The organism is Rathayibacter sp. AY1A4 (assembly GCF_002930955.1).
In the GTDB taxonomy this organism is placed as follows: domain Bacteria; phylum Actinomycetota; class Actinomycetes; order Actinomycetales; family Microbacteriaceae; genus Rathayibacter.
In genome coordinates this window covers 111,984-159,366 of sequence record NZ_PSTN01000005.1, presented here as the reverse complement: position 1 = coordinate 159,366, position 47,383 = coordinate 111,984, and the positions used below count along the sequence as shown (strand labels likewise).

Below are 47,383 nucleotides of genomic sequence, written 5' to 3'. Positions count from 1 at the left end.
CGCCTGCGCACGCGGGCGCCGCTTCCGCGTCGGTGGTCGCGCGTAGCGTGCGGAGGCGGGAGGAGCGGGCGGGCGCGCGGCCGGAGCGGCGGCAGCTGGAGGACTCGATCGAGCGGACGGAGGAGTCGGCGACGCGGCGGGCGCGGATCCGCTCGGGTCGGCGGGTGACGCGGACCCGCGGCCGGTGGGCGACGCGGACATCGGGAGCCCCCGCGCGATCACGGCGGGCGGCGCCAGGAGGACGAAGGAGCCGTCGTCGGGGGCGGCCGTCGGCGCGAGCACCTCGGCGAGCCGGCCGCCGATCATCGGCGCGGCCCGGGGCAGGCGCGGCGAGGCGAGCTCGGCGCAGTCGGGGCACCAGGAGGAGCGGCGCCGCTCCCGGCCGGGACGGTGGCGCTGCTCCTCGGGAGTGGCGACGAAGACGTGTCCGGCGTCGCAGAGCCAGCACAGGTACACGTCGGCCGCGGGCGGGATCTGGCTGAGCACGATGCCCTCGTTGTACTCGGGCCGGTACTGCCGCACCAGGACGGGGTAGGACGCCCAGGCCTCCCGGTAGGTGCCGACCGCGTAGGGGACGTCGGCGCCGCGCGAGAACCGCCGCCTCTGCCACCACCGCCCGATCGCCTCCGCCACCCTCCGCACGCTACGCGCGACCACCGACGCGGAAGCGGCGCCCGCGTGCGCAGGCGGGATCTCGAGACGCCCTCCGGGCTGCTCCATCAGCATGCGCGGCGGAAGGGTCTATCCGCCCGCGCGGCGTGCTCCCGGTCGACTGGGAGCGGCGGAGCCGTCCCTCACCTAGTGAGCGGAGTCCTGCTCGTCGATGTCCGCGATTTCGGCCTCGTCCGGCTTGAAGGTCAGCGAGAACATGGCGATCGCGACGAGCACGACGATGAAGGCGACGCCGAACGAGATGAGCGCGACGACAGGCTCGCGGGTCGAGAGCATGACGACGAGGCCGACGAAGGCCGCCATCACCGCGGAGAAGCCGATGAGCTCGAGCGGGCGCAGGCGGTCCTTGCGGGTCGGCTGGAACGTGCGGGGCGTGAACTCGCCGGGGTCGCGCGCCGGGGCGGAGTCGGCCGCCGAGGCGCGGTCGGCGGGAGAGGCGGGGTCGGGCTGCTGGCCTTCGGCGGTCATCGGTCTCCTCCGGAGGTCGGTGTCGTGGGGGCGACGGGATCGTGTCCGGTGGCTGCGTCGGCGCCGGCGGCCCATTTGAGCGAGAACGCCGCGATGGCGAGGAAGACGGCGACCATCACGGCGTAGGCGCCGAGGAGGCCGACGGTGACGACGGGGTGGGGCGGGAGGAGTCCGAAGGCGGCGCCGAGGAGCATCGTGCCGATGCCGACGATCACGGAGTCGCGGGCGGCGAGGCCCTGACCGCGACGGCCGCTCGAGAACTCGAGGAAGCCGGAGAGCAGCGCCCAGCCGGCGACGAGGGCGACGAAGGAGAGCAGGTTGGCGACCGGGAGCGCGACGAGCGCCGCGACTCCGGCGACCAGGGTGAGCACCGCGGAGCCGAGGGCGAGCGGGCGGGCCCGGCCGCTCCAGCTGCGGAGCCCGAGGGCGAGCGAGACGGCGCCGGTCGCGATCGCGAAGCCGCCGAAGACGGCGAGGCCGAAGGCGGGCCCGTGGTCGGGCGAGAAGGTGACGACGCAGCCGGCGACCGCCGCGATCACGGCGCGCGCGAGGGGCAGGGTCCACAGGCGGCGGTCGGAGTCGGCGGCGATGGCCACGGTCGAGCCTCTCTGGGATGGAGGGAGAAGGCGTCCGGGAGCGGACGGCTGGGCGCGCGACGGCACGGCGACGCGGACTCCAGCGATTTTACGCTCCCGCGGCTCCGCCCAGGCCCGGAGCGGGGCCCGGGGCGCGATCCGGGGCGAAGTCGCAGGCGGCTCAGCCGAGCCAGACCTCCTCGACCCGCGGGAACACGGCGTCGGCGGAGAAGCGCTCGCGGAAGCGCGCCCCGGCCTTCTCGACGACCTCGGCACGGGCGTCCTCGTCGGTGATGAGCTCGGTCAGCGCGGCGGCGAGGCCCTCCACGTCTCCGGGCGCGACCACGCGGCCGCAGCCGTCGCCGAGGACCTCGGGGATGCCGCCGACCGCGGTCGAGACGACGGCGGCGTCGCGGGCGAGGGCTTCGAGGATGAAGATCGGCATCGCCTCGTCGCGCGAGGGCAGGACGGCGATGGACGCCTCGTCGAGCAGGGCGAGCAGGCGGGCGTTCTCGAGCGAGCCGAGGAACTCGATCCCCGGGACGCCGCGATCGACGACCTCCGGCTCGCGGATCGGACCGGCGACCAGCAGGCGCCAGCCCTCCTTGCCCTCGACCCGCGCCCACGCCTTCTGCAGCACGTCGACGCCCTTGCGGTGGCTGACGACGCCGCCGAAGACGACGGTGCGGGTCTTCTCGCGCGGGGTGCCCTGCTCGAGCGCGTTCGGCACGAGGTGCACACGCTCGGCGGGGACGTAGCGGCGGCAGATCGCCGAGGTCTCCTCCGAGAGCGAGATGATCTCGTCCGCGCTGCGCAGCACGTCCTTCACCAGGCGCGGGTGCGCGGCGGTGAAGGCGGCGAACTCGCTGCCGTGCAGGTGGGCGACCGTGCGCAGGCCCAGGCGGTGCGCGAGGCGGAGGAGGGACCCCTCGCGGAGGAACGAGCCGCGCTCCGAGAGGTGGACGACGATCACGGCGCCGGGCTCCCGGCGCGCGATCGCGACGATGCGGGCGGCGGCGCCGGCGGCCAGGCGGGCCGCGGCGACGTGCTCGCCCGGAGCGGTGCGGGAGGAGATCACCCGGACGTCCGAGCGCTCGAACGGCCAGCGCAGGTACCCGTTGACGACCTGCGTCATGCCTCCGGGGACCTCTCCACTGCGGCCGACGTGGTACACCCGCGTCTTCGGGCCGGCAGGGGCTGCCGCGGCGGCCGGGCGGCTGCGGGGCGGCACGGCGAGCAGCGCCTGGATGTCGTCGCGGACGCCGCGGAGGCGTCCGCGGGCGACGAGCAGCTTCTCGAGCAGCTCGCTCCGGCGGGCGACCACGGCGGAGAAGGTCTCGACGCCGGCGGCCGGGGTCGTCCGGGACATGTCGACGGTGACGTCGTGGATCCCGATGGTCTCGAAGTGGCGCGAGGCCTTCGTCGATCCGTCCATCTGCAGGCTCACCGGGGCCGCGCCCTCGGTGAACGCCATGATGATCACGTGCAGCCGGTCGCTCATCGCGACGCGGGCCGTGCGGTAGAGCTCGCGCAGCAGGATCTCGTGCTCGTCGTGGGTGTGCGCCGGATCCCAGTCGAGGATGTCCGCGTCGAGGTCGGCCGCGAGACGGCGGGAGCGCTCGGCGTCGACGGCGACCTGCGTGACGACGACGATGTCGAGGTCCTCGCGCTCGGCGAAGCCCTTGATCGCGGCCAGCCACTCCTGCTCGGGGTAGGGGCGGGCGTCCACCTCGTGGTCCTCGCGGAGGGAGAGGACCAGCACGCGCCGCTCCTCGTCGGGCTGCGCGGCGAACGCGGTCAGCTCCGCGTCGCTCGAGCCCTCGCCGTAGCCGAGGTCGGGCATGGCGGCGCCGACGCGCATGTAGCCGGCCGTCTTGTCGTCGCGCCAGCGGGTGTAGCTCGAGAGCGCCATCGAGGGCCACATGATCGCGCGGGGCAGCGGGGCGAAGTTGCGGGTGCCCACGCCGGCGCGGATCACGCGGCCGCCGCCGAGGCGCACCAGGGCGATGCCCGGGAGCATCACGAGGTGCTCCTTCATCCCGATCAGGGTCAGCTGGATCTCTCCCGGCTTGAACACCGAGTTCGCCCGGCCGGCGAGGGCCTCGCGGGCGAGCGCCGCGTACCAGCGCAGGAGCGAGCGGTACACCGTGTCGTCCGGGCCCAGGCGCAGGCCGTCGTCGTAGCCCCACGGCGAGTGGCCCACGTAGACGTGGAGCGGACCCGCCTCGCGGAGCCAGTCGAGGAGCTGGCGGCGCAGGATGATGTCGCCGATGTTCTCGTACTGGCCGCGGCCGACGGCGAAGATCGATCGGGCAGGTGTCACGGGCGGGCCTTTCGGAGGGGTTCGCGTGGGGGTGACCGGTGCGGAGCGGGGAGCGTCGCGGGTCTCCCCGGTCGATCCTCCTGCCGCGCTGCCGTCGTGGGCCGGGCCGGCCGGGCTCCGCAGGAGCGGGCTCGGGGCCGATGGCGCCCCGGGCAGACTAGCGCAGGCGGGCTCGGCGGCTCGAGGAGGAGTGCTCGCGTCAACAGCCGTTGGTGACCAGGAAGGCCTTGAGGAACGCGCCGGTCTGGTAGACGTACTGGTTCACCAGGTAGTCCAGGCCCATCGGCTCGCCCGAGGGCACCATCGAGAGCTCGCCGGAGTAGCAGCGCTCGATGATCATCTCGGCGCGCACGAGGTGGGAGGCGTTGGTGATCACGATGACGTGGTCCCAGCCGTACTGCTCGGCCATGTCGCGCAGCTGCCGGGCCTCTCCCTGGGTCGTGAGCGGGTCGGCGGAGTAGCAGAGGACGTCGCCGCCGGGCTCGTTGCACTTCTTGTACTTCTTGGCCTCGTAGGGAGCGTTCATCTCGCCGGGGCCGACCGAGAGCACCATCGTGTCCGTCGCTCCGGAGGTGATGATCCGGCGGGCGAACTCGACGCGCGCCCTCGTGGACGGGCCGAGCACGAAGACCGCGTCCGCCTGCTCGGGGATCGGGTCGATCGGGGGCGTGACGTAGAGCGGGATCCCGGCGCCGAAGAGGGCGAGCACCACGAGGGGGACGAGCAGGAGCCGTCCGATCACGGTGCGAGCGCGGCTCCGGTGGCGTCTCGGGCGCTCCCGGGACGGCGGGGTGGACGGGCGGTCGCCGGTCGCGGTCGTGGCCGTGTCCATCGCGTCCTCCCTCTCGTCGGGACCGCCGCTCGGCCCGCGGCGGGTGATCCGCGACGCGGGTGCGACGGCGATCACCAGTGGACAGCCCATCATCGCAGTGTTTCGGCGCGGGGTCGGCCCGGTGAACGCCCGGTCAATTCTCTCGCCCAGCGGCCCGGCCCGGGGCCGTGTCCAGAGTCGCCGGATAGGGTCGCCGTTCCTCGACCGAGCAGCACTCCCCCTCGTCCATTCCGCGGACGGGCATTCCCGGAGTCTCCTCCCGATCCGACATCCGCCCTCCGATCCGTCGTCGACAGCGCGTGTGACCGTTCCGCGTACACGCATGCGCGGCGGTTCGCCAGTCCTTCAGCGGAATCGCTGATACAAGCCCGACCACCACGCCCGAATGGGGCACTACAACCTGAATCCGTCTCATCCAGCCGTCAGTCGCAAGGCCCGTCTATAGCGTCGGGAGGACCAGCACCACCCCCTTGAGCAGCCCCCTCGAACCGCCCCCGACGCCCCCTCGAAGACCCGGAGCCGATCGTGAATCCTCAGACGACGCCAGACCCGACCCGCCCTCGCCGACGACGCGCACGCCTCTCCCTCACCACCGCTCTGATCGCCGCTCTCGGCATCCTGGTCGCCCCCCTCACGGCGCCCGCCGCCTCCGCGGCCACTCTCGACCCGGGCGCCGGGCAGAGCACCCGGATCCAGGAGACGAACTCCTCGCTGACCTACAGCGGCTCGTGGCGCACGATGACGGGCGGCGACAGCGGCGGCGGGATCAAGTTCCTCAACAGCACCGGCTCCGTCTCGTTCAGCTTCCGCGGCACCGGCTTCAGCTGGGTCAGCCGCACCACCGCCTCCGCCGGCATCGCCACCGTCACGGTCGACGGCGCGAGCACCTCGGTCGACCGGTACACGAAGACCACGGCGTACCAGGTCCCGGTGTTCACGAAGAAGGACCTCGCCGACACCGTCCACACGGTCAAGATCGCCTGGAGCGGCAAGGCCAACAGCTCCGCGAGCGACAAGAACCTCGTCATCGACGCGTTCGACATCACCCGCGCGACTCCCGCCACCGAGGAGCCGACCGACGAGACCGGCGGCGGCGAGGACGACGGCCCCGTGCTCGATCCCTCCGGAGCGACCAGCCTCCTCGTGCAGGAGACCGACCCCGCGCTGCAGTACACCGGCTCGTGGAGATCGATGGCGGGCGGCGACAGCGGCGGCGGGATGAAGTACCTGACCTCCGCCGGATCGGTGAAGTTCACCTTCGTCGGCACGTCGTGGCGCTGGATCAGCCGGAAGACCTCCTCCTCCGGCATCGCCGCGGTCTCGGTCGACGGCGGACCCGTCACCAAGGTCGACCGCTACAGCTCGACCGCGCAGTACCAGGTGCCGGTCTACGAGACGACCGACCTCGCCGAGGGCACGCACACCGTGACCATCTCCTACACGGGGACGAAGAACTCCAAGTCGACCGACAAGAACCTGATCATCGACGCGTTCGTCCTCGCCGAGGACGGCCTCGCGACCGACGCCGTGGAGCTCTCCCCCCTGACCGACGGCTACACCGTCGCCTGGGACGCGCCCTTCAGCTCGCGGGTCGTCTCGTACGACGTGCACCGCTCGAACGAGGACGGCTCCGGCGACACGGTCGTCGGCACCGTCGCCGACCCGGTGCGCCAGTACCGCGACGAGACCGCCGAGGCGGGACGCGCCTACACGTACACCGTCACGGCGACCGACGACGCCGGCCGCGACTCGCGGCTGAAGGAGTCGGCCACCACCTCGGCCGACATCCTCGCCTCCCGCGCCTCGCTGCTCGCGGCCTTCGACTGCCCCGCCGCCACCAAGACGGTGTCGACCTCGGCGCAGCTCGTCACGGCCCTGACCAACCCCTCCTCCGGCGACGTCATCCGCCTGGCCGACGGCGTCTACACCGGCAAGTTCGCCCTCCGCGGCACCGCCGCCCAGCCCGGGTCGATCTGGATCTGCGGCTCGCCCAACGCGGTCCTCACCTCCGGATCCACCTCGAGCGGTACCGCGCTCATCCTGAACACGGTGAGCGACGTCCACCTCGTGGGCTTCTCGGTCCGCAGCTCCTTCCAGGGCATCCAGGTGCTCGCCAGCAAGGGCGTCCAGATGGCCGGCCTGACGGTGAGCGAGATCGGCTACGAGGCGGTTCACTTCCGCAACCAGACCACCGACTCCCTGATCGTCGGCAGCACCATCCGCCGCACCGGCATCGTCTCCGCCAAGTACGGCGAGGGCGTCTACGTCGGCACCTCCGACCGCAACTGGTGCGAGTACAACGACTGCGACCCGGACCGCACGGCCCGCATCGCCGTCGTGGACAACACGATCAGCGACACCGGCGCCGAGCCGATCGAGGCCAAGGAGGGCACCCTCGACGGCGACATCATCGGGAACACGGTCGTCGGCGGATCGCGGCTCGCCTCGGACGTGGTCTCGCTGATCCTCGTCTCGGGCAACGGCTGGCTGGCCGCGGGCAACTCCGCCGCGGGCACCACCACCTACGGCTACCAGGTGATCACCCGCGCCGACGGCTCGGGCAACGACAACACGATCAGCGGGAACCTCGCGCTGAAGACCAGCAACGCGGTGGTCTACCTCCACCAGCCGTCCAACTGGTCCACCAGCGGCAACACGCTGAGCTGCTCCAACTCCGGGAAGGACCTGATCGGGAACGTGGCCTGCACGCCGTGACCTGATCCGCTGCCCGCGCACAGAACCGCCGCCGTCGTCCCCTCGACGGCGGCGGTTCTGCGTGTGCCCGCCTCCCGCCGACCAGGCGGGAGCCGGCGGAGTCGCGCGAGTACGGCGGCTTCTGCGGACTCGCGGGGTGAGCGGGCTCCCGGGAGCCGGTGAGGCACCTGGTCCGGCCACGGCGGGCGCTGGAGAGGGCTGGACGGGCCGGGCAGGTCCCGGGGAGTCGGGCGGGCCCGGACGGCGACGCCGCCTCCTGTCGAGTCCGCGGAAGTGGGCGGAGTCGCGCGCGAGTACCGCGACTTCTGCGGGCACGCGGGGCGAGCGGGCTCGCGGGAGCCGGAGAGGGGCCTGGTCCGGCACGGCGGGCGCTGGAGAGGCTGGAGGGCCGGAGGGACCGGCCGGGCCCCGGAGTGCCCGCGGGCTCCGGACGGAGGCGCTGCCTCCTCCTGCGTCCGCAGAGGTCGGCGTGCTCGCGCGCGAGTACCGCGACTTCCGCGGGCTCGCGGGGTGAGCGGGCTCGCTGGGTCAGCGGGCTCGCGGGGGACGGCCAGACGTCGGAGAGGCCGGCTGAGCCCGGAGAGAGGGCAGCCAGGCCCGGGTGGGCACCGCGCGGGCGGGCACCGCGCGGGCGGGCACCGCGCAGTCCCCGGACGCGGAAGAGCGCACCGCGGCCGGGGCCGGGGTGCGCTCTCCGCAGCGTGCGAGGACGCGATCAGACGATCGCGGGGGCTTTCTGCAGCTTGTGGCGGGCCAGAACGACCGCGCCGACCACGGGGGTGCCGGCGGTCTCGATCCAGTGCACGTCGGCGGCGGCCTGGGGCGAGTCGACCTTGCCCTCGATCAGGACGAGGACGGCTCCGTCGGCGACGCCGCGGAAGGTCGGCGACTGCTCGGTCGCGCCGAGAGTGCCGGTGACGATCAGGACGATGTCGTAGACCTTCTCGAGCTCCTCGACCAGCGCGCGGAGGGCGTCGGTCGGCATCGGCGTACCGGCCTGGGCGCCGCCCGCGGGGAGCAGGTCGACGCGGTCGGTCGAGCGCTTGATGATCGCGTCGTCGAGCGAGGCGGCTCCGGCGAGCACCTCGCGCAGGCCCGGGCGTCCGCCCGAGGCGGAAGCGAGAGCCGAGCCCTCGGCGGTGCCGTCCACGATCACGACGGACGAGCCGAGCACGGCCAGCGCCTTGGCGAGCAGCACCGCGCTGGCGGTGTGCGGGGTCTTCTCGGACGCCGGGGCGATCGCGAAGGAGGAGTACGAGCGGGTGCGCGCGATGGCGGAGAGCTCGAACGCGACGGCCGAGTAGCGGGCCGGGATCTCGGTCGAGTTCAGCATCTCGTCGAGCTTGGTGGCCTTGACCGGGACGATGCCCAGCAGCGGCCGGTCGATCGCGGAGCGGACGTCGTCGCCGCTGCGGAGGCGGCGGTCGAGGGCGGTCAACACGATCGCCACTCCCACGCCGACCACGGCGCCGCCGAGGATGCCGAGCGCGAGCAGGACGAGGATGCCACCGGTGACCGGCAGCTCCGGCGGGAGCGCCTGGCTGAGCACCTGGAGCTGGATCTGCGGGACGGCGACGCCGTTCGTGGTGGTCGCCGGATCGGCGCCCTTCACGGCCGCGTCGAGCTGGGCGGCGACCGCGTTGGCGATGACCGCGGCCTGCTCGGGCGAGGGGTCGGTGGCCGAGATCGTGATGACCACGGACTCCGGCTCGGCGAGGACGGTCACGCGCTTGGCGAAGTCCTCGATGGGCTCGTCGATGCCGAGGCCGTCGATGACGCCCTGCAGGACGGTGTCCGAGGTGCCGAGGGCGACGGAGGTGACCGTGGCCTGGGAGGCGGCGCTGTTGGCCGCGACCCGGTCCGCGGTCGAGAGGACCCCGGACGAGGAGACCGCGACGTACACGCGTGCGTCCGCCTTGTACTGCGGGAGGAGGACGGCGTTGAGTACCAGGGCCGCCACGGCGCCGAGCAGAGCGAAGGCGACGATGTAGACCCACCTCCGGCCGATGCCGGCGAACAGTCCGTTCAAGGTCATGGTGTGTGGTGTCCCTTTCGTCGACTGCACCGGAGTGCAGGGGGTCTGACTGTAGCGTCGTGATGTGTCGTCCGCGTTGCGCGGACCCGGCCGCGAGGTTTCGCGCGGGAGCGGTGGATCAGAGGTGGGCCTGCAGGAAGGCGAGGATCGCCTTCTTGTTGTTCGGGGTGTTGTTCTGGAGCCCGTGGTGGCCGGAGCCGTCCACGCCGACCTCGGACGCCACTCCGGCGTCCTGCAGGGCGACCTGCATCGCGTCGGCCTGCTCGACCGGGACGAGCTCGTCCTCGGAGGTCAGCCAGATCTGCGGGGCGTCCGTGGAGTCGACCGAGGTGATCGGCGACGCGGGGATGCTCTGCGGGCAGGTCGTCGAGTCGATCTCGTCGCAGTCCAGGTAGGAGAGGATCTGCTCCTTCGCCTCGGGCACCGGCGTGCCCAGCGACATCCCGGTCTCGGTCATGTCGGCGACCGCCGAGAAAGCGACGACCGTCTTGACCCGCGAGCCCTCGGTGAGGGAGCCCTCGCCGAGCGTGCCCATGGTCGCTCCGATGATCGCTCCGGCGGAGCTGCCCATCACTCCGATGCGGGCGGGGTCGAGGCCGAAGCGCGTGACCTGCGCGGGCTCGCGCAGCCACTCCACAGCGGCCTGCGCGTCCTCGATCTGGCCGGGGTACCGGCTGTCCTGGAGGAGGCGGTAGTCGACGGAGACCGAGACGAAGCCGCGCTCGGCGTAGTACTCGCAGAGCTCGGTCATCCCGCCCTCGTCGCGGGCGCCGTCGACGAACCCTCCGCCGTGCAGCATCAGCAGCGCGGGGCGGTCGGTGCCGCCCGCGGTGGGGAGGCAGGCGTCGGCCTTCAGCGAGACGCCGTCGACCGAGCGGTACTCGATCGCCTTCTCGGTCGTGAAGCCGTCGGGCGTGCGGACGGGCTCGGGCTGCGAGGAGCAGCCGGCGAGCCCGAGGGCGACGGCCACGACGGCCGCCAGGACTCCGGCTCTGCGTGCTCGTGTCGTCTTCACTCGTGGGACTCCGCTCTCTTCTTCTCGTGACTGGGGGAGGTGCCGGGCTCATCGGCCGGGACCGCGGCGGGATCGGAGACGACTCCGGGGCCGCGCGCAGGGACGGGCACGGGCTTGCGCCGCTTGCCGGGGCCGCCGAGGGCGGCCGGGGGGACGTAGATCCACTTGACCTTCGAGAGGTAGCGGGTCACGAAGAGCGAGAGGACGACCGCGAGCACCATCACGACCAGCAGCAGCGGCACCTCGAAGCCGCCGATCTCGGAGCGGTCCTCGGGGAGGATCACCCGCAGGATCGTGATGGCGATCACGATGAAGTAGAGGTGCAGCAGGTAGATGTGCAGGCTGCGCTCGCCGCAGATCGTGAAGAAGTTCAGGAATCGCACTCGGGAGAGGGCCCGCGACACGAGGATGCCCATCGCGACGGCGGCCATCTGGCCGGCGAGGGCGAGGAACGGCACCCAGCGGATCGGGAAGAGGAAGAGCACCGCGCTCAGCACGACGAAGACCGGAGTGACGTAGAGGAACGCGCGGCTCCCCTTCTGCTCGACGAAGTCGATGATCCTCTTCGAGTAGAGCGTGCCCACCAGGAAGAAGACGAACAGGGCGCCGATGCGGTTCCAGCCCACGTTGGTCGTGTTGAGGAGACCGGTGGTGAACATCGTCCCCATCACCGCGGCGAGGGCGACCTGCACGCGGTGGTCGACCTTGCGCAGGAGCCACGCGCCGAGCGTGAAGAGGACGAGGCCGTAGATGAACCAGTAGCTGCTGCTGGGCCAGAAGAACAGCAGGAGCAGGTTGAGCGGGTCGGTCGCGGGGAGCTCGCCGAGTCCGCCGTTCGCGAGAGGCACGACCAGGTAGAAGGCCATGCGGATCACGGACCAGACCACGTAGAGCCAGAGAAGCGGGTACAGCCTGCGGCGCCAGAGGTCGCCGAAGCTCCAGGTGCGGATGCGCGAGCCGAAGAGACCGGACACCAGGAAGAAGAGGGGCATCGGGAACAGCTCGAACACGACCTTGATGCGGCCGAGAGTGTTCTCGACCCCGATGTCGCCGAGGTACAACGACGTGTGGTAGTAGACGACCATCAGGATGGCGGCACCCTTGGCGAAATCCACCCATTCGCGTCGGGCCCCGCCCGCAGGCTTCAGCAGCTTCATTCTCTCCCCCTTGTGCCCGGTCGTACCGCTCGTGAATTCCATCCGAGGTGAACAAGGCTCAGAGAAGGACGCAGGCTCGGTCGCAGAATGCGACCGAGGATCAAGACTAAGGGTGTATCGTCCGCGCCGCACATTCGACGGAATAGTGACGAGGACTCGATTGCCGGAAAGCGCACTCCGGCCTCTCCGCGCACCGGGGAGACGACGGTCACCGGCGTCCGTTCCCGGCGCTCATCGCCGCTCGGTAGAGCGCGGGCGCCGCGGCGGCGAGCCCGAAGAGGACGGAGCGCTTGAGGTCGCGCCGGCGCACGAGCGCGACCAGGTGCCGGAGTCCCGCCTCGTCGTGCGCGGCCCGCCAGAGCCGGTCCGCCTCCTCGGGAGTGTGCGCGCCCGAGGTGGCGTCCTTGAAGCGGGAGAGCAGGGAGAAGCGCGCGCGGTAGTAGGAGTAGTCCTGCGAGTCGAGGATGCGCGGGTCGAGCCCGCGGGCCGTCCGCTCGATCACGGCGGCGAGCCCGGCGAGCGAGTCGGCGCGCTTCGCGCCCGAGCGGATGATCGAGCCGGAGCGGAGGCGGTACTCGTAGACGGAGTCGGGGACGACGACGACCTCGTCGGCCGCGGCGAGCAGCTGCGCGACCTGCGCCTGGTCCGAGTGCTGGCGGATCCGCGTGAACTCGATGCCGTCGAACAGCTCGCGGCGGAACAGCTTGTTCCAGAGGTGCCCGGTCAGCTCCCCGACCAGGAGCGCGGTGAAGGCGCCCCGGCCCGAGAGCGCGAGCGGGCCGCGCAGGGAGCCGACGGGCGTGGATCCGGTGGCGTCGACCGTGACCGCCTGGGCGACCACCACGTCGGCGCGGCCCGCCTCCCCCGCCGAGAGCATGGCCTCGACCGCGGTCTCCGGCCACTCGTCGTCGGCGTCGACCAGCCAGACCCACTCGCCGGCGGCCTCGCCGACGGCGCGCTCGCGAGCGGCGGCGACGCCCTGGTTCTCGTCCTGGCGGAGGTAGCGGATCCGCTCGTGCTCCTCGGCGAACGCGCGGCCGATCGCCTCGGTCCCGTCGGTCGAGGCGTCGTCGACCACGAGGATCTCGAGCTCGGCGTGGGTCTGCCGCAGCAGGCGCTCCAGGGCGGAGGCGAGGTGCGCCTCCTCCTGGTGCGCCGGGACCACCACCGAGACGAGGGTCACTTCTGCCCCACGACCCGGCGGAGCACCGTCTCGAGGTCGCGGCCGCTGGACTCCAGCGAGAAGCGGTCGAGCCAGCGGTCGATGCCGGTGATCTCGAGCTCGCTCGCGCGGATCAGCGCGTCGGCGAGGTCGGAGGCGGAGGGGGTGAGCGCGAGCTCGCCGGTCAGGCCGGGGACGATCGCGTCCGCGACTCCGAGAGCCCCGGACACGGCGACCGAGGGGACGCCGGCGGCGGCCGCCTCGACCAGCACGTTGCCGAAGCCCTCGCGCAGCGACGGGAGCAGCACGACGGCGTTCTCGTCGAAGTGGTGGAACCAGTCCTCGACCCAGCCCATGTCCTGGAAGTCCACGCCGCGCGCGGTCGCCTCCGCCTTCATGCTGCCGAGCAGCGGGCCGCCGCCGAAGGAGACGACCTTCGCGGGGATGCCGCGGCGCTCCAGCTCCTCGGCCGCGAGGATCGCGAGCTCGGGGCGCTTCTGGACGACGAGGCGGCAGGGCAGCACGATCTGCAGGCCCGCTGCAGTGCCGGGGGTGCGCGAGACCTGGCGGGAGCGGTCGACCTTGGCGGTCGCCGGGTTCGGCACGACGGTGCAGCGCTCGCCCGAGACGCCGAAGCCGGCGACGAGCTCGCCCGCGACGGGGTGCGAGATCGCGATGACGTGGTCGGCGCGTCGGTAGAGCGTCTTGGCGAGCCCGAGCTGCACCTTCTGCGTCCTCGAGAAGCCCGGGATGCCGAGCGAGACGAGGTTGCGCTCGCTCACGATGGTCTTCGGGCGGTCCGCTTTCGCGGTCATCTCGGCCGAGGCCAGGAGCACGATGTTCGGGTAGCCCTGCAGGGCGACCGCGACGTCGGGGGTGCGGCGGCGGAACAGCTCCTTGAGCATCCGCGCCTTGCCGACGTGGCCCTTGCCCTCGCCGATGCGGTGCAGCACCGCGCCCTCGGGGAGGTACTCGTCGGTGCCCTTCACCGAGGTGGTGACGACGTCGACGTGGTGGCCCTGCTCGAGGAGCCAGCCCATCCAGGTGCGGGCGACGAACTCGGCCCCGCCGCCGTGCAGCGACGTGACGACGAACATGATCCGCATGCGCGGTCCCTTCTCCTGCGCCGCGCTCATCGCACGACCTCCGCGCCGAGGCCGCGGGTGTTGAGCGCCGAGAGGCGGCGCACCTCGGGCATGGCCGCGTCGATGGTGGCGCGCACGCCGCCGTCGCCCGGCTCCGCGAGGATGCGGTCGATCACCGGGAGGACGCGGTCGGCGAAGCCGGGGACCGGCTCGACGCACAGCTGCGGCAGGCCGATGAGGCGCATGATGCCCTCGACCTTGCCCTGGGTGGCGAGGGTGATCGCGGGGACGCCGAGCGAGAGCGACATGATCGCGAGGTGCATGCGGCCGGTGACGGTCAGCAGGGCGTCCTCGGCGAGGCCGCGGATCTCGGCGGGCATGAGCACGCGGTCGACGACGGTGACGCCCTCGGATCCCACGCGCTCGGCGACCGCGCGGACGGCCACCTTGTCGTCGCCGATGGGGCGGGAGACGTGCGGGAGGAGCACGACGTGCACGCCGGCGGCGCGGAGGCGGTCGACGATGCGCTCGTACTCCGGCACCTGGTCGACCATGCCGGCGACGAGGGCGCTCGCGTTCACGAGCGCGAAGGGGACGCCCTCGGGCAGCCCCAGCCCCTCGCGGAAGCTGCGGTCGCGGGTGCGCGCCGAGAAGACGATGTCCGTGACCTCCTCGACGCGCTGCACGCCGATGCTCCGGGCGCGCTCCGCTGAGAGCGGGTCGCGGAGCATCGGGACGACGCCGGCTCGGGAGGCGGCGATCAGGGAGCGGCGGGCGGCGAGTCGGGCCGCCGCGTTCCAGGAGAAGCCGAGGATGCGCGTGGGCACCCCTGCCTCGGCGGCCGCCTGCGCGAGCAGGGAGCGGCGGACCGAGCCGCGGAGGCTGTACTTGCCGTCCATCATGTCGGCACCGACGACCGAGACCGAGCGGGCGCGGCGGATCAGCGCGGCGTAGGCGCGGAGGTCGGCGGCGTGCGCGTCGCCCACTCCGTAGACCAGGTGCGGGAGCTCGACGACCTCGACCCGGTCGGCCTGCTCCTCGGGGATCACGACGTCGCCGGCGTAGCGCTGGACGACCACGACAGGACCGGTGGTGTTCTCGAGGAACGCCTCCAGCATCGCCTGGTCGCCGATGTTGCCGCTGCCGGGAGCGGCGATCACGAGGTGCGACTCGGGCTCGGGTCGGAGGTCCGCGAGGGCGGCGCGGAGCACCGCCGCGTCGCGGCGGGCGGGCAGGCGGGTCGTCGTGACGAAGTCCTTCTTCCAGGACTTGACGACGCCGAGCTTGAGTTTCATCGATCTCTTTCGGTGGGGGGAACGGCGGCGGGAGGCCGCTCGGAGTCGGGGGTGCCGGCCGTGACGGCTCCGTCGACCAGCGCGCTGTCACCGGTGGGGCTGGTGGCGTCGACCGTGGCCGGGGCGGGAGCGGCGGCCGGGCGGCTGCGGCGGAAGTGGCGGCGCAGGTCGGCGAGGCCGAGGATCTGGCGGCGGAACGCGGGGAGGATCAGCATCCAGAGCCCGACTCCGACCAGGACGGCGGCACCGCCCACGAGGAGGCGGAGGACGGGCTGGTCGGCGGCGATCCAGACGGTGGAGAAGGAGGAGCCGACCGTGATCGATCCGAACGCGATGCCGCTGCGGAGGCCGTTGGTGAACATCTCGCGGGCGGGGGCGTCGGAGGTGCGGCCGATCCAGATCAGCGCGATCGGCCAGGTGAGGGCGAGCGAGCCGGCGTACGCGACCGCGACGCCCGTCACTCCCCAGTTGGAGCCGAGCAGGATCAGGACGACCATCAGCGGGCGGGTCGCCAGGCTGTACCAGACGCTCTGGCGCACGAGGCCCTTGGAGAGGAACACCCACCAGGAGCAGTACGCCGTGGCCTGGAAGAACCCGGCCACGAGCAGGATCTGGAAGATCGGGACCGAGGCGAGCCAGCGCTCCCCCAGCAGGATCCGGATGACCGAGTCGGACTGGGAGCCGAGGACGGCGAGCACGAGGCCCATCACCGTCAGCATCGCCGACTGGCCGAAGAGGATGAACGTGCGGAACCGCTCGCGCTCGTCCTGCAGCTTCGAGAGCACGGGCAGGGCGACGCGCTGCGCCGGGGCGTTCAGCTGCTGCAGCGGCAGCATCATCAGCTGGAACGCGCGGTTGTAGAGGCCCAGGTCGACCGGGCCGAAGCGCGCGCCGATGATGACGGAGTCGACGTTCTTGCTCGCGTAGGTCAGCGCCTGGGTCGCGAAGACGCCGCCTCCGTAGCGGAGGAAGTGGCCCATCGCCTCGCCGCGGCGGTAGCGGCCGGGACGCCAGCCCGTGATGAAGACCAGCATCAGCACGCCGATGAGCGGCTGCACGACCTGGCTCGCGGCCAGCGCCCAGTAGCCGGCGCCGCCGAGCGCCATCAGCACGCCGACCACGAGGCCCAGCACCTGGCCGACGATGTCGACCAGGGTGAGCTTCACGAAGCGGAGGTGCCGGGCGAGGTCGGCGCGGAACTGCGTCGAGATCCCGTTGAGGAGGAACGTCGAGGAGAGCACGACGGTCAGCAGCTGGAGCCGGTCGTCGCCGTAGAGGGCGGCGATCGGCCACGAGGCCGCGATGACCAGCAGGGTGAGGGTGAGGCCGATGCCCGCGTTCATCCAGAACAGGTTGCTCTTCTGGCCCGGCGTGATCTCCTTCGCCTGGATGGCGGCGGAGGAGAGGCCGAAGTCGCGGAAGATCTCGCCGATGCCGATGATCGCCGTGACCATCGCGAGCAGGCCGTAGTCGGCCGGCGCGAGCAGGCGCGCGAGGACGACGATGCTGCCCAGCTGGACGGCGATGCGGATCGCCTGCCCGCCGATCGTGACGGCGGCGCCGCGGCTCGCGGAGCGGCCGAGGCTCGGAGACGGCTTCTGCGTGGTCCCGGTCATCGGGTCGAGCCCTTCTTGGTGGCGATCGCGCCCTCGTAGGCCTTCTTGAGCTGGAGTCCGAGCACGTCCCAGTCGCGACCGGAGAGGGCGGGGAGCCCCTCCGGCGGACGGGTGCGCGTGCGCTCGAGGGCGGAGGTGATCAGCTCGGGCGTGAGATCGCCGTCGTACTCGATCACCCAGTCGCTGCCGACCTCCTCGGCCAGGGCCGTGTTGGTGGGCGTGCGCGGCACCAGGATCGGCCGGCCGAGCGAGAGGGCGACCAGGATCGAGCCGGAGTTGTGCATCTCGCGGTAGGGCAGGACGATCAGCTCGGCCCGGCCGATCTCGTCGACCATCTCGGCGTCGTCGACCCGGCGGAGCGTGGTGCGCACCCGGGTGTCGCGGGCGGCCCGCTCCTCGACCAGCTCACGCTGGCCCGTGCTGGGGCTGCCGACCACGTGCAGGGAGAGGGAGTCGTCCTCCACGCCGCGGAACACGTCCATCAGCTCGACGACGCCCTTGTACGGGCGGATGATGCCGAAGTAGAGGACGCGGCCGTGCTCGCGCTCGGGCAGCGGGTGCTGGGCGAACTGGTCGCGGTAGTGGCCGTGCAGCACGGTGACGGCGGGCGCCCGGCCGGGAGTGACGGTCGTGGGGTTCAGGCGGACGAACAGGTCGGTCGCGCGGTCGATCCGGGCCAGCGAGCGGCGCTCGGCGGCGGGACCGAGCTCGTGCGGGTGCAGGTTGTGCACCGTGCGCACGAGCGGGATGCGCTGGAGTGCGAGGCGCACCAGCAGCACGTCGAGGGCGCGGCGGCGCAGGAAGCGGTGCAGCGGGCTGCGGCCGCGGATCATCAGCTCGGGCCAGTGCACGTGCAGCACGTCGTAGTCGGCGAGCAGGGCGCTGCGCCAGGAGAAGAACAGCAGCTCGACGCCGGGCGCGAGGCCGTCGACGATCGAGTCGACGTACTGCGTGGTCGAGTCCGGCGGCGCGAGCGACTGCTGGACGACGAGCGCGGCCGGCGACGAGTCGTTCCTGCGGGAGCGGCGGCTCACCGGTCGCCCCGCATCCCGACGGCCATCGGCGCGTCGAAGATCCGCGCCCCGAGAGGCTGGCGCATCCGGATGCCCTTCGAGAAGTCGGGGACGTGCACCGGGTTCAGGCAGATGATGACGAGGAAGCCCAGGAGCAGGTGGCTGGGGCGGACCGCGTCGATGGCGTTGTAGCCGGCGAGGCAGACCATGAAGCCGAGCAGGCCGGCCGCGGGGCCGACGTCGCGACGGCTGAGCGTGGCGCCGAACATCGCGGCCACCATGATCACGAAGAACAGCAGGCCGGGGATGCCGACGCTGATCAGCAGCTGCAGGAACGAGTTCTCGATGACCACGTCCGAGAACCGCCTGCCGCTGATGCCGGACGTCGCCGCTCCGGAGCCGAGCCAGTGCGTGAGCTCGGCCGCCTTCAGCGACACGGTCACCGCGAGGTCGCGGGCGCCGGCCGAGATGGAGGCGTCGAGGTTGTTGTTGCGGGCGGTGACGGGCTCGAAGTTCAGGACTCCGACGCCCGCGATGAGGCCGGCGATCAGGATCGAGCCGGGCCGGAGCAGCGAGCGGTCCGGGTTGAGGAAGCCGACGGCGACGAGCGCGACGACGACCGCGACGGCGATGGCCGCCATCGGTCCGCGCGAGACGGTCGCGACGACACCGCCCGAGGCCAGGATGCCCAGCAGCAGGTCCGACTTGCGGGAGCCCTGGAGCCAGGAGCCGAAGGCGAGCCCGGCGCCCACGGTGAGGAAGGTGCCGGCGAGCAGCGGGTGTCCGAAGGTGATCTCGGCGCGGTAGAGCGACCAGTGCTGGTCCTGCTCGTAGCCGAGGGCGCCGTAGACGGCACCGAGGATCGGGGAGCTCTGCGCGACCAGCTCGAGGGCGGCGTAGAGGGCGAGCAGCCCGGAGAGGATCACCCACGTCTTGCGCAGCAGCACGGCCTCGCGCTGGGCGTCGAAGACGAGCATCGGCACGCCCACGCAGATCGCGAAGCTGAACAGCCACGAGACGCCCTCGCTCGCGAAGGAGCCGCGCACCGTCGCCACGGCCGACCAGAGCATGAGGGCGATGAACGCGAGGATCACCACGGCCCGCCACGGGGAGAGCACGAGCTCGCGGGTCCACGCCTTGACGGGGGCGCGCCACAGCTCGGGAGCGAGCCCGCGCCGGATCGCCCAGATCACGAGGATGACCGCCCAGAGCGTCATGCGGAATGTCAGGGTCGAGGGGGTGAGCGGCGTCGGGACGAGCGCGAAGAACGCGAGCGCCATCGCCGGCAGCCAGTGCGCGGGGACCCGCAGCAGAACGTAGGCGCCGACGATGCCGCCGACTCCGGCGGCGATCACCAGGAGGCCGGTGGCCGGCTCCCGGGTCGAGAAGATGTACCCCATCCCGAGGACGATCACCAGGGCGACCGAGAAGAGCGCGCCGACGAGGAGTCGTCGCGGGAGGATGTCGATCACGTCAGGGAGTCCTTCTGGCGTCGGAGCGGAGTGGTGGAGGAGGGGGCGGGCGGTGCGGCGCTCACGGGAGTGGTCCCGTCGGCCTCGATGAGGATCGCGATGCCCTCGCGAGCCGCCTCTCGGCGGCTGGGACGCCTGCGATGCCGTGCCCTCCTCCTCCACTGCTCGACCCTGGCGCCGACCCCCGGGGAGGAGGGGTCGCGTCGGTCCTGCCGCGGATCAGGCGGGGCCCTCCTGGAGCCAGCGGCGGAAGGTCTCGACCGAGTCCTTGTTGGTGGTGGTCGGGACGATGTGGCCGCCCTGGTAGCCGTCGCTGCTGTGGTACGCGATCGTCGCCTCCTTGGCGACGGGCAGCGCCAGGCGGCGGAGACGTCCGCCGTGGAGCTCGGCGGGAGCGAGCTGGTCGGCCGTGCCGGCGCTGACGCGCAGGCGGATGCCCTTCCACGCGTCCTGCGGCAGCCGGGCGGGGTTGGTCGCGCGCATCAGCGCCCGGTCTCCGCCGTACACCGCGAGGACGCGGTTCGGCTGGGTGTCGTCGCGCGCCGCGAGGTCCTCGACGTCGAAGACGCTGCTGGCGTGGTACGCCCCGTAGATGTTCGGCACCATCTTCTTCGCGTAGGCCCAGCACATCATCGCTCCGCCGCCGGAGTTCGAACGGAGGAAGCTCGCGCGGACGTTCCAGAGGCTCTGCACCCAGGCCGTGGCCGCCGTCTGCACGGCGAGCGCGGTGGGGTTGGTGTAGTTGCTCGGGCCGCCGAAGTCGGGGCTGATGCTGACGAAGCCCAGGTCGACGAGCGGATCCGCCGAGTAGCTGTACGCGTTGTCGAGGGCTTTGTAGCTGCTGCCGCTGGCGTGGTAGAACCAGGCGACCGGCACCGAGGAGCCTGAATTCGGCTTCGCCGAGTGCGGGACGAAGAGACGGGTGGAGTCGTTGCCGATCTTGACGTCGATGATCTCGTACGGCTTCCTTCCGTTCCTCGAGATCGCGGTGTCGAGGCGCGAGACCTCGCCCGGGAGCTTCGGGATCACGCTGTAGTTCGGCGCGGCGAGCGCCGGGGTCGCTACGAGAGCGGAGGCGGTCGCGGCGGCTCCGACAGCGGAGGCGGCGAGCAGGAGGCGGCGCGAGAGGCCGCGCGGGGTGTCAGTCATATCGAGAATCCTTCGGAGCTTTCGCCATCAGTGTCGAGTCGGCCGACCATTCCGAATTCGACGCACATGAAGTGACGTCCGGCCCCCCAACCCATTCGAGAGTGTACGGGCCGCGGATGACGCGTGGATGTCGTTCTCATCACGTCTGGTCGCTCGGGCGGGGATCAGCGGGAGGAGGGGAAGAGTCGGCGGGAGAGGCCCGAGGACTTCTCGGCCGTCTCGTGCACCACGAAGGGCACGGCGGAATCGGCGGAGACGACCCGCCTCGCCGCGGCGAGTTCGAGCGTCTCGCGGGAGAGGCCCTCAATGTCGACGGTGACCGCGAGGCCGGAGTCGGCCAGGCGCGTGGCGATCTGCACCTGGTGGTCGTCGACGTGCTCGCCGAACGAGGCGCGGCGCGGGACCAGGATCGGCACCCGGCCCTGCTCGATGGCGCTGAGCGCGGTGCCCACTCCCCCGTGCGCGATGACGACGTCGGCCGCCTTCATCGCGGCGTTGAGCTCGTCGTGCGGCACGGAGTGGCGGCCGTCGATCCCGAGCCCGGAGACGTCGTTCGCTCCGGTCTGCCAGAGCACCTCCACGCCCTCGAGCAGCGGCGCGAGCGCGGCGAAGAAGCGGGGGAAGGGGTAGCCGTCCTGCGTGCCGACCGAGACCACGGCGCGGCGGATCGGCTGCGGGACGACGTCCTCGACGCGGTAGGTGTCGAAGATCGAGCCGCCGAAGCTCCAGCGGTCGTCGGCCCAGGAGCGGTACTGGGTGTAGGTCGAGACGGCGGGGACCCGGGCGAGGATCCGACCGGTCATCGACGGGCCGAGCACGCGGGCGGCGCTCTCGATGTAGTGCGCGGGGATGCCGCGCGAGGCCGCGAGCGGCAGGAAGGAGAGGGCGGGGCTGGCGCCGGTGCTGAAGACGGCGTCGAAGGACCCGCGGGCCAGCAGGGAGCGGCCGATCATCGCGTTGCGGACCACCGGCACCACGGCGCGGGGCGGCGGATCGGCGAGGTGGGTCACGCGCCGGTCGGCGAGGAGGGTGCGGCTGAGGGCGCTGTCGACGGTCGCCCAGTGCTGCTCCTCCGGGTCGACTCCGAGGAGCCCCGAGAGGGCGAACATCTCCTTGAGATGCCCGCCGCCGGAGCAGACGAAGAGATACGAAGCCATACGCGCCTTCACTGGTGATGATCGAGATAACAGGCGTGTGGATGATCGATCGTCCGCCGAGAACGACCCCCCGGTCCCTGGTGCAGAAGTCGCCCGATCATAGCAGGGAGGGTCTCCGAGGGGCACTTCTCTGAGAGAACTGTTCACCTCGCCGGAAAGCGATAGGGGCTCATTCGACAGGCGATATCCGCTCACTTCTCCGGAGGGTGGAAAGCGATATCCGCTCGACTCGGGGATGACCGGGAACGCCCATCGAGCGCTCGATACCGGACTGGCCGATTCCCGTCGATCACCTGCACCGCACGGGCCGCGCGCGTAGCGTCGGACCACCGGCGCAGAGGCCGGTCGACCCAGGAGGAGCGCCATGAGCGACAACGAGCAGAACAGCCCCGTGATGGACGGAGCCGAGGACGCCAGCAACGACGAGAAGCTCGGCGGCCTGATCGACCAGGTCGAGCACGACCACGGAGCCGAGGGCGCCGGCGCGATGGCCGACGCGCTCCGCGACCGCGCCGACGAGACCGACACCGAGATCACCGAGGAGTCGGACGCGTCCGGGCCGGTCGAGGACAGCGGCACCGCCCAGGTCTGAGCGACGGGGCCCGGAGGACGACTCCGGGCCCCGATCCCGGATCGCCGGGGTGAGCGAGCAGCCCGGAAGCGCCGGTGGAGCCTCCGGATCGCTCGCGAGAGCGGCCCGGCGAGCGCCGCCCCACCCCCAAAGCCCTGTTTGACGGTGCGGGAGCCGCCGGTCACCATGGCCGCATGTCCTCTCTCGACGAGCTGCGCGCCACCGCGCATCCGATCCGCCTCCGCCTGCTGTCCCTGGTGACGGGAGCGGCGATGAGCGCCGCGGAGGCCGCCCGCGAGCTGCAGCTGTCGCAGGCGACGGCGAGCTACCACTTCCGCGTGCTGGAGCGCGCCGGGCTCGTGGCCGTCGTCGAGACCGTGCGCCTGCGGGGCGGCGAGGCGAAGCGGTACCGGCACGAGGCCTCCGGAAGGCCCTTCGACGTGACCGCGTCAGTGGACGCCGGGCCGGAGGAGGAGCGGGACCTGCACCTCGAGGCCCTGATCGAGGAGCTCCGGCGGCGCTCGTCGAGCCGGGCGGACGGTCCTCAGCTCTCGACGGACGCGGAGCTCTGGGTCGACCCCGAGGTCTGGCGGCGGGTGGTGCGGCACGTCGGGGAGGCGTCCGCCCTGCTGCACGCGGCGGCCCGGCCGCCGAGGACGCCCGGTACCGCGCCGGTGTCGATGACGACCGCGATGTTCCCGCTCCGCCGGCCGTGACCCGCGACGGGCGCGGGCCGCTGGCGCACGGTCCTCTTGCGCACGGCCCCTTCCGCTGGCTCCTCGCCGCCCGCACGACCGGCGTCCTCGGCAACGCCGTCGCTCCGATCGCCCTGGCCTTCGCCGTGCTGGACCTGACGGGCTCGCCGACGGACCTCGGACTCGTCGTCGCCGCGCGCTCCCTCGCCAACGTCGCCGTCCTGCTGCTCGGCGGCGTCCTCGCCGACCGGCTCCCCCGCTCCGTGATCCTCGTCGGCACCTCGCTCGCGGCAGCAGCCACTCAGGCCGCGGTCGCCGTGACGGTGATCACGGGGACGGCGACCGTCGCGGCCCTGGTCGTGCTCAGCGTGCTCAACGGCGCCGTCGCGGCGATGAGCCTGCCCGCCGCGGCCGCCCTCGTCCCCGAGACGGTGCCGGTCGGCGAGCTCCGCCCAGCCAACGCCCTGCTCCGCCTGGGCCTGAACGCCGGGAGCATCGTCGGCGCCTCGGGCGGGGCCGCGCTCGTCGCACTGGTGGGTCCCGGGTGGGGGCTGGCGGTCGACGCCGCGGGCTTCGCCCTGGCCGCGGTCCTCTACTCCCGTGTGCGGCTGCCGCGGACGGTCCGCTCGGGCCCGGGCGCCTCCGCCCTCGCCGACCTCCGCGAGGGGTGGCGGGAGTTCACGAGCCGGCGCTGGGTGTGGATCGTCGTGGCGCAGTTCACCGCCGTCAACGCCGCGTTCGTCGGCGCGACCACGGTCCTCGGCCCGGTCGTCGCCGACCGGTCCTTCGGCCGAGCGGCATGGGGACTCGTGATCGCCGCGCAGACCGTCGGCCTGGTGATCGGGGCCGTGATCGCGCTGCGCTGGCGGCCCCGCCGGGCGCTGGGGGCGGGCGTCGCCCTCATGGCGGTGACGGCCGTCCCGGTCGCCGCCCTCGGAGCCGTCCCGGCGCTCCCCGCCCTCCTCCTCGCCTTCGCCCTCGGCGGAGTCGCGCTCGAGATCTTCGCCATCGCCTGGGACCAGTCGCTGCAGACCCATGTCCCCCGCGAGGCGCTCGCCCGGGTCTACTCCTACGACATGGTCGGCTCCTTCCTCGCCGTGCCGCTCGGGGAGGCGCTCGTGGGCCCGCTCGCCGACCTCGTCGGGCTCGACCGCACCCTGCTCGGCTGCGCCGCGGTCGTCCTCGTCGCCTCGCTCCTCGCGGCCTCCAGCAGGAGCGTCCGCGGGGTGGGCACGGACCGTCCGCGGCCGGAGACGCTCTAACGCGTCCCGGGAGGTGCGGGTGAGGGGACGAGCGGTCGGAGGTGCCGGAGGATCGCGGCCGCGACCGCCCCGGGGGCCTCGCGCTGCACGAAGTGGCCGACGCCGTCGAGCTCGATCAGCTCCCGGCCTGCGGAGAAGTACCGGCCGTTCGCCCGTGCGAGGGCGGGCGTCTCGCAGCCGTCGGCCGTCCCGAGGAGGAATGTCGTCGGCGCGTCGATGCGCGGCCAGGCGTCGAGGGCCTCCTGCGCGGCGCGGTACACGGCCCGGCCGGGCGCCTCCCCGGCGCCGTGCCGGTAGTAGTCGACGACCGTGTCGGCGAAGCCGCTGGTCGCCGTCGCCGCGAGGACCTCCTCCAGGGCCTCCGGCGGGAGGGAGCCCGGAGGCGACCACTCCCGCCAGGCCCAGGGGACGAGCTGCGCCGGGTCGCCCCGGAACGCCTCCGCTCCCGCGGCCGTGCAGAGCCAGTAGCGATACCAGGCCGCGGCGGCGTCGTCGAGGACCTCGCCGCCGCTCAGCTCGCTCGACGGTCCGTACGCGGTGGCGAGGGTGACCAGTGCGCCGACCCGCTCGGGCACGAGCGCCGCGACGGCGTGAGCGGTCCGCGCTCCCCAGTCGTGGCCGACGAGCACGACAGGCCCGAGGTCGAGCGCCTCGAGGAGATCGAGCAGGTCGGTGGCCAGCGCGGCCACCTGCCCGGACCGCGCCCCGGGGTCGACGACACGGGTCCGCCCGACCCCGCGCAGGAAGGGGCGCACCACCCGGAGCCCGGGGGGAAGCAGCTCCAGGACGCCGTCCCAGGTGGCGGGGACGTCGGGGAAGCCGTGCACGAGCACGAGCGGAGTGCCGTCCTCCGGTCCCTCGTCGAGGTAGTGGACGTCGGTGAAGCGCGTGGACAGGACGCGCGCACCCGTCCCCTCCTGCTCCGGCCCGTCCGAACGGGAGTGCCGCGGCCCGCTCACGGGCGGTAGAGGGAGTCGACGGAAACCTCGCGGCTCGAGCCGTCCCGGGTGGTGATCGTGACCGTGCCGGCGGGCCCGGCGGCGAGACCGTCGGACGAGGGCCACCAGGCGGTCCAGGAGCCGCCCTCGAGGGTCGCGACGACCGGCTCGACGCCGGCCTCGTTCAGCACCACCGATTCCACGTCCGCGCCCGCGAAGCCGACCGCGTAGATCAGAGCGGCGTCCCCCTCTCCGAAGGTTCCGGCCGAGCTGAGCTGGACGGCGTCCGCGGCGAGGGGGCCGGCCGGTGCGGCGTCCGCCATCTCCCACATCCCCGCGCCGTTCCCGGCGCTGAGGCAGTAGTAGAGGGAGTCGTCGAAGCGGTAGATCATCGAGGCGGCGTCGCCGCGCGCGTCGAGGTGCGAGACCTCCGCCGGCCCGGCCTCGCCGTTGGGGCTCTGCAGGTTCGTCGCACACCACTGCGTCGCCGACTGCCCGAGCTCGGAGCTCGGCAGGATGCGCTCGGGGATCGCGGTCCAGGAGGCGAGCACCGCGCGGCGCAGGGCCGGACCGCCATCGGACGGTCCGGTCGTGGGGACCGGAGTAGAGGTGGGTCCGAGGCTGGTCCCTTCCCGGAGGTGTGTGAACGGAGTGCGCTCCCGCGTCAGTCGGCGAAGATCGCGCCGACCGGCTCGCGCTTCTCGGCCTGGAAGCGGTCCTCGGCGCGGCCGAGAGCCCAGTAGGCCGAGAGCGAGAGCGCCCGGCGCTCCACGCCCCACTCGTCCTGCAGGAGGGCGCGCAGCTGCTTCATCGCGGTGCGCTCGCCGTGCGCGAAGACCTCGAGCACGCCCTCGGGCCTCGGCTCGGCCCGGACGGCCGCGACCAGCGCCCGGCCGGCCTCGAGACCGCCGCGGTGCAGCCAGCGCACCTCCACTCCGGCGGGAGCGGGAAGATCGAGCTCGTCGGCGGCCGAGTCGACCTCGATCAGGACCAGGCCGCGCGCGTGCGCGGGCATCCCCTCGAGGGCCGAGGCGATCGCCGGCAGAGCGGAGTCGTCGCCGAGCAGCAGGTGCACGGCCTCGGGGTCGGCGCTCGGCGACCAGGCGCCGCCGGGCGCGGAGAGCGCGATCCGGTCGCCGGGAGCCGCGGCGAGCGCCCACGGTCCCGCCACCCCTTCGTCGCCGTGCACGACGAAGTCGACGGCGATCGAGCGCCGCTCGAGGTCGACCGAGCGGACGGTGTAGGTGCGGCGCACGGGCAGCTGCTCGGGGGCGACGCTCGCCCGGAGCGCGTCGAGGTCGAAGGGCGGCTGGAGGTCGGAGCCGCGCGGCGGGAGCAGGAGCTTCACGTAGCGGTCGGTCGCGGCGAGGCGCTCGGGGTCGGACTCGGCGAGGAACGCGTCGAGCCCGTCGCCGCCGAGGTGCACGCGGACCAGGTGGCCGGTGAGGCGCTCGGTCCGCAGCACGGTGAGCACGTGCTGGCTGCGGGCGCGGCGCGGGCGGTCGGGGGACGGGGCGGCGTCGGTCATCCGTCCAGCATGCCCGGTCGTGCTCGGTGCGGGCCGAGTGCAGGCCGCCCGCGGGCGGGCGGGCGCCGAGGGGTCACGAACGGTCGCTTCGGGAGGGAGGAAGGGACCGCTCGTGACGCATCGGAGCAGGCCGAGGCGAGCCCGGGACGTCGCGGCGGCGCCGAGCGCGAGGCGGCGCGGGCGCGCGTGCGGACGAGCGGGCGTCGAGGGGTCACGAACGGCCGCTTCGGGAGGACGGAAGGAGCCGTTCGTGACGCATCGGAGCAGGCCGGGGCGAGGCCGGGGCATCGCGGCGGGGATCCGCGCGAGGCGGCGGCGCGGGCGCGCGTGCGGACGAGCGGGCGTCGAAGGGTCACGAACGGTCGCTTCGGGAGGACGGAAGGAGCCGTTCGCGACGCATCGGAGCAGGCCGGGACGTCGCGGCGGCGCCGAGCGCGAGGCGGCGGCGCGAGCGCGCGTGCGGACGAGCGGGCGTCGAAGGGTCACGAACGGTCGCTTCGGGAGGACGGAAGGAGCCGTTCGTGACGCATCGGAGCAGGCCGGGGGCACGGATGGGGCATCGCGGCGGGGATCCGCGCGAGGCGGCGGCGCGGGCGGGCGCTGATCCGTCGCTCACGGCCTGCGGAGGAGCGCAGGACGGGCCGTCCGCGACGGATCGGAGCGGGCCGGGCGCGACTGGGCGCCGCATGCGGAGCGAGCGCGGGCCTGCCGGAGGGCGCCGGGCGTCGATCCGTCACGAACGGCCCGTGCGGGAGGACGGAACGGGCCGTCAGCGACGGATCGGAGCGGGCGGCCGGAGGCCGGGCCGACGGAGCGGAGCGGACAGCAGCGCACGTCGGCGGAGCGGGCGGCGCCGCGGCCGGTCGGCGACGGGTGGGAGCGGGCGGCCGGAGGCCCTGGCCGGCGGAGGGGAGCAGACAGCAGCGCACGTCGGCGGAGCGGGCGGCGCCGCGGCCGACGGCCCGGCGGACGGCCCGGCGGACGGCCCAGCGGACGGCCGGTGGCGCGAGGTGCGCTCGCGCGGGGCGCGGCGGCGGGGGCGCGCCTACTCTCGCGGGATGACTGCGACGGCTCCGCGACTCCGGCACGACCGACTGGTCGCTCCCGACGTGCTGCGCGGAGTGGCGGTGGCTGCCATGCTCGTCGCGCACGCGATGCCGCTCGTGCCGAGCGCGCGCACGGGGGTCGTCGGGTTCCTGGCGTGGAACGTCAACGATCTCGCGTCGCCGCTGTTCGCGCTGGTGATGGGGATGTCGGCGGCCCTGGTGCTCGCGCGGCCCGGTGCCTCGCCCGGGCGGGTGCTGCTGCGGAACGCGATCCGCGGTGCGGTGCTCGTGGCACTCGGGGTCTGGCTCGAGACCTGGGGCAGCTGGATCGCGATCGTGCTGCAGTACCTCGGCGTCGTGCTCGTGCTCGGCACGCCGCTGCTGCTCCTCCGCTCCCGGATCATCGCCGCGCTGGCCGCTGTGCTCGCGCTCGCCGCCGGGCCCGCGAACGCCGCGGTCGCCGCCGCCGCACCCGGCTCTCCGCTCGCCCTCTGGCTCTTCACCGGGCCGAGCTACCGCGCGACCAACCTGCTCCCCTTCTTCCTCCTCGGAGCCCTGCTGCTGCGGCACGGCGCGCAGCGCGACCGGCTGCTGCCGATGCTCGCGGCGGTCGCGGTCGTCGCGTACCCGGTGCGGCCGCTGGTCGCGCTCCTGCTCGGCGTGGAGTCGCCCTCCGGCAGCCTCCCGGACACTCTGCACGACCTCGGGCTCGTGCTCCTGGCCTACGTCGCGGTGGTGCTGCTGACCTCGTCGCGCTCCCCCGCTGTCCAGCGGCTGCTGGTGCCGCTCCGGGCGATCGGCACGCTCGCGCTCTCGGTCTACGTGCTGCAGGTGGCGCTCGTCGCAGCGCTCGCGCGGGCGGGCCTCGGCTACTCCGCCGACACTCCGCTCGCCGCTCTCGCCCTGGTGCTCGGGCTGTGCACGGCCGCCGTGCTGTGGTGGCGGTTCCTCGGTGCGGGCCCCGTCGAGCGGCTGACGGCGCGGCTCACCGGGCTCGTGCCGCGCTGAGCCCCCGGCCGCCCGGGGCCGGCGGCGAGGACCTGAGCCCGCTGCGGCCCGCGGCGAGCTCGCCTGAGCTCGCAAGGTCCGCGGCGACCCCGGCTGATCCGCCGACACCCGGCAGCCCGCACACGAGCGCAGGCCGCCGGGCGTCCCCTCCCTCAGCGCGCGAGCGCCGACGCCTCCTTCGCGAGGGCCGGGCCGTGCGCCGCGAGCACCAGGTCGCGCACCGCGGTGGCCGGGAGCGACGCGGCTCCGGCCGGCAGCAGGTCCGCGTCCGAGGCCAGCACGAGCGGGGTGTCGGCCGACGAGGACGGCAGCCTCCCGTGCGTGCCGCGCACGAGCGACGCGTCCAGCGGCACCAGGTTCATCGCGTAGCGCAGCCCCAGCGCCTTCTTGGCGAGGTTGCCCGCCGCCTTCGCCTTCACCAGCGGGTCGGCCGGATCGAAGAAGAGCTCGGCCGGGTCGTAGCCGGGCTTGCGGTGGATGTCGACGCCGCGGGCGAAGTCGGGCGCGCGGTCGTCGTCGAGCCAGTAGTAGTAGGTGAACCACGCCCCCGGCCGGGCGACCACGACGAACTCGCCCGAGCGCTCGTGGTCGAGGCCGTAGCGGGCCTGCGCCTCCTGGTCGAGCACCTCGTCGACGCCGTCGAGCCCCTCGAGGATCGAGCGCACCCGCGGCAGGTCCGCCGCGTCCTGCACGTAGACGTGCGCGACCTGGTGGTCGGCGACGGCGAACGCGCGCGACGTCCACGGGTCCAGCTGCTCGCGGCCGTCCTGCACGTAGACCTCGAGCAGGCCCTCGCGGCGGAGCGCCCGGTTCACGTCGACCGGGGTGTCGGCGTCGGCGATCCCGTACTCGGCGACCACGATCACCGAGGCGCCCAGCGCCTCCGCGTCGTCGAGCAGCGGAGCGAGCACCACGTCGAGCTCCGACGCGGCCCGGCGCGCCTCGGGCGAGTCCGGTCCGAAGCGCTGGAGGTCGTAGTCGAGGTGCGGCAGGTACGCCGTGGTCAGCTCGGGCGGTCCGGACCCGTCTCCGGCCAGCACGTGCCGGGTCGCGTCGACCATCCACTGGGTCGAGCGGAGCGACGCGGTCGGCCCCCAGTACTGGAACAGCGGGAAGGCGCCGAAGCGCGAGACCAGCTCGTCGTGCAGCGCCGGCGGGCGCACGTAGGCGTCCGGCGACTTGCGGCCGTCGGCGTGGTAGATCGGGCGCGGAGTGACGGTGACGTCGGTCGACGCCCCCATCGCGTACCACCAGCCGATGTTGGCCGCGCGGTACGGCTCGCCGCTCAGCCGGCGCGCGGTCTCCCAGACCTTCTCCCCCGTGACCAGGCGGTTGTGCTGGCGCCACAGGTGCACCTCGCCGAGGTCGCGGAAGTACCAGCCGTTGCCGACGATCCCGTGCTGCGCGGGCATCGAGCCGGTGAGCATGGTCGACTGCACGCTGCAGGTGACCGCGGGCAGGACCGTGTCCAGCGGCAGGCGCCCGCCCCCGCGGGCCAGCCGCGAGAGGCGGGGCATGTCGGCGAGCGCCGTCGAGGTCAGCCCGACCACGTCGAGCAGCAGCACGGGCCTCACAGCGCCGCCGCCTGCGGGAGGAGGGGCGCCAGCAGCGCCTCTCGGGAGGCGGGCGTGAGCAGGTGCGCGGCCGCCCAGGCGAGCTCGGCGCCGATGCCCGTCGAGAGGTCGCTCGGGGCGTCGGCGAGCACCGACCAGGTGTAGGTCTCGACGTCGAGGTGGATCTCGTCGTACGGCCAGGCGGCGTCGACCGCCGAGACCGCCTCCGCCAGGACGGCCGTGGTCGCCGAGAGCGGCGCCTCCGGCCGGTGGTGCAGCGGCACGTGGAAGTGCACGCGCCACGGGCCGGTGCCGGGGAGCGTGTCCAGCGCCTCAGGCAGGTCGTCGACGCGGAGCACCCCGTCGATCCCGTTCTCGCGGGTCTGGTGCAGGTAGCGCTTCTCGACGAACGGCGTGAGCGCGGCGCGGCCCGAGGGGTCCTCCAGGTGGAGCGCGGCCGAGGCCTGCACCTTGACCACGCGCAGGCCCGCGTCGCGGATGCGGCGCACGGCCGAGACCGGGTCGGCGAAGGAGACGGCGAGGTGGCAGGTGTCGAGGCACACGCCCACGTACGCCGGGTCGACCACTCCGATGCGCGGGTGCAGCCAGTCGACGACGTCGTCCACGGTGTCGAGGATGCAGCCGGGCTCGGGCTCGATCGCCAGGCGGATCGCGTGGCCGGTGGAGCGGCGCAGGTCGCGCAGCTCCTCGACGAGCCGGGCGAGGTTCCGGCAGGCGGCCTCGTCCTGCTCCCGTCCCCAGCCCTCGCGCCAGCCCAGCGGCAGCGTCGAGATGCTGCCGTCGGCGCCGGCGGGCAGCAGGTCGGCCAGGATCCGCGCGCAGTCGATCGTGTACTGCAGGCGCTCCGGCGTGGTCCAGTCGGGGCGGTAGACGTCGAGCTTCACGACCTCGGCGTGGAACGCGGCGTACGGGAAGGCGTTGAGCGTGCGCACCTCGAGGCCGTTGCGCTGCAGGGCCGCGCGGAGGACGGCGCGGTCCTCGGCGCTGGCGACCAGGCGGGCCGCGAGGTCGCGCGGGATCCACAGGCCGACTCCGACCAGGGCGAGCCCGGCGGCCACGCGCGCGGGTCCGGCGTACACGTCGAGCTGGCGGACGACTCCGGCCAGGTCCTCGGCGGGATGGACGTTGGTGCAGTAGGAGAGGTGCATCACACGACCTCCGCCACGCGCGGCGCGCCCCGGAGCACGGAGTTGCCCTCGAAGGTGCGGCCGGCCGACTCCTGCACGTCGAAGCCCGCGACGGGCGAGAGGTCCAGGCGTCCGCTCTGCCCGTAGAACTCGACCGGGTTCTGCCAGAGCAGCCGGTCCACGTCGCCCGCGCTGAAGCCGGCGACGAGGAGGAGGCGGCCGGTCTTCGCGGTCGTGAGCGGGTCGGAGCGGCCCCAGTCGGCGGCGGAGTTGACCAGCACGCGGTCCAGCCCGATCCGCTCGACCAGCGTCACCAGGCGGGTCTCGTCCATCTTCGTGTCGGGGTAGATGGAGAAGCCCATCCAGCAGCCGGAGTCGCGGACCGCGTCGACGGTGACCTCGTTGAGGTGGTCGACGAGGACCCGCCCGGGCTCGAGCCCCGAGTCGGCGACGACCTCGAGGGTGCGGCGGGTGCCCGACTCCTTGTCGCGGTGCGGGGTGTGCACCATCGCGGGGAGGCCGTGCTCGCCGGCGAGCTCGAGCTGCTGGCGGAAGACCTGGTCCTCCTCGGGGGTGAGCGAGTCGTAGCCGGTCTCGCCGACCGCGACGACGCCGTCCTTGGCGAGGTAGCGGTCGAGCTCGGGCAGGACGGCCCGGCAGCGCGGGTCGTTCGCCTCCTTCGGGTTGAGCCCGATGGTGCAGTGGTGGCGGATGCCGAACTGCGCGGCGCGGAAGCGCTCCCAGCCGATCAGGGCGTCGAAGTAGTCCGTGAACGAGCCGACGTTCGTGCGCGGCTGGCCGAGCCAGAAGGAGGGTTCGACGACCGCGCGGACGCCGGCGTCGAACATCGCCTGGTAGTCGTCGGTGGTGCGGGAGGTCATGTGGATGTGCGGGTCGAAGATGCGCATCGTCGCGCCTTTCTCATCGGTGGTGGTGCCCCGCGGTCGGGGCGGCGTTCGGGGGCGGTCAGCTCGGCAGGAGCACCGCCAGATCGTCCGGGAGCGGGCGCCCGGCCGCGCGGCGCTCGTCGGCGAAGCGGCCGGCCATCGCGCGCAGCTCGGCGTCGCTGCGCTCCTCCAGCCCGGCGACCGCCGCGAGCGGGACGCCGAGGAAGACGAGCTTGAGCACCCCGTGCCGCCAGGCGTGCGCGTCGAGGTGGCGGCGGGCGAAGGAGCCCATCGCCGCGGCGACGAGCCGGGTGTCGTTGGCGCGCAGGGCGTCGGCGGTCAGCTCGAGGCCGGCGAGGGTCGTCGCCGGTCCCGGGTCGCCGAGGGCGTTCAGCCCGGCCAGCACTCCGCGGCGCTCGGCGCCGTCCCCGCCCCGGTAGAGGCGGAGGAGGAGAGCGGCCAGGTCGTCGTCGCCGAGCGCCTGCGCGGCGGCCTGCACCAGGGCGGCGCGGGCCGCGTCGTCGTGCGTGCCGTGGACGAGGCCGTGCGGGTCCTCGGCGGGCCGGAGCGGCTCGCGTCCGGCCTCGCGGCCCGCGGCGGGGAAGAAGCGCTCGATCCGCGTCGGGCGCTCGAGGACGGCGGCGCGGGCGGCCGCGGTCCACGGGTGCTCGGCGTGCGAGGAGGCGCCGCCGAGCGCCTCCTCCATCGCGGCGAGGCTCGCCACGGCCAGGCGGGGCGCGTCGTGCGAGTGCCGGGGCAGCTCGACGGCGGCGATCCCGCGGTAGCCGATCTCGGCGAGGGTCGCGAAGGCGGCCGCGAGGTCGAGCGATCCGGTGCCGAGCTCGAGGTGCTCGTGCCGCTCCGGGAGCATGTCGTCGACCTGCACGTTCAGCAGCAGGTCCCTGGCGCTGCGGAGGGCTCCGACCACGCCGTCCGGCTCCACCACGACGCAGTGGCCGAGGTCGACCGTCAGACCGACCGACTCCGGGTCGCCGAGCTCGCGGCGCAGCAGCAGCGCGTCGGCGACCGTCTCCACCAGCATCCCCGGCTCGGGCTCGACGGCCAGCCGCACGCCGTGGCGCTCGGCCGTCGCGACGACGCCGCGCATCCGCTCGACGAGCAGCCGCCAGGCCGCGGCCGCATCGGCGCCCGCCGGCACGACCCCCGACCAGAGGGAGACGGCGTCGGCGCCCAGCAGCGCGGCGATCTCGATCGCGCGCTCGAGGAAGCGGACGCGGGGGCCGGCCTCCTCGTCGACCAGCGTGGGGCGGTGCTTCGCGAACGGGTCGAGCAGGTACCGCGCGCCCGTCTCGACGACCACGCGCAGGCCCAGCTCGTCGAGCCGCGACCGGAGCGCCAGCGTCCGCTCGCGCCAGTCGGCCGCGAAGGGATCGAGGTGCGGGTGCCCGAGGGTGAGCGCGACGGCGCGGTACCCCGCGGCGTGGATCACCGTGAGCGCATCGTCGAGGGTGTGGTCGGCGAAGCCGTTGGTGCCGTAGCCGAGGACGGGTCCGGTGGCGCTCATGTGATGTCCGCCGTCCGCGGGCGGCGGAGCAGGAGGGAGCCGATCGCGTCGAGCGCGAGCAGCGCCGCCCCCAGCTCGGGACGCTTCAGACCGGCGAGCGCGGCCTGCAGCGGGATCATCCCGGTGATGCCCGCGCGGGTGGCCGTCCGCGCGGCCGCGGCCGTCGGCGTCCGCACGGACTGCAGCTGCGCGGTGAGCACGAGCAGGAGCCAGCGCCCGAGGCCCGCGGCGACGACCGCGGCGGGGGCGGCCCGGCGCTCGGCCAGAGCGCCGGCCGCGGTGGACAGCGCGATAGCCACGGTCCCGGCCGAGACCGCTCCCGCCGCGACCGGGGTGGTGCCGTGCACCTCGCCGCGCGAGAGCACGGTGACGCCGAGCGTGTGCCCGGCCACGGCGGCGGAGGCGGGGGCCGCCGCGCGCACGCCGTCGACGCCCGCGCCGAGCAGCACGTCGAGACCGCGGCAGGCCGCCATCACGACCGGGCCCAGCGGAGTCGGCTTCGCGAGCAGGTCGTACGACCAGATCCCGGCCGCGAGCGGCAGCGAGAGCGCGAGCGAGCGCCGCCCGTCCACGACGGCCGCCACGGCGATCCCCGCCGCGGTCAGCGCGGCCGCCGTGCCCAGCGCCGCCGAGCGCCGGATGCGCCCCGAGGGGATCGGCCGCTCGGGCCGCTCCCGGGCGTCGAGCTCGGCGTCCGCGTAGTCGTTGAGCGCCATGCCCGCCGAGTAGAGCAGCGCGGAGGACAGCGGGAGCGCGACCGTGCGCGCTCCCACTCCGCGGCCCGCCCACGCTCCGCCCGCGACGGTGTCGCCGATCACGGTCAGCGCGGCCTTCGCGCGGACGAGCTCGAGGTAGTCGCGCAGCTCAGCCATCGCTCCGCGTCCCGCTCGTCACCGGGGTGCGGCGCTCGGCGACGAGGGCGCCGGTGCGGGCGGACCAGGCCACCAGCTCCGCGGTCTGCTCGGCGAAGCCGTGCACGTCGCTGCCCCACGGGTCCTTGAAGAAGAAGCCGAGCTCGCCGACCGGGCCCGAGACGCCGGCCTCGTCCGCGAGCGCCAGCAGGCGGGCGAGGTCGAGGATCAGCGGCGCCGCGAGGGCCGAGTCGTACGCCGACCAGATCGTCTGCACCGTGATCCGCGAGCCGAGGAAGCCCTCCGCGTGCACGTGGTCCCAGGCGGTCTTGACGTCGCCGAGGTCCGGGACGTTGTCGATGTGGAGCGGAGTGACGACGTCGTCGCCGAGGAGGCTGCGGAGTCCGCGGTTCTTCGAGACGAGCTTCGAGCGCACCGCCTCCGGGTCGGCGAGGGTCTGCCCGTCGCCGCCGCCGAGGAGGTTCGCGCCCGCCCACGAGAGCACGCGCATCCCGCGCGCCGTGAACATCGGCGCGAGCACGCTGCGGAGCAGGGTCTCCCCCGTCTTGCCGTCCTGGCCGGCGATCGGGATCCCGGCCTCGGCGGCCCACTCCTCCAGGGCCGGCAGGGCCAGCGCGGTCGAGGGAGTGAAGCAGGCGTAGGCCGCGCCCGCGACGACGGCCGAGAGGGCGGCGATCGAGCTCGGCGGCAGGAGGCGCTCGCCCGGACGCGCCAGGGCGGCGCGCAGAGCGGCGAGGTCGTGGAACTCGGGACGGTCGGCCGGCAGCACCTCGGTCGAGGCGACGTCGATCACGACGACCCGGGCGAGGCCGTGGCGCTCGCGGAAGGCGACGATGTCGGCGGCCCGGCGGTCGATCTCCTCCTGCTGCGACGCGGCGTCGGAGGGGGCGAGGCGGATCTCGGCGTCGGTCGCGTCGATCCGGTCGGCCACCTCGGCGACGACCGAGGTCGGGAACATGCCGCCGGCCGCGAGGCCCGTGGCCTTCTCGAGCAGCGGGGTCGGCGAGACGTCGTGGCCGCCGATGACGATGTCGGCGAACCCGGCGAGCGGGACGTCCTCGAAGGCGGGGGTCGCGGTGGCGCAGCCCGAGCTGGGCGCGGCTCCGGCGGCGATGGCGTGCAGGCCCACGGCGGCCGTGGTGGCGACGCTGCCCCGGGCCCCGATCAGCCAGAGGCCGATGCGCCCGCTCGATCGGGGGGCGCCTGTGGTGGTGGTGTCGGACGAGGTCATCGTTCTCTCCTGTCTGGAAGGGCTGGCTGAGCGGCGATCGTCGGGGCGCACCCGGGCGATCGGAGTGGGGAGGGGCCGCGGCCGGGCGCGCGTCGCGCCTCCGGCCGGCCGTGTTGCGCAGGACCCGCACGCAGGGCCCGCCGAGATTGCGCGACCGTGCGTCGACTGGTTTCCTCAGGTGTGCTGTCCCCCGAACCCGTCCTCCGGGCCGAGAGAAGGAGCTGAGCGTGGCCGAGCGCGCGGGTACCGCGACCGGCGACATGCTGAGGCTGTTCGCCGACGGTCGGCCGCGCACCCGCGCCGAGCTGGTCGAGGAGACGGGCCTCGCGCGGACCGCGGTGATGACGCGCCTGGAGCAGTTCTTCGAGCTCGGACTGATCGCGCACCTCGACCGCGCTCCGTCGACCGGCGGCCGCCCGTCCGCGCGCCTCGTCTTCGACCCGGCCGTCCGCTCGCTCCTGGCCATCGACCTGGGCGCGGCGCACTCGACCATCGCGCTGACCGACTTCGACGGCCGCATCATCGCCGAGCGCCGCGAGGAGCTCGACATCGCGCAGGGCCCCGTGGCGGTGCTCGGGCACGCGCTCGACGTCTGCGACGGGATCCTCGCCGCGGCCGGGGTCGACCGCTCCGCCCTCGCGGGCATCGGGGTCGGCGTGCCCGGCCCGGTGGAGCACGCGAGCGGCCGCCCGGTGCGCCCGCCGATCATGCCCGGCTGGGACGGCTTCGACATCCCCGTCTTCGTGCATCGGCGCTACGACACCACGGTGCTCGTCGACAACGACGTGAACCTGCTGGCGCTCGGTGAGCGGGCCTCGCGCTTCCCGCACGCCCTCGACCTGATGTTCGTGAAGGTCGGCACCGGCATCGGCGCGGGCATCGTCTCGTCCGGGCTGCTCCAGCGCGGAGCCCTCGGCTCCGCGGGTGATCTCGGCCACGTCCAGGTGCCGCGCACGGCCCCGGCCGCGGCGGGCGGTCAGGAGGGGGACCTCGAGGCGGTCGCGGGCGGCTCCGCTCTGGCCGCCGGGCTCGCCCGGGCGGGCCGCGACGTGCAGTCGGTGCGCGAGCTGATCGACCTGCTGAAGGCGCGCGATCCCGAGGCCGTCGAGGCGGCGCGGATCGCGGGACTGCAGCTCGGCGAGGTGCTGGCCACCTGCGTGAGCCTGCTGAACCCCTCCGTCATCGTGCTGGGCGGCGCGGTCGCCCTCGCCAGCCCGGAGATCCTGACGGCCGTGCGCTCGGTGATCGACGAGCGCTCTCTCCCCCTCGCGACGCAGCGGCTCGACGTCGTGACCGCCGAGCTGGGCGGCAGCGGGGGCGTGCGCGGTGCCGCGCTGATGCTGCGCGGGCACCTGCTCAGCCCCGCCGTGGTGGACGGCTTCCTCGAGCAGCTGCGCGCCGAGGGGCGGGCGGTCCGCTAGAGCGGCGGCCGCGCGCCCGGAGGCGGCGGGCCGCGCCGGCGCGATCCCCCGCGGACCGCGTCGGCCGCACCCGGTCAGGAGCGGACCTCCGCGCGGTCGGCGTCCTCCGGCTGGGCGCCGAGAGCGGCGGCGACGGCGGCGTCGATGCGCGCCTGCTCCCCCGCGGCCCGGCGGCGGCGGCGGACGACGGTCAGCACGATGAGCCCGATGAGCAGGGCGAGGAGGAGCACGGCGCTCCACGGCACGGCCGCGGCCGAGGTCTCGGCGGTGGCGACCGGCACGTCGGGGACGACGACGGCGGAGTCGGCCTGTGCGGCCTGGTCGGCGGTGACGACGGTGCCCGAGAGCGCGGCGCGGGCGGTCGCGACGAAGAGCGGCCAGACTCCGGCGACGGTCACGGTGCGCGAGACGGAGGTTCCGGGGAGGAGCTCGGGCAGCGGCTCCGGGTCGGTCGCGGACACCGGCGCGAGGCCGAAGAGGCCGGCGACGCTGATCTCGGCGCCCGGCGCGATGCGGGTGTTGCCCGCGTTGGTCACGGTGTAGTCGACGGTCGCGGAGCCGGGGGCGAAGGGGTTCCAGCCGCCCTCGTACGAGACGGCGAGGCCGTCGATCGACAGGCGCGGGGCGAGCTCGCCGCCGACGCGGAGGTACATGCGCGAGCCCAGGCGCCGGTCGACCGAGACTCCGGTCTCGCCCTGCACCAGGATCGAGGAGACGACGCCCGCGGCGTAGTCGCCCGGGGTCACGTCCTCGGGGACGACGACCTCGAACGGGACCTGCACGCTCTCGCCGGCGGGCACGGTGACCTCGGGCTCGGGGAACGCGATCCAGCTGCCGAGCTGCGTCGAGGGCTCCGCGGCGGGGAGCAGGTCGAGCTGGCCGGCCTCGGTGATGAAGCCGTCGGAGCCGTAGACGCGGAACGTCTGCTCCTCGTCGTCGTAGTTGGAGACGATCAGGGCGTCGCTGAGGCGTCCGCCGGGATCGAGGGCGTACGCGTAGTTCGGCCGCTCGCTGCCCTGCTCGGTGTCGGCGGGGCGCACCCCCCAGGTGACCGGCGTGGAGGCGGGGTCCGCCTCCTGGGCACCCGCCTGAGCCGAGAGGCCGCCGGCTGCGAGGAGCGTCATCAGCAGCAGGGCGGCGGTGGTGCGGGAGGTGCGTGGCATGAGCGACATCGATCAGGCTTCCGTTGCAAGGGGGGGATGCCTCCCCGCGGGACGCCGCTCCGGTGCGCGGCACGCCGAGCGGGGCGGACCGGAGTGGCGTCTCGCGGGGAGACGGGGGGAGGGTGGGGCGGCCCGGAGGCCGCCCCACCGGTGCTAGCCGAGCGCGGTGAGCGTCAGCGTCGCGGTGTAGGTGCCGGTTCCGACCGAGAGCGGGAGCTTCAGGTCGAGGTCGGCGCCCAGGACCGAGGATCCGGTCGGGTGCTGCGCCGCGGCGGAGCCGAGGACGCGGGGCGTGGCGAGGCCGTTGCCCGAGTCGAACCCGGAGGGGACGGCTGCGCCCGCGACGGCACCGCCGGTGTTCTCCAGGACCTCGGGGGTCCAGCCGAGGTGCTTGCCCGAGAACGTCTTCTCGCCGGAGCGGAAGTCGCTCAGCTGGCCGGTGACCGACCAGGCCGGGCCGTTGAGGCGGGTGTCGGTCACGCGGACCGGCACGAGCTCACCGGAGGCGGCGAAGTGGTCGCCCTGCTCCTCGGCGACGCCGAGGTTCACCAGGTTGCTGGTGCCCTCGAGCGTCCAGGTCAGCTCGCCCTTGTTGGCCTCGGGGACGATGACGGCCACGGCCTGGTCGCCGGCCGCCGCAGCGCCCGCCGCCGTTCCCGTGAAGGTGCCGTCGACTCCGGCGGCGGTGTTGCCCGCGCCGAAGTTGACCGCCGGCGCGTTGTCGGTGAGCGCGATGCGCCCGCCGACCGTCGAGCCCGCGAGCTGGACGTTGCCGGAGTTGCCCGAGAGCGTGAGGTTCCCGCCCACCGTGTTGCCGAGGGCCGAGGCCGAGCCGTCCTCGTTCGCGCCCAGGAGGACGCCGCGCGAGGAGCCGGTGACGGCGAGCGAGCCGCCGACGATGGCGCCCTGCACGTTCACGCCGAAGTCGCTGCCGGCGAAGGTGGCGTCGCCGCCGACGCTGGTGCGGTCGACGTCGACGTAGTTCGCCGCGTCGGTGCTGACCGAGCCGTCGACCGAGAGGTCGCTGAACTCGACGTCGATCCCGCCGGCCTCGACCATGCCGCCGACCGTGAGGTCGCGCAGGTAGAGGAAGCCGTTGCGGCTGCCGTCCGAGAACGACACGACGTCTCCGCCGACGCTGGTGCCGTCGATCGAGATGCCGTACGCGTCGGTGCCGATGACGTCGCCGCCGATGGTCGCCGAGGTGGCGTCCAGCCAGGCGTCGTCGCCGACGATGACGTTGCCGGTGACGGTCACGTTGCCGAGCACGCAGGTCTGGCCCGCGCCGACGTTGAGGTCTCCGGTGATCGTCTGGTTCCCGAGCTCGGTGGTGCAGTCCGTCGTCGCCGCGAAGGCGGACGGTGCGGCGACCATCGCGAGGGAGGCGGCCGCGAGGACCGCCGTGGGCGTCTTCCACTTCATGGGGGTTCTCCTCGGTGCGCTCGTGCGCGTCGTGCTGGTGGTGGTGCTGTCGGTGCGGCGCGCGCGGCGCGGGGTGCGCTCAGCCACGGAGCGCAGCGATCGCGGAGTAGCTGCGGGAAGCGGCCTCGAGGGAGTTCCCCGTGCTCGGCGGCGTCGCCAGCGTGGGAGCGGTGTCCTGCTCCCAGACGCCGAAGCGCTGGCCGCGGTCGCGCAGCTCCGAGAGGAACGCCTGGTAGGGCAGGTTGCCCGCGCCGAACTCGACGATGTCGTAGCCGTTGGTGTTGGCGTTGTTCGTCTTGCCGTCCTTGAGGTGCAGGATCGGGTAGCGGCGCGGGTTGCGCTTGATGTAGTCGAGCGGCTCGAAGCCCGGGTAGAGCTTCTTGCCGACGTACGCCCAGTAGACGTCCATCTCGAGGTACACGTGACGCGGGTCGGTGTTGTCGTAGAAGAGGTCGTACAGGCGGGTCTTGGGGTCGTCCGTGGCGAACCCGAACTCACCGGCGTGGTTGTGCTGGTAGAGCTTCATGCCCGCGGCCGAGACCTGCTGGCCCCACTTGTTCCACTCCTCCGCCGCGGCGAGGTAGCCCGCCTTGGTGTTGACGTTGGTGGGCGCGTTGCCGGTGCCGAGGTGCGGCGTGCCGAGGATCTGCGCGATCTCGATCTGCTTGCCCAGCTCCGAGCGGAGGAGGTTGGTGCCGACGTGCGAGCCGACGGCGCGGAGGCCGTTGTCGTCGAGCAGCTGGCGGATCTGCTGCGGGGTGATCGCCCCGACGTTGCCCTGGGTGTACCCGGCGAACTCGATCTCGCTGTAGCCGATGCGGCCGAGCTCCTCGAAGACGGCCCGGAAGCCGAGCGACGAGACCTTGTCGCGGACGCTGAAGAGCTGGATGCCGATGCGGTTGATCGGGACCAGGCGCGTGGATCCGGACGAGGGCGCGGGGGCGGCCGTCGCGGGCGCCGCGAGGGCTCCCGCTCCGACGCCGACCGCGACGGTCGATGCGGCCAGGGCCGTCATCAGCGAGCGCCGGCTCATCGGCTTGGCCGTGATGGATGCGTGGTGGTGGTGCATCATTTCTCCTTCGAAATGGCAGATGGTGCAGGGGGTGGGGGGCCGGCCGGCCCGGTCGAGCCGGCCGGCCCCTGCGCGGGGGCTACTGCTGGACGGTGAGGTTCAGCAGCGCCGACGCGGCGTTGGTGTCCGCCGTGGCGGTGTGGGTGACGGTCAGCTTGTAGCTGCCCGCCGCGAGCTTCGGGAGCGTCACCACGACGTGCCCGTTCTCGTCGAGGGTCCCGGTGAGCATCGCGACGGTGGAGAGGTTCCTCTTCACCATCACGCTCACCTGACCGGTGCCGGCGACACCCGTCGAGGACTTCGCGTCGACCGTGACCTGCGCGCTGGCGCCCGGCTTGACCGGGTTGGGCGAGACGGTCGCGGTGAGCTCCGAGGCGGCCTTCGAGACGATCAGGCGGGCGGTGCCCTCAGAGGCCTTGAAGGTGGCGTCCGAGCCGTACGCCGCACGGAGGGTGTGGGTGCCGGCGCCGAGGGTCTTCGGCAGGGCGAAGGTCGCCTTGCCGTCCTTCAGCGTCGCGCGGCCCAGCTCGGTGGCGCCCTCGTAGAGGACGACCTCTCCGCCGGGGTTCCCACCCTGACCGGTGACCGTGACGGTCGCCTCGCCGGGTGCCCCGAAGGTCACGCGGGGAGCCGAGAGCGCCACGGTGGTGGTCGACGCGGCGGTCGGGGCGTTCGCCGCGGCCAGGTCGATCGTGAACTTCACCGTGCCGACCGCCGAGACGTTGCCGCCGGTGTCGGTGGCGCGGTACTGGATCGTCCGGGCGCCGTTCGTGGTGAACGGGACCGTGTACGCGCCGTTGACGGCGCGGACCGTGGTCCACGTCGTGCCGTTGTCGGCGGAGTACTGGACGGTGGAGATCGCTCCGTTGTCCGTGGCGGTGAGGCCGAGGGTCACGGGCTTGTTGTAGACGCCGCCGACGCCCGCAGGCGCTGCCGGGTCGAGGGTCGCCGCGACGGTCGGAGCCGTCTTGTCACCGGCGCCGGCACCCTGGAAGGTGAGGGAGTCGAGCGACAGGCCGCTGGGCGAGGTCACGTAGAGCGAGCCGGTGCCGCGGGGGACGTTGGTGCCGAAGGGGACGAGGACGTCCTTCCAGCCGGCTCCCGCGGGGATGGTCGCCGTTCCGAAGGGCGCTGCGTCGGCAGCGTTCCAGCGGAGGTCGACGGTGCCCTCACCGGTGGCGCGGACCACGACGCCGGTCAGGTTGGCGAAGTTCACCGGGTCCCAGCGCAGGAAGGATCCCGCACCGAGTCCGCTGACGGCGTTGCCGCCGCTGGCGGTGGTGTCCGCGTAGGGCAGGACGCCCTCACGGGCGGCGTGCTCCGCCTCCTGCGTCTTCGGGTTCAGCCGCAGCGTCGCCTCGGCCGCAGCCGGGGGCAGGCCGTTGAAGCCGCCGTCCGTGTAGGTCACGACGACGGTGCCGTACAGCAGCGCGCCGGGGCCGTGCTCGGGCGAGTCCTTGGACGTCGGGAACGCTCCCTTGGCACCGGTGCCGGTGACCTCGGGGTGGGCGTGCTCGTCGTGGCCGAGGCCGTAGGTCCAGCCCACGCGGCTGCTGACGATCTGGTCGCCGTCCTCAGCGTCCTTGCCGGTCACCTGGTAGGGGATCGCGTCGCCCCAGCTGAAGAACGAGCCGTTGCCGGGCGTCTGGATCTGGATCTGCGGCGCCTGGTTGCCGACCGAGATGACCCGCGAGGTCAGGCTGAACTTGCCCTTGGCGTCGGTGACGCGCAGACGGGCCGTGAACTGTCCGAGCTCGGTGTAGGTCTTCTTGACGGTCACTCCGGTGGCGTCGAAGGTGCCGTCGCCGTCGAAGTCCCAGTCGTAGGTGAGCGCGTCGCCCTCGGGGTCGGTCGATCCCTTGGCGTCGAACGTGACCTCGAGCGGGGTCTGCGAGGCGGACAGGGGGGTCGCGGTGAAGCGGGCCTGCGGCGCCTTGTTGCCCTCGGCGTAGTCGATCCGGTACAGGCCCGCGTCGGGGTTGGCGCGGAAGAATCCGTCGCCGTACTCGATCACGTACATCGACCCGTCGGGGCCGAACTCCATGTCCATCGGGTTGTCGTGGATCGGCTGCGCGGCCTGGCTGAGCGCCGCGTTGGGGAGGAAGTCCTCGATGTGCGTGACCGCGCGGTCCTCATCGAGCGTGAACGCCGCGATGTAGTCCTGCGAGAACTCGCCGAAGAAGGTCTTCTTGTCCCAGTACTCCGGGAACTTCGACGTCGAGGTGTTGTCCGCGTCGAAGTGGTACACCGGTCCGCCCATGGGGCCCTGGCCGGTGCTGGTCCCGAAGTTGACGAGCTCGTCGAACGGCTGGTCGCCGGGGTTGTCGCCGTAGTAGACGGTCGCCGCCTTGGCGTCCGGGATGTCGACGAGGCCGGTGTTCCAGCGCGAGTTGTTCTTCAGGTTCTCCGGGTCGAAGAAGCCGCGGGGCGTCGACGTCTCGAAGTTCCACTCGTTGTATGGCGCGTTCGGTCCGTGGACGTAGGGCCAGCCGGAGTTGTGCGGCTCGTCCAGTCCGGTCGCATTCCACTCGACGAGGCCCATCGGGCCGCGGACGCCGTCGGCCGCAGCGGCCTTCGTGGCGTCGGGGCCGTAGTCGCCCCAGGAGAGGGTGTTCGTCTCGGCGTCGACGTCGATCTTGAACGGGTTGCGGACGCCCATCACGAAGATCTCGGGGCGGGTCTTCTCGGTTCCCACCGGGAAGAGGTTGCCGTCGGGGATCGTGTACGAGCCGTCCTCCTGCACGGTGATCCGGAGGATCTTGCCGCGGAGGTCGTTCGTGTTGCCGGCGCCGCGACGCGAGTCGAAGCCCGGGTTCATGCGGGGCGCGTCGTTGTTCGGCGCGAAGCCCGCGGCACCCGGAGCGCTCGCCGGCGTGTTGTCGCCGGTGGAGAGGTACAGGTTGCCGTCGGCGTCCCAGTCGAAGTCGGCACCCACGTGGCAGCACTGCCCGCGCTGGGTCTCGATGTCGATGATCTTCTGCTCGCTCGCGAGGTCGAGGCCCGAGCCGGTCCACTTGAACCGGGAGAGGCGGTTGATGCCCTTCCACTGGTCCCAGTAGCTGTCGGTCGCGCCCTCGGGCAGCATGTTCGGAGCCGCGCCGGTCGGGGTGTTCCCGGGGGGCGCGTAGACGAGGTAGACCCACTTGTTCTCGGCGAAGTCGGGGTCGATGCCGACGGACTGCAGTCCGTCCTCCGAGTTCTGGTACACGGGGATCGTGTTGACGACACGGGTGGTGCCGGTCTTGGGGTCGGTGTGGCGGATCTCGCCGTTCCGAGCGGTGTGGAGGACCGACTTGTCCGGGAGGACGGCCAGGTCGAGGGGCTCGCCGACGTTCTTCGTCAGCAGGACCTTCTCGTAGTTGCTCCAGTCGAGAGCGGATGCTCCGCCCTCGGAACCGTGGTCCACTCCGTCGTGGGCCGAGGCGGGCAGGCCGAGGGCGGTGAGTCCGGAGACCGTCACCATCCCGGCGATGCCGAGTGCGAGAAGACGCCTGATGCTTCTTCTCGAGGATCGCTTACCATTCATGCGTGATGTGATTCCTTCAATGAGGTGTTCATCGCAGAGGCCGGGTCCGTCGCTGTCCGCACGACTGAGCGGATCCGGTCTCCTCCTGTCCGGCCCTGGGGCCGGTGTCTTGCACTCCTCCTCCTCTCGCGGATGCCGGTGGCGCTGCGCGGCGGGTCGTCAGTGATCCCGGGGCGGCGCCGAGGTGGGGGTCGGCGCGGGATGGTTCCCGCGCCGACCCGGGCTGGTGGGGCCGATCAGGACTCGAAAGCCGAGGGCAGGTACTCGGAGACGTTGTCCTTGGTGACGACCGGCGCGAAGAGCTGGATCTGGCGCGGGACGCCGAGCGAGCTGGTGTCGGCCATCGACTTGTTCTGCTCGACGAGGCGGGCGAGCTTGATGCCGTCCGCGGCCTGGGTCGAGGGGTAGACGACCGTGGCCTTGACGACGGAGTCGTCGGCCTCGATCGCGCGCATCACGTTGGCCGATCCGGCGCCGCCGACGAAGAGGAACTCGTCGCGTCCGGCGGTGTCGATCGCCGCGAGGACGCCGACGCCCTGGTCATCGTCGTGGTTCCAGATGGCGTCGATCTTCGGCGCGGCCTGGAGGAGGTTGGCCGCGGCCTGCTCTCCGCCCTGGACGGTGAAGTCGGCGGCGACGCGGTTGTCCACGTCGAGTCCGCAGCCCTCGAGCGCGTCCGAGAAGCCCTGGCTGCGCTCCTGGGTCAGCGGGAGGGAGTCGATGCCGGCGATCTCGGCGACGACGGCGTCGGGGTTGTCGCCGAGCTCCTCGCAGATGTAGGTGCCGGCGCTGACGCCCATGCCGTAGTTGTCGCCGAGGATGGTCGACCGGGCGGCGAAGGGGCTGGAGAACTCGCGGTCCACGTTGATGACGGTGATGCCCGCCTCCATCGCCTGGGTGGCGACCTGCGTGAGCGCCGCTCCGTCGATCGGCAGGAGCACGATCGCGTCGACGCCGTCGTTGATGAAGGTCTCGACCTGGCTGATCTGGAGGTTGACGTCGTTGGTGCCCTCCGCGGTGCGGAGCTCCACGTCGTCGTACTTCTCGGCCTCGGCGATGGCGGCGCGGCTGACCGCGCCCATCCAGCCGTGGTCGGCGGCGGGAGCGGTGAAGCCGATGACGACGTTGTCGCCGGAGGCGTCGTTGTCCGAGGCGGCCACGGCGGCGGCGGTCCCGCCGGAGGCGGCGTTGCCGGTCTCGACCGGGGCGTTCGAGATGCAGCCGGTGAGCATCAGCGCGACGGCGCCGAAGGCGACGCCGGCCGAGCCGAGTCGGGCGGTGCGGGAGAGGCGGCTGCGGGTGAAGGGGCGTGCGGGCATGGAAGTGATCTCCTTCGATCGATCCGAGGGGTCCGAGGGCACACGTGTCCTGCGGAGAGGTGACCTGAGTGGTCGGGTGGGTTGCTGTGTGTGGAGGAGCGGGGCCGGAGCCCCGGGGTCAGGACTTCCTGCCGCGGGCGGCGAACCGCTGCTGCAGCAGGACGGCGGCGACGATGATCGCGCCCTTCGCGACGGCCTGAGTCGAGGTCGACATGTTGTTCTGCGTGAACACGTTGGTCAGGGTCGTGAAGATGAGGACGCCGAACACGGTGCCGACGATGGTGCCGCGGCCGCCGGCCAGCAGCGTGCCTCCGACGACGACCGCCGCGATGGCGTCGAGCTCGTAGAGGAGGCCGTTGGTCGAGCTGCCGGCGGTGGTGCGGGCGAGCATCATGACGGCGGCGATGCCGGCGGTGAGCCCGGCGAGGCCGTAGACGTACATGGTGTGGCGGCGGACCTTGATGCCGGCGAGGCGGGCGGCCTCGGGGTTGCCGCCGACCGCGATGGTGCGACGGCCGAAGGTGGTGCGGTTGAGCAGGATCCAGCCGGCGACGGCGACGACCACGAAGATCAGCACGAGCACCGGGATGCCGAGCACGTCGGCGCGGAAGAAGTCGAGGAACGGCGTGACCGTGACGACCTGCGTCTGGCGGTTCGAGATCAGCTCGGCGAAGCCGCGGGCGGCGACGAGCATCGCCAGCGTGGCCATGAACGCGACGACCCGGCCGTAGGCGATCAGCGCGCCGTTGATCAGGCCGCAGACGAGGCCGACGACGACCGCGGTGAGCACGATCACCAGCCAGGAGGTGTTGGCCGCGTAGTACTGGGTCGAGACCGTGCTCGCCCAGACCGTCGCGAGCCCCATCACGGAGCCGACCGAGAGGTCGATGCCGCCGGAGGTGATGACGAACGTCATGCCGATGCTCAGCACGCCGATGACGGCGGCGAGGCGGAGGATCGTGAGCACGTTGTCGACGCTGGCGAAGCGCTCCCCCGCGGTCGCGAATCCGACGATGCAGAGGATCACCAGCGCGAGCAGCAGCCCGACGTTGCGGCCGAGGGAGCCCTGCATGAGGCGGGCGATCCCGGAGCGGGAGTCCTTCGAGGGCACGCCCCCGGAGGAGCCTCCCGTCGCGGCCGACGCGTGACGGGCGGCGTCCTCCTGCGGACCGCCGATCGACGGCGACGCGGTGTCGAGCTGTCCGCTCACGCTGCACTTCCTTCCATGACGAGATCGAGCACGCGGTGCTCGTCGATCGAATCGGCCGGGCCCTCGTGGACCACGGCGCCGTCGGAGATCACGAGCACTCGGTCGGAGAGTCCGAGGACCTCGCCGATCTCGCTGGAGACCACGAGCACGGCGGCGCCGTTGGTCGCGAGGTCCCTGATCAGGGTGTAGATCTCGGCCCGTGCGCCGACGTCGACCCCGCGGGTCGGCTCGTCGAGCAGCAGGAC

At 73.2% G+C, this 47,383-nt stretch carries 37 protein-coding genes and 1 pseudogene (1 of these 38 running past the window's edge); 6 read left to right on the top strand and 32 right to left on the bottom strand.

Annotated elements, in window-relative coordinates; genetic code table 11:
• From C5B92_RS17615 to C5B92_RS05135, 5 genes and pseudogenes are all read right to left on the bottom strand, one after another.
• Positions 1–633: pseudogene (locus tag C5B92_RS17615) on the bottom strand (hypothetical protein); the annotation flags it as partial.
• A 165-nt stretch (positions 634–798) separates the two neighbouring features.
• Entirely contained in the window at positions 799–1,140 is a 342-nt protein-coding gene (locus C5B92_RS17610; protein WP_258059918.1) for a hypothetical protein, read from the bottom strand.
• Positions 1,137–1,736, bottom strand: coding sequence for a DUF308 domain-containing protein (locus C5B92_RS05145; RefSeq protein WP_104255875.1), 600 nt, complete (start codon positions 1,734–1,736; stop codon positions 1,137–1,139). The genes C5B92_RS17610 and C5B92_RS05145 overlap by 4 nt, the downstream gene beginning before the upstream one ends.
• Positions 1,737–1,896: 160 nt before the next feature.
• The gene (locus C5B92_RS05140; RefSeq protein WP_104350120.1) at positions 1,897–4,038 is read right to left on the bottom strand and encodes a glycosyltransferase; all 2,142 of its coding nucleotides are present in this window, start codon (positions 4,036–4,038) and stop codon (positions 1,897–1,899) included.
• A gap of 199 nt (positions 4,039–4,237) precedes the next feature.
• The gene (locus C5B92_RS05135) at positions 4,238–4,960 is read right to left on the bottom strand and encodes a YdcF family protein (protein WP_181028741.1); all 723 of its coding nucleotides are present in this window, start codon (positions 4,958–4,960) and stop codon (positions 4,238–4,240) included.
• A 435-nt stretch (positions 4,961–5,395) separates the two neighbouring features.
• Here C5B92_RS05135 and C5B92_RS05130 point away from each other — a divergent pair, with 435 nt between their 5' ends.
• Positions 5,396–7,585: a hypothetical protein gene (locus C5B92_RS05130; protein ID WP_104255872.1), complete on the top strand. Its 2,190-nt coding sequence runs from the start codon at positions 5,396–5,398 to the stop codon at positions 7,583–7,585.
• Between the two features lie 715 nt (positions 7,586–8,300).
• Here the strand turns inward: C5B92_RS05130 and C5B92_RS05125 are convergent.
• From C5B92_RS05125 to C5B92_RS05075, 11 genes are all read right to left on the bottom strand, one after another.
• Positions 8,301–9,620 (bottom strand): Wzz/FepE/Etk N-terminal domain-containing protein, encoded by a 1,320-nt coding sequence (locus C5B92_RS05125; protein WP_104350119.1) that lies wholly within the window; start codon positions 9,618–9,620, stop codon positions 8,301–8,303.
• Positions 9,621–9,738: 118 nt separating this feature from the next.
• Entirely contained in the window at positions 9,739–10,635 is an 897-nt protein-coding gene (locus tag C5B92_RS05120) for an alpha/beta hydrolase (RefSeq protein WP_104247646.1), read from the bottom strand.
• The gene (locus C5B92_RS05115) at positions 10,632–11,792 is read right to left on the bottom strand and encodes an acyltransferase family protein (RefSeq protein WP_159940775.1); all 1,161 of its coding nucleotides are present in this window, start codon (positions 11,790–11,792) and stop codon (positions 10,632–10,634) included. Before C5B92_RS05115 ends, C5B92_RS05120 begins: the two co-directional genes overlap by 4 nt.
• A 208-nt stretch (positions 11,793–12,000) precedes the next feature.
• Positions 12,001–12,975, bottom strand: coding sequence for a glycosyltransferase family 2 protein (locus C5B92_RS05110; protein WP_104350118.1), 975 nt, complete (start codon positions 12,973–12,975; stop codon positions 12,001–12,003).
• Positions 12,972–14,090 carry a glycosyltransferase gene (locus C5B92_RS05105; RefSeq protein WP_104222481.1) on the bottom strand — a complete coding sequence of 373 codons (1,119 nt, stop codon included), beginning with the start codon at positions 14,088–14,090 and terminating at the stop codon, positions 12,972–12,974. The genes C5B92_RS05110 and C5B92_RS05105 overlap by 4 nt, the downstream gene beginning before the upstream one ends.
• Positions 14,087–15,334 (bottom strand): polysaccharide pyruvyl transferase family protein, encoded by a 1,248-nt coding sequence (locus C5B92_RS05100; RefSeq protein ID WP_104233543.1) that lies wholly within the window; start codon positions 15,332–15,334, stop codon positions 14,087–14,089. Before C5B92_RS05100 ends, C5B92_RS05105 begins: the two co-directional genes overlap by 4 nt.
• Complete coding sequence (locus C5B92_RS05095; protein ID WP_104237959.1) at positions 15,331–16,950, bottom strand: lipopolysaccharide biosynthesis protein; 1,620 nt, start codon at positions 16,948–16,950, stop codon at positions 15,331–15,333. The genes C5B92_RS05100 and C5B92_RS05095 overlap by 4 nt, the downstream gene beginning before the upstream one ends.
• Positions 16,947–17,984, bottom strand: coding sequence for a glycosyltransferase (locus C5B92_RS05090; RefSeq protein ID WP_104249973.1), 1,038 nt, complete (start codon positions 17,982–17,984; stop codon positions 16,947–16,949). The genes C5B92_RS05095 and C5B92_RS05090 overlap by 4 nt, the downstream gene beginning before the upstream one ends.
• Positions 17,981–19,435, bottom strand: coding sequence for an O-antigen ligase (locus C5B92_RS05085; RefSeq protein WP_104249974.1), 1,455 nt, complete (start codon positions 19,433–19,435; stop codon positions 17,981–17,983). The genes C5B92_RS05090 and C5B92_RS05085 overlap by 4 nt, the downstream gene beginning before the upstream one ends.
• A 219-nt stretch (positions 19,436–19,654) precedes the next feature.
• Positions 19,655–20,584, bottom strand: coding sequence for a S9 family peptidase (locus C5B92_RS05080; protein ID WP_104237956.1), 930 nt, complete (start codon positions 20,582–20,584; stop codon positions 19,655–19,657).
• A 164-nt stretch (positions 20,585–20,748) separates the two neighbouring features.
• Positions 20,749–21,741, bottom strand: a complete 993-nt coding sequence (locus tag C5B92_RS05075; protein ID WP_181028740.1) for a glycosyltransferase — start codon at positions 21,739–21,741, stop codon at positions 20,749–20,751.
• A gap of 364 nt (positions 21,742–22,105) precedes the next feature.
• Between C5B92_RS05075 and C5B92_RS05070 the strand changes: the two genes are divergently transcribed.
• The 3 genes from C5B92_RS05070 (at position 22,106) to C5B92_RS05060 (ending at position 24,269) form a co-directional block, all read left to right on the top strand.
• Complete coding sequence (locus C5B92_RS05070; RefSeq protein WP_104222474.1) at positions 22,106–22,333, top strand: hypothetical protein; 228 nt, start codon at positions 22,106–22,108, stop codon at positions 22,331–22,333.
• Between the two features lie 173 nt (positions 22,334–22,506).
• Positions 22,507–23,028 carry a helix-turn-helix domain-containing protein gene (locus C5B92_RS05065; RefSeq protein WP_104222473.1) on the top strand — a complete coding sequence of 174 codons (522 nt, stop codon included), beginning with the start codon at positions 22,507–22,509 and terminating at the stop codon, positions 23,026–23,028.
• Positions 23,025–24,269: an MFS transporter gene (locus C5B92_RS05060; protein ID WP_258061263.1), complete on the top strand. Its 1,245-nt coding sequence runs from the start codon at positions 23,025–23,027 to the stop codon at positions 24,267–24,269. Before C5B92_RS05065 ends, C5B92_RS05060 begins: the two co-directional genes overlap by 4 nt.
• Here the strand turns inward: C5B92_RS05060 and C5B92_RS05055 are convergent.
• The 3 genes from C5B92_RS05055 to C5B92_RS05050 form a co-directional block, all read right to left on the bottom strand.
• A complete protein-coding gene (locus C5B92_RS05055; protein ID WP_181028739.1) occupies positions 24,266–25,228 on the bottom strand; it encodes an alpha/beta fold hydrolase in 963 nt (320 codons plus the stop codon). The two genes, C5B92_RS05060 and C5B92_RS05055, sit on opposite strands and share 4 nt — an antisense overlap.
• Positions 25,225–25,758 (bottom strand): hypothetical protein, encoded by a 534-nt coding sequence (locus C5B92_RS17200; RefSeq protein ID WP_181028738.1) that lies wholly within the window; start codon positions 25,756–25,758, stop codon positions 25,225–25,227. Before C5B92_RS17200 ends, C5B92_RS05055 begins: the two co-directional genes overlap by 4 nt.
• A 113-nt stretch (positions 25,759–25,871) precedes the next feature.
• Positions 25,872–26,735 (bottom strand): siderophore-interacting protein, encoded by an 864-nt coding sequence (locus C5B92_RS05050; RefSeq protein ID WP_104255864.1) that lies wholly within the window; start codon positions 26,733–26,735, stop codon positions 25,872–25,874.
• 1,058 nt (positions 26,736–27,793) lie between these two features.
• On the opposite strand from C5B92_RS05050, the gene C5B92_RS17195 reads away from it, so the two are divergent.
• On the top strand, positions 27,794–28,789 hold the full coding sequence (locus C5B92_RS17195) for a DUF418 domain-containing protein (protein ID WP_104255863.1): 996 nt from the start codon (positions 27,794–27,796) through the stop codon (positions 28,787–28,789).
• Positions 28,790–28,941: 152 nt separating this feature from the next.
• On the opposite strand, the gene C5B92_RS05040 is transcribed toward C5B92_RS17195, so the two are convergent.
• The 6 genes from C5B92_RS05040 to C5B92_RS05015 are packed head-to-tail and all read right to left on the bottom strand — an operon-like array spanning position 28,942 to position 36,005.
• Entirely contained in the window at positions 28,942–30,363 is a 1,422-nt protein-coding gene (locus C5B92_RS05040; protein WP_104255862.1) for an alkaline phosphatase family protein, read from the bottom strand.
• Positions 30,360–31,511 (bottom strand): metabolite traffic protein EboE, encoded by a 1,152-nt coding sequence (gene eboE, locus C5B92_RS05035; protein ID WP_104222467.1) that lies wholly within the window; start codon positions 31,509–31,511, stop codon positions 30,360–30,362. The genes C5B92_RS05040 and eboE overlap by 4 nt, the downstream gene beginning before the upstream one ends.
• Positions 31,511–32,398, bottom strand: coding sequence for a TatD family hydrolase (locus tag C5B92_RS05030; protein ID WP_104222466.1), 888 nt, complete (start codon positions 32,396–32,398; stop codon positions 31,511–31,513). Before C5B92_RS05030 ends, eboE begins: the two co-directional genes overlap by 1 nt.
• 58 nt (positions 32,399–32,456) lie before the next feature.
• On the bottom strand, positions 32,457–33,902 hold the full coding sequence (locus C5B92_RS17605; protein ID WP_104255861.1) for an EboA domain-containing protein: 1,446 nt from the start codon (positions 33,900–33,902) through the stop codon (positions 32,457–32,459).
• The gene (locus C5B92_RS05020; protein WP_219814217.1) at positions 33,899–34,774 is read right to left on the bottom strand and encodes an SCO3242 family prenyltransferase; all 876 of its coding nucleotides are present in this window, start codon (positions 34,772–34,774) and stop codon (positions 33,899–33,901) included. The genes C5B92_RS17605 and C5B92_RS05020 overlap by 4 nt, the downstream gene beginning before the upstream one ends.
• Positions 34,767–36,005 carry an inositol-3-phosphate synthase gene (locus C5B92_RS05015; RefSeq protein ID WP_104226602.1) on the bottom strand — a complete coding sequence of 413 codons (1,239 nt, stop codon included), beginning with the start codon at positions 36,003–36,005 and terminating at the stop codon, positions 34,767–34,769. The genes C5B92_RS05020 and C5B92_RS05015 overlap by 8 nt, the downstream gene beginning before the upstream one ends.
• A 227-nt stretch (positions 36,006–36,232) precedes the next feature.
• On the opposite strand from C5B92_RS05015, the gene C5B92_RS05010 reads away from it, so the two are divergent.
• Positions 36,233–37,426 (top strand): ROK family protein, encoded by a 1,194-nt coding sequence (locus C5B92_RS05010; RefSeq protein ID WP_258061262.1) that lies wholly within the window; start codon positions 36,233–36,235, stop codon positions 37,424–37,426.
• Between the two features lie 74 nt (positions 37,427–37,500).
• Here C5B92_RS05010 and C5B92_RS05005 read toward each other — a convergent pair whose 3' ends face one another.
• From C5B92_RS05005 to C5B92_RS04975, 7 genes are all read right to left on the bottom strand, one after another.
• Positions 37,501–38,589 carry a hypothetical protein gene (locus C5B92_RS05005; protein ID WP_146079258.1) on the bottom strand — a complete coding sequence of 363 codons (1,089 nt, stop codon included), beginning with the start codon at positions 38,587–38,589 and terminating at the stop codon, positions 37,501–37,503.
• Positions 38,590–38,742: 153 nt separating this feature from the next.
• Positions 38,743–40,011, bottom strand: a complete 1,269-nt coding sequence (locus tag C5B92_RS05000) for a hypothetical protein (RefSeq protein WP_104255859.1) — start codon at positions 40,009–40,011, stop codon at positions 38,743–38,745.
• A gap of 79 nt (positions 40,012–40,090) precedes the next feature.
• The gene (locus C5B92_RS04995; protein ID WP_219813837.1) at positions 40,091–41,080 is read right to left on the bottom strand and encodes a sugar phosphate isomerase/epimerase; all 990 of its coding nucleotides are present in this window, start codon (positions 41,078–41,080) and stop codon (positions 40,091–40,093) included.
• Between the two features lie 82 nt (positions 41,081–41,162).
• Positions 41,163–44,609, bottom strand: a complete 3,447-nt coding sequence (locus C5B92_RS04990) for a PQQ-dependent sugar dehydrogenase (protein ID WP_146084335.1) — start codon at positions 44,607–44,609, stop codon at positions 41,163–41,165.
• A 236-nt stretch (positions 44,610–44,845) separates the two neighbouring features.
• Positions 44,846–45,928 (bottom strand): substrate-binding domain-containing protein, encoded by a 1,083-nt coding sequence (locus C5B92_RS04985; RefSeq protein WP_104222461.1) that lies wholly within the window; start codon positions 45,926–45,928, stop codon positions 44,846–44,848.
• Positions 45,929–46,046: 118 nt separating this feature from the next.
• On the bottom strand, positions 46,047–47,000 hold the full coding sequence (locus C5B92_RS04980; protein ID WP_068256795.1) for an ABC transporter permease: 954 nt from the start codon (positions 46,998–47,000) through the stop codon (positions 46,047–46,049).
• A gap of 134 nt (positions 47,001–47,134) precedes the next feature.
• A protein-coding gene (locus C5B92_RS04975) for a sugar ABC transporter ATP-binding protein (protein ID WP_208543410.1) crosses the window boundary here: on the bottom strand, positions 47,135–47,383 show its end. Its footprint extends 1,236 nt past the window's final position; 249 of the gene's 1,485 nt are visible here — the last part of the coding sequence; its start codon lies beyond the right edge, outside the window; the stop codon is at positions 47,135–47,137.

Coding starts and splice junctions, on each gene's coding strand:
- C5B92_RS05125 (WP_104350119.1), bottom strand. CDS start 9,620: ATGACCTTGAACGGACTGTTCGCCGGCATCGGCCGGAGGTGGGTCTAC.
- C5B92_RS05135 (WP_181028741.1), bottom strand. CDS start 4,960: ATGGGCTGTCCACTGGTGATCGCCGTCGCACCCGCGTCGCGGATCACC.
- C5B92_RS05020 (WP_219814217.1), bottom strand. CDS start 34,774: ATGGCTGAGCTGCGCGACTACCTCGAGCTCGTCCGCGCGAAGGCCGCG.
- C5B92_RS05075 (WP_181028740.1), bottom strand. CDS start 21,741: ATGGCTTCGTATCTCTTCGTCTGCTCCGGCGGCGGGCATCTCAAGGAG.
- C5B92_RS04990 (WP_146084335.1), bottom strand. CDS start 44,609: ATGAATGGTAAGCGATCCTCGAGAAGAAGCATCAGGCGTCTTCTCGCA.
- C5B92_RS05070 (WP_104222474.1), top strand. CDS start 22,106: ATGAGCGACAACGAGCAGAACAGCCCCGTGATGGACGGAGCCGAGGAC.
- C5B92_RS05080 (WP_104237956.1), bottom strand. CDS start 20,584: ATGACTGACACCCCGCGCGGCCTCTCGCGCCGCCTCCTGCTCGCCGCC.
- C5B92_RS05105 (WP_104222481.1), bottom strand. CDS start 14,090: ATGAGCGCGGCGCAGGAGAAGGGACCGCGCATGCGGATCATGTTCGTC.
- C5B92_RS05050 (WP_104255864.1), bottom strand. CDS start 26,735: ATGACCGACGCCGCCCCGTCCCCCGACCGCCCGCGCCGCGCCCGCAGC.
- C5B92_RS05030 (WP_104222466.1), bottom strand. CDS start 32,398: ATGCGCATCTTCGACCCGCACATCCACATGACCTCCCGCACCACCGAC.
- C5B92_RS05005 (WP_146079258.1), bottom strand. CDS start 38,589: ATGCCACGCACCTCCCGCACCACCGCCGCCCTGCTGCTGATGACGCTC.
- C5B92_RS04995 (WP_219813837.1), bottom strand. CDS start 41,080: ATGCACCACCACCACGCATCCATCACGGCCAAGCCGATGAGCCGGCGC.
- C5B92_RS05065 (WP_104222473.1), top strand. CDS start 22,507: ATGTCCTCTCTCGACGAGCTGCGCGCCACCGCGCATCCGATCCGCCTC.
- C5B92_RS17610 (WP_258059918.1), bottom strand. CDS start 1,140: ATGACCGCCGAAGGCCAGCAGCCCGACCCCGCCTCTCCCGCCGACCGC.
- C5B92_RS04985 (WP_104222461.1), bottom strand. CDS start 45,928: ATGCCCGCACGCCCCTTCACCCGCAGCCGCCTCTCCCGCACCGCCCGA.
- C5B92_RS04980 (WP_068256795.1), bottom strand. CDS start 47,000: ATGCAGGGCTCCCTCGGCCGCAACGTCGGGCTGCTGCTCGCGCTGGTG.
- eboE (WP_104222467.1), bottom strand. CDS start 31,511: ATGCACCTCTCCTACTGCACCAACGTCCATCCCGCCGAGGACCTGGCC.
- C5B92_RS05100 (WP_104233543.1), bottom strand. CDS start 15,334: ATGAAACTCAAGCTCGGCGTCGTCAAGTCCTGGAAGAAGGACTTCGTC.
- C5B92_RS05015 (WP_104226602.1), bottom strand. CDS start 36,005: ATGACCTCGTCCGACACCACCACCACAGGCGCCCCCCGATCGAGCGGG.
- C5B92_RS17605 (WP_104255861.1), bottom strand. CDS start 33,902: ATGAGCGCCACCGGACCCGTCCTCGGCTACGGCACCAACGGCTTCGCC.
- C5B92_RS05095 (WP_104237959.1), bottom strand. CDS start 16,950: ATGACCGGGACCACGCAGAAGCCGTCTCCGAGCCTCGGCCGCTCCGCG.
- C5B92_RS05115 (WP_159940775.1), bottom strand. CDS start 11,792: ATGAAGCTGCTGAAGCCTGCGGGCGGGGCCCGACGCGAATGGGTGGAT.
- C5B92_RS05000 (WP_104255859.1), bottom strand. CDS start 40,011: ATGAAGTGGAAGACGCCCACGGCGGTCCTCGCGGCCGCCTCCCTCGCG.
- C5B92_RS17195 (WP_104255863.1), top strand. CDS start 27,794: ATGACTGCGACGGCTCCGCGACTCCGGCACGACCGACTGGTCGCTCCC.